We start from the raw sequence: 56,583 nt of genomic DNA on the forward strand, positions 1-56,583 counted from the left end.
CTGCGCCCGGCGTTCATCGAGATCGCCCGCGAGGAGGCCGCCGCGCTCACCACCGCCGCGCTCACCACCGGCGCGCTCACCACCGGCGCACTCACCACCGGCGCGCGCACCACCGGCGTGGTCGACTTCGCCCGCCTCGACGCGCGCTGGCAGCGGGTGGCCCGCCGCTGCGTGTACGGCGACGGCGCGGCCGGCGACGAGGAGCTGACCCGGCTGCTGACCGGCCTCAGGCGGGCGGGCAGGCGGCGGGCCGGGCGCCGCCAGGAGGTGCTGTCCGGCCGCTACGACGCCCGCATCCTCGACCATCTGCGCAGGGCCGAGCCCGGCAGCCTGGCCGGGCTGATCGCCGAGACCCCCGACGAGGCCGAGTCGCGCGGGCTGATGCAGGCCGCGTACTGGCTGATGGGGTTCGGCGTCACCGCGGGCGCGCTGCTGCAGACGCTCGCGCTGCTGGCCACCCACCCGGCGCACCGCAAGGCCGCCCGCGCCGACCCCGAGCACCTGCGGGCCTGCCTGCGCGAGGCGCTGCGGCTGTGGCCGCCGGTGCCCGCGCTGTCGCGGGTCACCGCCGCCGAGACCCACTGGTACGGCACCGCCCTGCCCCCCGGCACCCCCGTGCTCGTGCCGCTCGCGGTGCACCAGCGCAGCCCGCGGCTGCCGTACGCCGACGCGTTCACGCCGCGCATCTGGCTCGACGGCACCGCCGCCGGCGAGTGGTGGGCCCGGCCGGGCTGCGACGCCGTGCACCTGACGCTCGCGGTCGGCACCGCCTTCCTGGCCACCCTGCTGCGGGACGCCAGGCCCAAGCAGATCGGGCGGTCGCTGTCCCCGCACCGCCCGATCCCCCACGCCGTGAACCTCGCCCGGCTGCGCGTCCGGATGCGGCCCACCCGCCGCAAGCCCGCCCGTCCCTGAGGGCCGTCCCCGCGGGCATGCCTGCTCAGCGCCACTGGCCTACGGAGGGCCCCTTCCTCCGTTAGAGTCTGGGGTACAAAACGGCATGCCGGGCGGAGGAACGGTTCGGTTTGGGACAGGACGACGACGGCGAGAGGACGGCGACATTGGGGCGCTCCGCAGGCACTCCGCTGAAGCCGGAAGACCCGCCGGCGATCGGTTCCTACGAGCTGATCAGCCGTCTCGGCTCCGGCGGCATGGGGGTCGTCTACCTGGCGAAGGCCGCCGACGGCTCACGGGTGGCGCTCAAGGCCATCCGGCGCGACTACACCGCCGACCCGGTCTACCGGGCGCGCTTCAACGAAGAGGTGTCCAACGCGCGCAAGGTGGCCTCGTTCTGCACGGCGCGGGTGCTCGACCACGGCGAGGACCGGGGCGTGCTCTACCTCGTCACCGAGTACATCGACGGCATCTCGCTCGAGGACCACCTCATCGAGCACGGCGCGCTGTCGCCGTCGGTGCTGCACGCCGCCGCCGTCGGCGTGGCGGCCGCGCTGACCGCGATCCACGCGGCGGGGCTCGTGCACCGCGACCTCAAGCCGGCCAACGTCATGCTGACGCTGGCCGGGCCGCGCGTGATCGACTTCGGGCTGGCGCGCTCGACGCACGTCAGCGCCCGGCACACCAACGCCGGCATGGTCATGGGCACGCCCGGCTGGATCGCTCCCGAGCAGGTCTTCGAGGGGAGGACCAGCCCGGCGGGCGACGTGTTCGCGTGGGGGTCGCTGATCGCGTACGCGGGGCTCGGCGGGCATCCGTTCGGCGAGGGCGACGCCTACGTCATGGCGGCCCGGGCCCGTACCGCGCCGCCCGACCTGCGGGGGCTGCCCGCGCCGCTCGACCGGCTGGTGGCGGCGGCCATCCACCCCGACCCGGCGCGCCGGCCCACCGCGCGGCAGTTGCTGCTGGAGCTGGTGGAGGCCGCCGACGAGCCGGCCGCGCAGCTCGCGGCCACCAAGCACCTCACCAACGCGTGGAACGTCTCCGAGTTCGCGCCGCACGCCGTGCCTCCCGGTGAGCGCACGGGCCCGCCGCCGCACGCCGTTCCCCCCGGTGAACGCACCGGCCCGCCGCCGCACGCCGTTCCCTCGAGTGAACGGACGGGCCCGCCGCCCGTGCCGCCCGCCGAGCGCACCGGGCCGACCCCCGGGATGCAGCCGCCGCCCGCCGAGCGGACGGGGCCGACGCCGGGCATGCAGCCGCCACCCGCCGAGCGCACCGGGCCGACGGGCTCGGCCGGGCGTGGAGCGTACGTGCCTCGCAGGGCGGGCACGGGCCGCAGGCGTCGCCGCGGCACCCGGGCCGGCAGGGCTCGCCCAGGCCCGGCGGGTCCCAGGTGCCGCCGCAGGGCCGGGTCGCCCATGCCCGGCGGGTCGCAGCAGGTGCCGCCGGGGTCGCAGGTGCCGCCGGGGTCCCAGGTGCCGCAGGCCGAGCGGTCGGGCCCGTGCCCGGCATGGTGCCGCCGCCTTCGCGCGCCTCGGGCCAGCTGCCCGGCGGGGGCGGGCAGCGCGGCCAGCGCCCGCCCGCGCGGGGCCGCGACGGCCGCCCGTCCCACCCCGAGCGCACCGGACACCCGGACCGCACCGGGCCGGTACCGCACGCCGACCACACGGGCCCAGCGCCCCATGCCGACCGCACGGGGCCGATGCCGCACCCCGACCGGACGGGGCCGGTGCCGGGCGGGATGGCAGGGCCGCACCAGACGGGGCAGATGCCGCTCCCCCACCCGCACCAGACCGGCCAGGGCCCGCTGCCGCACCACGCGACCACCGGCCAGGGCCCGCTGCCCCGCTACCGGCCGCCCCGGCCGCGCCGCGGCGTGACGACCGGCTGCCTGACCGCGCTGGTGGTGGTGGCCGTCCTGCTGGTGCTGCTGCTGGCCGCCCTGGCCTGGCTGTTCCGCGGCCCGGCGGCCGGCGCGGAGGGCGGCCCGGTCCAGGACGGCAGGCTGCGGTTCGCGGTGACCAGCACCAAGTGCCCCAAGCCGGCCAAGGCGGCCGCGAAGCGTACCTGCCGCGTCGGCGTCCAGGTGGACAACGTCGGCCCCGAGGCCCGGGTCCTGTACCCGGGCCAGCAGAAGCTCGTCGGCGAGGACGACGACGTGCACGGCGGGGTCAGGCTGCTCGACGCCGACGGCAAGGAGATCACCCCGATCCGCATCGAGGCGGGCGGCGAGTTCACCGGGACGCTGGTGTTCGACCTGCCGCGCGACATCCAGCCCGTCGGCCTGGAGGTGCACGACTCGGGCCTGAGCACCGGCGCCCGCATCACCTTCGCCTGACCGGCCGGGCCGGAAAGGGTCGTCAGAAGCCCTCGGACGGGGAGACGCGGCCGGCGAGCGGGGCGCCCGCGGCGAAGCGGCGCACGTTGTCCTCGACCCGTTCGGCCAGCCCCCGCCAGTACGCGGCCCGCGGGTTCGCCGAGTGCGGCGTGATGAGGACGTTGTCGAGGCTCCACAGCGGGTGCCCGGCGGGCAGCGGCTCGGGGTCGGTGACGTCGAGGGCGGCCCCGCCGATACGCCGTTCGCGCAGCGCGGCCACCAGGTCGCCGGTGCGGACCAGGCCGCCTCTGGCGACGTTCACCAGCCACGCGTCGGAGCGCATGAGCGCGAACTCGGGCGTCCCGAACAGCCCGCGCGTGCGGGGCGTGAGGGGCGCGGCGACCACCACGTACGCGGCGTCGGGCAGCGCCTCGCGGAAGCGGTCCCTGGGCAGGATCAGGGCCGCGCCGGGAGCGTCGCCGCGGTCGGTGACGGCGGTCACCCGGCAGCCGAACGGCTCCAGCAGCCGCATGAGCGCCCGCCCGATGCCGCCGTACCCGACGACGGCGACGGTGGAGCCGGCGAACACCTGCGAGTCGTCCGGCCCCCAGCTCGTCGCCCTGGCGTGGCGGTGCAGCCGGCGGGCGGCGGCCAGCATGAGCATGAGGGCGTGCTCGGCCACCTGGGGGCCGTACGAGCCGGTGGCGGCGGTGAAGACGGGGTCGTCGGTGATGACGCCGGCGGCGGCCATGCGCTCGACCCCGGCGTTCGGGAGCTGCACCCACCGGACGCGGTCGCTGATCATGCCGCGCAGCTCGTCGGGGTCGCCGCTGCCGTAGTAGACGACGGCCTCGGCCTCCTCCAGCGGCACCACCCGCCCGCCGCCGCGGCGGACCGCCTCGACGAGGGCGGGCACGGGCTCGGGCCCGACGTGAACGGCGACGGTCATGGGGAGACCTCCTGGTCGTACGCTGCGGGGCGGAGCGCGCAGGGCCCGCCCTCCAGAATCTGCTGCACTTCTTCCCCGGCCGCCCGCACGATCGACTCGATCGCCCGCGCCGCCTCGTCCGCGCGCCCGGCGGCGACGGCCTCGGCCGCGTCGAGGTGCCGCAGGACCGCGGCCGTGGCGAGCGGGTCGGGCAGCAGCCGCAGCTCCCGCCGGGAGGTCAGCAGCTCCTCGGTCACGGCGGCGAGCTGGGCGAACATGCCGTTGCCCGAGGCCGCGAGCAGCACCCGGTGGAAGGCGGCGTCGGCGGCGACGAAGCCCTCCCGGTCGCCCGCCCGCGCCGCCCCGGTCAGGGCCCGCGCGGCGGCGACCAGCTCCCGCCGGTGCTCCTCTCCGGCGCGGGCGGCGGCCAGCGCGGCGGCGGCGGGCTCGACGGCGGCCCGCAGCTCGGCCAGCTCGCGGAGCTGGTCGCCGGCGCCGGGCGAGGCGAGCCGCCAGCGGATGACCTGCGGGTCGTAGCGGTTCCAGGCGTCCGCCGGGCGGACGGTGACGCCGACCCGGGGCCGGCTGGTGACCAGCCGTTTGGACTCCAGCACGCGCACGGCCTCGCGGGCGACCGTGCGCGAGACGCCGTACCGCTCCTGGACGTCCTCCAGCCGCAGGACCTGGCCCGCGCGCAGCTCGCCGGCGGCGAGCGCGCGGCCGAGGTGGTCGACCACCTGCCCGTGCAGCCCCTGGAGTGCCATCGGCGGGGCGCTCAGCGCGCCTCGGCGAGCCGGGCGAGCAGCGCGGTGACGCGCGCCCCGGCCGCCTCGGCCCCGCCGGAGGTCAGCGCCGAGCCCATGCCGCAGGCGACGGCCCCGGCGGCGATCCACTCGGCGGCGTTGTCGAGGGTGACGCCGCCGGTGGGGATGGCGGGCACCTGCGGCAGCGCGGCCCGCAGGTCACGCAGCCAGGACGGCGCCAGGCCGGAGGCGGGGAAGATCTTCACCGCGTCCGCGCCCTCCTCCAGCGCCCGCACGATCTCGGTCGGCGTGGCGACGCCGGGGAAGACGGGCACGCCGTAGCGGTGGCCGGCTCGGATCACCTCGGGGTGCAGGCTGGGCGAGACGAGGAAGCGGGCGCCGGCCTCGACGGCGGCGCGGGCGGCGGCGGCGTCCAGCACGGTGCCGGCCCCGACCAGGGCTCCGGGCCGCCGCTCGGTGAGCCGGGCGACGGCGGTGAGCGCGCGCGGCGTGGTGAGCGCCACCTCGACGGCCCGCAGCCCGGCGTCGAGCACGGCCTCGGCCGCGGTCAGCGCCTCCTCGGGGCCGGCGCTCCTGACGATGCCGAACACCCGCTGCTCGGTGACGGCCCGGACGATCTCCCAGCGGTACATGGTCGCCTTTCTTCAGGTGAGGTGGGGCGGCTGCTCAGCGGTGGACGGTCTCGCCGGCCGAGGTGAACGCGGCCAGCGCCCGCTCCAGCCCCGCCCGGTCCGGCAGCCCTGAGGTGTCGTCGGCGCACTGCACGACCAGCGCCGCGACGGCCGCCGCCTCGCGCAGGCACACCTCGTACGGCTCCCCGCGCAGCAGCCCGGACAGGAACCCGGCCGCGAACGCGTCCCCCGCCCCCACCGGGTCGGTGACGGGCACCGGGAACGCCTCCTGCCGCAGCCCGGCGCAGCTCGCCGACTTGTCGCGGTGCTTGACCACGGCCAGCCCGGGCAGCCCGGCGGGGTCGACGCCCAGCAGCTCCAGCTCGTCCTCGCCGGCGAACACCACGCCGGCGCGGGCCAGGAGCGGCGCGACGCGCTCGCGCCACCGCCCGGGCGGGCCGAGCTTGAGCCGCACGTTGGGGTCGAACGAGATCGTCGCGCCCGCCTGCTCGGCCAGGTCGAACAGGCGCAGCGTGGCCTGGTGCGCCGAGCCGGACAACATCGGCGTGATGCCGGTGACGTGCACGATCCGGGCGCCGCGTAGCATCTCGGGCGTCAGCTCGCCGGGGGCCAGGCGGGAGGCGGCCGAGCCGGCGCGGTAGTACTGGACGTCGATGGCGCGGGCCGGGTGGCTGTCGCGCAGCAGCAGCCCGGTGGGGGCGTCGGGGTCGACGACGGCGTGCCGGGTGTCGATGCCCTCGGCGCGGAGCATGGCGAGCACGGCCTTGCCGGCCGGGTCCGCGCCGAGCCGGCCGAGCCAGCGGGCCTCGTGGCCGAGGCGGGCCAGCCCGGCGGCGACGTTGGACTCCGCGCCGGCGATCGAGCGGCGGAAGGCGGTGGCGCGTTCCAGGGGGACGCCCGGCTCGGCGAGCATCAGCAGCATGGCTTCGCCGCAGACCACGACGCTCACAGCTCGACCTCCTGAGGTATGCGGCGCATCATGCGCCCCAATCGTAGTATCACATCATCTTTAGCTAGTTGGGCGGGGGTGTCATCCGGGCTCCTGTCTCACCCGTCTACCCTGAGCACCTTCGAGCCGGGAAAGACAGGGCAACACCGCGTGAGGCGTCCATTCATCACTCTGCTGGCCGCCAACGCGCTCTCCGTCACCGGCACCATGCTCTGCGTGCTGGCCGTGCCGTGGTTCGTGCTGGAGACGACGGGCAGCGCCGGGCTCACGGGGCTGGCGGCGTTCGCGACCACGCTGCCCGTCGTCGTCTCGGCGGCCTTCGGCGGGACGCTGGTGGACCGGCTCGGGTTCCGGCGCTCCAGCGTGGCGTCCGACCTGATCAGCGGCGTCGTGGTGCTGGCGGTGCCGCTGCTGGCGCAGCGCGAGGGGCTGTCGTACCCGGCGCTGCTGGGGCTGCTGTTCCTGCGCTGGCTGGCGGCGACGCCGGGCGAGACCGCGCGCAAGGCGATGCTGCCGGAGCTGGCGGCGCTCGGCGGGGTGCGGATCGAGCGGGCGGCGGCGGCCTACGACGGGATCTACCGGGGGGCCGCGATGGTGGGCGCGCCGCTGGCCGGGGTGCTGATCGCCTGGCTCGGCACGGGCGCGCTGCTCGTCGTGGACGGGCTCACGTTCCTGCTGTCGGCGTTCCTGGTGGCGGGGCTGCCGTCGACCACGGGGGCGGCGCGGGGCGGGCGGGACGGGTACCTGCGCGGGCTGCGGGCCGGGCTCGCGTTCCTGTGGCGCGACCGGCTCCAGCTCAGCGCCACGGCGATGATCGTGGTGGTCAACATGCTGGACACCGGCGTCACGCAGGTGCTGCTGGCCCTGTACGCCCGCGACGTGGCGGCCGGTCCGCGCGCGTTCGGCCTGCTGGCCGGGGCGGTGGCCGCGGGCGCGCTGGCCGGGACGGTGGCCTACGCCGCCGCCGGCGACCGGCTGCCGCGCCGGCTAACCTACGGGGTGGCGTTCCTGCTCGCCGGGGTGCCCCGGGTGCTGGTGCTGGCCCTCGGCGCGCCGCTGCCGGTGGCCGTCGCGGTCGCGCTGGCCTCGGGTTTCGCCGCGGGCGCCATCAACCCGATCCTCTGCGTGCTCCAGTACGACCGCATCCCGCCCCCGCTGCGGGCCCGGGTGATCGGCGCGATGAGCGCCGCCTCGTACGCGGCCATGCCGGTGGGCGGGCTGCTGGCCGGCTCGCTGACCGAACTGGCCGGGCTGGGCGCCGCGCTCGCCGCGTTCACCTGCGTGTACTTCCTGGTCTCGCTGCCGCCGTTCGTCGGCCGGGTGTGGCGGGAGCTCGACCGGCGCGGGTGAGCGCGGGCATTCCTGACCCGGCGATCTGTACGGATCGTCATGGCGTACGTAAGATCACGATCATGCGCCTGACCCGATCGATCCAGGTGTTGTCCGTTCTATGTCCCGTGGCCGTCGTCCTCACGGCCCCGGCCGCGTCCGCCCCCGCCGGCGCGGCCACCGCCGTCGTCGTCCTCGACTGGAACATCCAGGGCGACAGCGCCGACATGAAGGCCGTCGCCGAGGTCGTCCGGGCCAGCGGCGCCAACGTCGTCACACTCCAGGAGATCCACCGCCGCCCCGACGCCGACCAGGTCAAGGAGCTGGCCGACGAGCTCGGCTGGGACCTCACCGCCAACGCCCACTTCGGCGCGGGCGACAACCCGGGCCCCTGCGACGACCCCCAGCCGGGCAAGGCGGGCAACGCGATCCTGTCGTCGTTCCGGATCGCCGAGCGGGTGACGATCCCGCTCACCGACTTCGCGACCTGCCCGGTCAACCGCTCGATGGCCGGCGTCAAGCTCGACCTGGGCGGCGGCGCGTCGATCACCGTGTTCACCACGCACCTGTCGCCGGGACTGTCGGCGACCTCGCTGGCCCGCCGCGAGGCCCAGGCGGACAAGGTGCGCGCCTACTTCGGCTCCCGCACCGGCCTGGTGCTCACCGGCGACTTCAACGCCCCTCCCACGGACGCGCTGTCGAAGAAGTTCGTCAGCGCGGGGTGGACGGACACGGGCGCCAGGTACGCCAACAAGCCGACCCACGGCAACGCCCGCATCGACTACGTCTACACCCGGGGCATCACCACGACCAGCGGCTCCGTCCTGTCCAGCACGCTGTCCGACCACCTGCCGGTGGTCATGCGGATGGTCCGCTGACCGCGTCGCCCGGCGGCCGGCTGCGCCGCCGGTACTCGGTGGGCGTCAGCCCGGCCAGCGCGCGGAAGCGGCGGGCGAAGTACGTCGGGTCGTCCCAGCCGACGGCCGCGCCGACCCTGGCCACCGGCAGCGACGAGTGCGCCAGCAGCGTGGCGGCGCGCTCGGCCCGCAGCCGGGCCAGGAAGCCCAGCGGCGTCACCCCCGCGTGCCGCCGGAACAGCCGCCCGAGGTAGGCGGGGTCCAGGCTGACCGCCCTGGCCAGGTCGTCGAGCCGCCACGGGTGCGCGGGCGCGGCCTCCATCCTGGCGATGGCGGCGGCGACCGCGGGGTGCACGGCGGCGGCCGGGGGCTCGGGCCCGTCCGCGCGGCCGTCGGCGAGCACGCCGAGCACGGTGACCAGCCGGCCCAGCACCCGGCCCGGGCGCGGCGGGTCGGCGGCGAGGTCCCGTTCGAGCAGGGCGATCTCCTCGACGGCCGCCTCGGCGGCGGCCGGCTCGACGGCGGTGACGGCCACGCCGTGGGTACCGGACGCCACGGGGTCGGTCCACACCAGGCGGCGGAGCATCGGGACGCCGTGCAGCGCCGCCAGCTCGCCCCGCAGCGCTGGGGCCGACAGGCAGCAGTTGGCGACGGTGAGCCCGGCGCAGTCCCGGAAGGCGTGCCAGGCCCCGGGGCGCAGCACGATCACCTCGCCGCGCCGCAGCGGGCGCTCGCCCTGGCTGGTCACGTGCCGGGCCCGGCCGGCGGCGATCACCGCGATCTCCAGGAAGTCGTGCGCGTGCGGCTCGACGTCGGGGCCGTGACCGGGGCCGAGATGGTGGACGCGGGCCAGGACCGGCCGCTCGGCGAACAGCGCGTGCTCGTGCAGCGTGGCGGGCATGTCGGGATCGTACGAGCACCCGCCGGGATCGGCCTAGCCCCGGGCGGCGTGCCACGGCGAGGCTGGGAGGCATCGAAGGCACGAACCTCAGGAGGTCGGAGATGGTGACGACGGCGGACGAGCGCTCCCGCGGCGATGTCGGCGCGGACGGCCGGGTGCCGGATGAGCTGGTGACGGCGTACCGGCAGCACGGTTTCGTCCGGGTGCGCGGGCTGCTCGGCCCGGACCGGGTGGAGCGGTTCCTCGCCGGGGCGGAGGCGTTCCTGGCGGCGCACCGGGCGGAGAGCCTGGAGCGGCAGGGCGTCTTCAGCCAGCTCGTGAACGTCTGGCAGCGCGACGCGACGCTGCGCGAGCTGACGCTCGACACCGGGATCGGCCGGATCGCCGAGCAGCTCGCCGGGTTCCCGCTGCGGCTCTGGCACGACCAGATGCTGGTCAAGGAGGCGCGCAGCAACGCCGCGACGGAGTTCCACCAGGACCGCCCGTACTGGCCGCACGCCGGTGACCGGCTGCCGCTGTCGGCGTGGATCGCGCTGGTGGACGTGCCGCCGGAGCGGGGCTGCATGACCTTCCTGCCCGGCACCCAGGACCGCACCGGCCTGCGGCCCCAGGACCTGCACCAGGAGGAGGACCTGTTCGAGACGGACCCGTCCCTGCGGTGGGAGCCCCGGGTCACGGTGCCGCTGCGGGCGGGCGACTGCACCTTCCACAGCGGCTACACCGGCCACATGGCGCTGCCCAACCGGACCGACCGGGCGAGGTTCGCGCACGTGATCATCTACATGGACGCGGACACCGTCTACAGCGGGGCCCCACATGTCGTGACCGACCCGCTCGGGCTGGCCGCGGGCGACGCCCTGGCCGGCGACGCCTTCCCCCGCCCCTGGGCGTGACCGCCGGTCAGGAGGCGGCCCAGCCGATCCCGCACCGGTCGCGCGGCCGCCGTCCCGGGCGGTCCGGGGCCGGACGGTCAGCGGACGGTTCGGCGGGGGTCAGAACTTCGTCAACCGGCCGGGGCGCGGGCGGGCGGGCTGCCACGATGCCCCGATGCGCAAGCCGCTCGCCCTCGCCCTCGTCCTCGCCCTCGTGCTGCCCGCCGCCGGGTGCTCGGTGACCGCGCCGGGCCGCCCGGTGGCGCCCGCCCCGCCCGGCGCCCGCCCCGCCGTGCGGCCGCCCGCGGTGCCGTGGGGCCGATCAGGCGGGGCGCCGAGCACGAGATCGAGGGTACGCCGACCGCGTGAGCGTGCTGCCCGGCGAGCGGTTCGGCCTGCGCGTCTCGACCACCGCGCCGCGCTTCACCGCCGTCGCCTTCCGGATGGGCGCCCGGCCCGCCGCCGTGTGGCGCTCGCCGCAGGTCGAGGGCGTGCGGCAGCCGCCCGCCCGGCTCGTGCGCGGCACGGTGACCGCCGCGCACTGGCGTCCCTCGCTCACGGTCGACACCACCGGCTGGCCCGAGGGCCCCTACCTGATCAGGCTGGACGCCTCCACCGGCGCCCAGCGGTACGTGCCGGTCACCGTGCGGTCGGCGTCGGTCCGGGGCCGGGTGGTGCTGCTGGACGGGGTCACCACCTGGCAGGCGTACAACCTGTGGGGCGGTCGCAGCCTCTACCTGGGCCCGGGCGGGTTCGCCGGCCGGTCCCGCGCGGTCACCTTCGACCGTCCCTACGACGGCTCCGGCGCCCGCCTGTTCCTCGACTTCGAGCAGCCGGCGTTCGCCGAGGCCGAGCGGACCGGCGTGCCGCTGGCGTACCTGACCAGCCTCGACCTGCGGCCGGGCGCGCTGGACGGGGCCCGCGCGGTGATCTCGCTCGGCCACGACGAGTACTGGTCGCCGCGGATGCGCGCGACGCTCACGCGGGCCCGCGACCAGGGCGTCAACCTCGCCTTCCTCGGCGCGAACGCCGTCTACTGGCGCATCGCCCTGCGCGGCCGCACGGTCGCCTGCGACAAGGAGCGGGAGTGCCTGCTGTGGCGCGAGACCCGGCCGGAGAGCGAGCTGGTGGGCCAGATGTACGACTGCTTCCCGGCGGAGGGCGCCTACACCGTCACCCGTCCCCGCCACTGGATCTTCGCCGGCACCCGGGGCACGCGCTTCCCCGGCATGGCGGGCGTGGAGACCGACCGGGTGCAGCGCGGCTCGCCCGCCGGCGTCGAGGTGCTGGCCGAGTCGCGGTTCTCCTGCGGCGGGCGGGCGACGGTGGCGAACAGCACGTACTACGTCGCGCCGAGCGGGGCCGGGGTGTTCGCCTCGGGGACGATGCGCTGGGTGTGCGCCATGCGCGGGCGGGCCTGCGGCCACGGCGTGCCGCAGGCGGCGGCGGCCTTCACCCGGCGGGCGACGGCGAACCTGCTGGCCCGCTTCGCCCGCGGCCCGGCCGGGCGTCCGGGGAGCCCGACCGCCGACCGGCCCGTCAGCCCGCCCGCCGCAGCAGCAGGCTCTCGGTGATCGGCGACTCGTGGGTGCCGGCCACGGTGCAGGCGTGCGCCCCCGCGATCGCCCCCAGCCGGACGCACTCCTCCAGCGGCCGGCCGCGCAGGGTGCCGTACAGGAAGCCGGAGACGAACGCGTCGCCCGCGCCGTTGCTGTCGGCGACCGGCCCCGGCAGCGGCTCGGCGGGGAAGGCCCGCACCTCGCCGTCGTGACCGCCCGGGCCAGGGTCGCGGGTCAGCACGAGGCAGCCGTCGGCGCCGCGCGTGCACACCACGGTGCGGGCGCGGCCCCGCGCCAGGATCCCGCGCATCGCGGCGGCCGGGTCGGGCAGCGCCACGGCCGACAGGAACACCAGGTCGGAGCGGTAGGCGAAGTCCTTGTGGTAGTCGTTGACGCCGTCCCAGTCGTGCAGGTCGGTGGAGGTCGGCACGCCGTCGAGGTCGTCGTAGACGTGGCGGCAGAAGTCGGTGAGCGACACGTGCGCGTGGCGGGCCCGCACGCCGGCGTAGGTGTGCCGGGGCAGCCGCTCGCCGGGCGTGGCCTTCGGGTCGAAGAACGAGGTGCGCCGGCCGTCGGGGCCGACCAGCAGCACGCTGCGGCGGGTGCCCGCCTCGGCCGTGCCGTAGGAGCAGTCGAGGTCGCGCAGCGCGTGCCGGATCAGCGCGCCCTGCGGGTCGTCGCCGAGGAGGTCGGCGAAGGCGACGCCGAGGCCGAGCGCGTGGCAGCCGAGCGCGACGCCCGCCCCGGTGTTGCCGATGCGGTCGACGACCGGCGGCACCTGGTAGGTGTCGCGGTACGGCAGCGGCAGCTCGGGCACGTACACGGTGGTGTCGACCCCGGCGCCGCCGAGGACGAGGACGTCGTGGCTCACCGGTTGACCAGCGGGCCCGAGCCGGTGGAGCCGCGCACGACGAGCTCCGGCTGGAAGATCAGCTCGACGTGCTTGGCGGGCGCGCCGTTGACCTCCTCCAGCAGCGTCTGCACCGCCGCCGAGGCCATCGCTCCTATCGGCTTGCGCACCGTGGTCAGCGGCGGGTCGGTGAACGCGATCAGCGGCGAGTCGTCGAACCCGACCACCGACACCTCGCCCGGCACCGACAGCCCCTTCTCCCGGCAGGCGCGGATCGCGCCGAGCGCCATGAGGTCGCTGGCGCAGACGATGCCGGTGCAGCCGCGCGACAGGAGCTGGGCCGCCGCGGCCTGCCCGCCCTCGACGGAGAACAGCGAGTGGGCGATCAGGTCGTCGACGTCGGTGGCGCCGAGGAGCTGCGCCATCGACTGCTTGTAGCCCTCGATCTTCCTGATGACCGGCACGAACCGGCGCGGGCCGAGCGCCAGCCCGATGCGCTCGTGCCCGAGGTCGACCAGGTGCTGCACCGACAGCCGGGCCGCCATGCGGTCGTCGGGCGAGATGAAGGGCGCGTCGATGTGCTCGCTGTAGCCGTCGACCAGCACGATCGGCAGGCCGCGGTCGGTGAGCCTGGTGTAGCGGTCCATGCGGGCGGTGGTGTCGGCGTGCAGCCCCGAGACGAAGACGATGCCGCTGACCCCGCGGTCGACCAGCAGCTCGGTGAACTCGTCCTCGGGCGCGCCGCCGGGGAGCTGGGTGCACAGCACGGGCGTGTAGCCGTGCTGGGTGAGCGCCTTCTCGATGGCCTGCGCGAACGCCGGGAAGATCGGGTTGTCCAGCTCGGGCGTCACCAGGCCGACCAGCCCGTTGCTGCGCTGGCGCAGGCGGGGCGGGCGTTCGTAGCCCATGAGGTCGAGCGCGGTCATGACCGCCTGGCGGGTGGCGGAGGAGACTCCGGGCTTGCCGTTGAGGACCCGGCTGACCGTGGCCTCGCTCACCCCGGCCTGGGCGGCGATGTCGGCAAGGCGAGCGTGACCGTTCATGGGAGCTACTTTACTTTCCACCACGCCGCCGAATCCGCTGCTCCAGGGACATCCGAGGCCAGCAGGAGCCGTCCGCCGACGTCGAGGTCCACGGGGGCGTCCGTGAGATTGACGGCGCACACCAGGTCATCGCGGGAGAACACCAGAGTGCCGTCCGGCGAGTCGTGCCAGACCAGGTCGCCGGTGAAGGAGCGGCGCAGCCGCAGGGCCGCGCGGTACAGCTCCAGGGTCGAGCCCGGCACGCCGTGCTGGGCCTCGACGCTCAGCTCGCCCCATCCGGGCGGTATCGGCAGCCACGGGTTCAGCCAGCCGCCGTCGCGGGTCCACGGCAGCGGCACCCGGCAGCCGTCCCTGCCGCTGTCCGGGTCGCGCAGCCGCTGCGGGTCCTGGCACAGCTCGGGCGGCAGGTCCAGCACCTCGGGCAGGCCCAGCTCCTCGCCGTTGTACAGGTAGGCCGAGCCGGGCAGGGCGAGCGTCAGCAGCGCGGCGGCGCGGGCCCTGGCCAGGCTGCCGTGCCGGGTGACGTGCCGCTTGACGTCGTGGTTGGACAGCACCCAGGTGGTGGGGGCGCCGACGGAGCCGGCCGTGGCGAGCGAGGAGTCGATCACGGCGCGCAGCTCGGCGGCGTCCCAGGGGGCGAACAGGTAGTGGAAGTTGAACGCCTGGTGCAGCTCGTCCGGGCGGACGTACCTGGCCAGCCGCTCGGGGGTGGGCGCCCAGGCCTCGGCGACGCCGATGCGCTCGCCGGGGTAGGAGTCGAGCAGCCGCCGCCAGGCGCGGTGGATGTCGTGCACGCCGTCGTTGTCGAAGAACGGCACCGGCTCGCGGCCGATCATCCTGGCCTGGCCGCCCTGGCCGATGTCGGGCAGGCCGGGCGGTTTGACCATGCCGTGCGCGACGTCCACGCGGAAGCCGTCCACGCCGAGGTCGAGCCAGAAGCGCAGGATCGACTCGAACTCGCCGCGCACCTCGTCGTGCTCCCAGTTGAGGTCGGGCTGGCTCGGGTCGAACAGGTGCAGGTACCACTGGCCGTCCGCGACCTGCGTCCACGCCGGGCCGCCGAAGATCGACTCCCAGTCGTTGGGCGCGTCGCGGAAGATGTAGCGCTCGCGGTTCCGGCCGCGCAGCGCCTCCTGGAACCAGGGATGGGCGGAGGAGGTGTGGTTCGGGACGACGTCCACGATGACGCGCAACCCGAGGGCGTGCGCCTCGTCGAAGAGCGCCTTGGCGTCGGCGAGCGTGCCGAACAGCGGGTCCACGTCGCGGTGGTCGGCGACGTCGTAGCCGAAGTCCGCCATCGGCGAGGGGTAGAAGGGCGTGAGCCAGAGGGCGTCCACGCCGAGCCCCGCCAGGTACGGCAGGCGATCGCGAACCCCTATCAGGTCGCCCACGCCGTCGCCGTCGCCGTCGGCGAAGCTCCGCACGTACACCTGGTAGATCACGGCGTCACGCCACCACGCAGTCATAGTCTCCCCCCGCGGACGTCCCGACCATGAAAGCTGTTTCCGCAAGTTTACGCAAGCCCTTCCACGCCCCCGAAATACGGAAATTTCGGCCTTCGGATGCCCAAAACCACCGACCGAAACGCCCTAGGTGGAGATTCTTTATGTCAAGGGTGGACATGTAGCGTTAAGGCGCGATGTACTACCTCTTCAATCCGTCTCGTCACAGGTGACACGCGCGCAAGGTGTGGGCCCATGAGCTCGGTCGTTCTCGACAAAGTGACCAAGGTGTATCCGGGCGACTACCTGGCCGTCGACCGGTTGAGCCTGCAGGCCCAAGACGGTGAGTTCCTGGTCCTCCTGGGGCCGTCGGGCTGCGGCAAGTCCACCCTGCTGCGCATGATCGCGGGCCTCGAGGAGATCACCGAGGGCGAGCTGTGGCTGGACGGCGAGCTGGCCAACCACCTCGCGCCACGCGACCGCGACGTCGCCATGGTCTTCCAGAACGGCGCCCTCTACCCGCACCGCACCGTGCGCGGCAACATCGCCTTCCCGCTGGAGATCGCCAAGTCGGACCCGAACCTGGTGCGCGAGCGGGTGACGGAGCTGTCCAAGGCGTTACACATCGACGAGACGCTGGACCGCCGCCCCGGCACGCTCTCCGGCGGCCAGCGGCAGCGGGTGGCGATGGGCCGGGCGATCGTCCGCCAGCCGAAGCTGTTCCTCATGGACGAGCCGCTGTCCAACCTGGACGCCGGCATGCGGACCGAGCTGCGCATGGAGATCTCGGCGCTGGTCAGGTCGCTCGGCGTGACCACCATCTACGTGACGCACGACCAGGTCGAGGCGCTGACCCTCGCCGACCGGATCGCGATCCTGAATCGCGGCGTCCTCCAGGACGTCGGAACTCCGGCCCAGATTTACAACGATCCAGCGACGGCCTTCGTGGCGGCCTTTCTCAACTCCCAGCAGTTGAACCTGTTGGCGGCCACTGTCAGAACGCCGCAGAACCAGTACGTGATGCTCGACTTCGGCACACACCGCCTCACGATGCCCTGGAGCGATCCCAGGGCGTACGCGATCTCGCAGCACACCGGCGGGCAGGTCCTGGTGGGGCTGCGGCCGGACGGGCTCGCGCCGGTGCCTGAGTCGTACGAGGGGGCGTCGTTCTTCGGGCGGGTGCGGGCGCTGGAGTACCACGGGCACGAGTGGCTGGCGTACCTGGAGTGCGGCATGCCCGCCGTCCCGGTGCCCGAGCCGCCGGACCCGAGGGGGCGGGCCCGGGCCAACGGCGGCAAGAACGGCTCGGGCAAGCTGACCGGCCTCATGCGCCGGATGTTCTCCACCGGGCACGAGATCGAGCCGCAGGACCAGGAGCGGGTGGGCAGCCCGGGCAGCGGCATCCACCGCCGCTCGGACCTGATCGTCCGGCTGGGCGGCCGGCCGGTCTGGCGCGCCGGCGACGCCGCCAAGGTCGCGGTGGACCTCTCCCGCATCATGATCTTCACGGTGGACGGCGCCCGCATCGACCCGCCCCGCCGCTGACCCGGCCCGCTCACCCTGGCCCGCTCACCCTGGCCCGCTCACCCGCCCCGCCGCTCAGGCGGGCCGGAAGGCCGCGCCCCAGCCCGTCGCCCGCCACACCGCCTCGTGCGGCCGCAGCCGGGCCCGGTGGTCCTCCCAGCTCGTCCGCTCCCGCGTCCAGGCCCGCTCCGCGACGCCCGGCAGGCGGGGCAGCAGCAGGAACGCCAGGTCGTCGAAGCCGGTGATCGTCTCGGCCCAGACCGCCGCCTCCACCCCGGCGATCCGCACGTCCAGCCCCCGCACCAGGGACTCCGGCGTCCAGTCGAACATCTCCCGCAGCGTCTTCGGCGGGTACTCGCGGAACCCGAGCCGGGCCCGGCGGGCCTCCCCCTCGGCGTCCGCGGCCGGCTGCCCGTACGGGCGGTCGAGGTACAGCACGTCGCTGGAGGACAGCAGCACCGGCAGCCCCGCCGCCGCGGCGGCGGGACCGTCGGCGGGCGCCCGGGCGAACAGCTCCACCATCGCGTCGACCAGCGGATGAGCGGCCTCCGGCAGCCCGGCCTTCTTGGCGTCGGCGTCGATGTGCGTCTCCGCGCCGATCCAGAGCTGCACGAGGTCGCCCTCGCCGAGGGCGCCGGTCCGCACCGTCTCCTGCCAGGCGACGACCCGCCGGCCGGCCGCGTGCGCCGCCCGCACCGCCATGGCGACGGCCTCGCCGTACGCCTCGTCCGGCATGCCGAACGGCTCGTCGCCGCCGACGTGGACGAACCGGCCACGGGAGGCGGCGGCGAACTCGGCGACGGTCTCCTCGACGAACGCCGGGGTCTCCGGGGCGGCCGGGTCCAGGTAACCGAGCCGGGCGGCGGCCCTGCTGCCCGCCAGCCCCGGATAGGCGCGGACCGCGGCGCGGGAGTGGCCGGGCAGGTCGATCTCGGGCACGATCGTCACGCCCCGCGCGGCGGCGTACGCCGTCAGCGCGGCCAGCTCGGGGCCGGTGATCAGCTCGCCGGGCGAGGTGGCGTCCAGCCCGGGCCGGGCCGTGGACCGCAGGCGCCAGCCCTCGGAGTCCGTGAGGTGCAGGTGCAGCACGTTGAGCTTGTAGCGGGCCAGCAGGCCGATGACGCGGCGGATCTCGGCGACGCGGAACGGGTGCCGGACCACGTCGAGCATCAGCCCGCGCCAGGCCAGGGCGGGCCCGTCCGCGACGCGCCCCAGGGGGAGGCGGCCGGCCCCGCACTCGGCCAGCTGCACCAGCGTCGCGGCTCCGCGCAGGACCGCCTGGACGGACGGGCCGGCGATCGTCACCTCGCCGGGTGTGATCGTCACCGTGTGCCGCTCGTCCGGCGCGACCGGCTCCGGCGCGACCCCGGCCGCCGGCGGCACCTCCCTGGGCGCCTCCCCGCACCGCAGCGTCACCCACAGCACCGGCCCGTCATCCGCGCGGCCGTCATCCGCACGGTCGCCGTCCGGGCGGTCGCCGTCCAGACGGGGCGCGCCGGTAAGGCGGGTGAGCTCGGCGGCGAGCCAGGCGCGGGCGGCGGCCAGCGGCGGGTCCGCCCGGATCACGACCCGGCCGGGGTCGAGGGCGGTGGTGGCCGCGGGGTCCAGCGAGACCACGTGCGGCCAGGGCACCAGCGCGACGCCCGCGCCCGCCCGCCCCGGCGCGACGCCTGCGCCCGCCCGCCCCGGCGCGTCCGCCGTCACGCCCCGGCCCCGGCGTCCGGGTCCAGCGCCGTCCCAGCGTCCACGGTCGCCTCGGGGTCCACCTTCGCCTCGGGGTCCACCGTCGCCTCGGGGTCCACCTCCGCCTCGGTGGCCAGCGTCGCCTCGGGGTCGCGGGCGAGCCGCCCGAACCAGCGGGCGCTGGGCTTGACCGTGCGGCGGAACGTCGTCCGGTCCACCGCGACGAGCCCGAACGTCGGCTCCCACGATCCCCACTCGTAGTTGTCCAGCAGCGACCAGTGCAGGTAGCCGCGCACGTCGATCCCGTCGGCCATGGCCCGGCGCAGGCCCGCGACGGCCTCGCGCGTGTACGCGACCCGCTCGCCGTCGTCGCCGGTCGCGATGCCGTTCTCGGTGACCAGCAGCGGCGTGGAGCCGCCGAGCCGGGCGTCGGTGTGCCGCACGGCGTCCTCCAGCGCCTGCGGGTAGTACTCCCAGCCCGTCATCGTGCGCCGGTCGTCAGGACCGGGCAGCAGGGGGCCCCGCTCCCCCGCCCGGAGCCGGCTGTAGGCCTGCACGCCGACGAAGTCGTCCCCTTTCGCCACGTCGAGGTACTGGTCGTCGATCAGGTACGAGATCTCGGCGGTGCGGTCGGGGCCCGCGCCGTGGTCCTGGACGTTCTGGTTGGCCACCGTCCAGCCCGACCGCAGGCCGGGCACGGCGGCGAGCAGGTCGCGGGCCGCGGCGTGCGCGCGGGTCAGCGCGGCGGTCACCTCGGCGTCCGGCGGGCCCAGGTAGGCGGCAGGGGCGCCGCCGCCCCGCTTGCGGCTCGCGGCCATGAAGGCGACCATGTTGGGCTCGTTGATCGTGCAGACCCAGGGCACGCCGTCGAGGACGGGCAGCACCGCGCGGACGTACTCGGTGAAGTGCGCGATCGCGTCCTTCGAGGTCCAGCCGCCCTCGGCCGTCAGCCACGCGGGGTTGGTGAAGTGGTGGAGCGTGACGACGGGCGTCAGGCCCCGCTCCCCGCAGCCTTCGATGATCCGCCGGTAGTGGGCGAGCGTCGCGGGCGAGGGACGGCCGGGGGCGGGGACGACCCGCGCCCACTCGATGCTGAACCGGTAGGCGTTGAGCCCGAGGTCGCGGACCAGGTCGAGGTCCTCGGGCCAGCGGTGGAAGCTGTCGCAGGCGTCGCCGGAGCGGTCGGCGAGGCCCCACGAGCCGTCGTTCTCGGCCTGCCAGAAGTCGCTGCCGACGTTGTTGCCCTCCACCTGGTGGGCCGAGGTGGACGCCCCCCAGAGGAAGCCCGGGGGGAAGGACGCGGTGGTCATGCTCGCTCCTGCGCTAGGTGTCGGGAAAGTCGTCATTTGAGGCCCACCGTGGCGATGCCCTGCACGAAGTGCCGTTGCAGGGCCACGAACAGGGCGAGGATCGGCGTGATGATCAGCACGGCCCCGGAGAGCAGGGTGCCGTAGTCGGTGGCGTACTGGCCGGTGGAGTAGAGGGAGAGCGCGACCGGCAGCGTGTACATCGACTCGGACTGGCCCGCCACCAGCGGCCAGAGGAAGTTGTTCCACGAGCCGAGGAAGGTGAGGATGCCGAGCGTCGCGAGCGCGGGCCCGCACAGCGGCAGCACGATCCGGGTGAAGATGCGCGGCTCCGACGCGCCGTCGATGCGCGCCGCCTCCAGCAGCGAGTCGGGGATGTCCAGCATGAACTGGCGCATCAGGAAGACGCCTACCGGCTGCGTGAGGAACGGCAGCACCAGCGCGCCGTAGGTGTTGAGGATGCCGAGCTTGGCGACGATCACGAAGAGCGGGACGAACGTCACCACGCCGGGCACCATGATGGTCACCAGCACGACGCCGAGCAGGAGGCGCTTGCCGGCGAAGTCCATCTTGGCCAGGGCGTAGCCGGCCATCGAGCAGAACAGCAGGTTGCCGAGCACGGTCAGCACCGCGACCAGCAGGCTGTTGCCGAAGAACGTGCCGAAGTGCAGCTCGGTGAGCCAGCGGGCGAAGTTCCCGCCGGTGGGCGAGCGCGGCCACCAGGTCGGCGGGTCGGCGAAGATCTCGTCCTGGGTCTTGGCGGAGCCCAGCACCATCCAGGCGAAGGGCGCCAGCCACGCCGCCGCGCCCGCGGTCAGCAGGACGTAGGCGGTGCGGCGCGCCGGGCGGAGCCGGGTCATGTGGCCCTCCTCAGCAGGCGGAACTGCACCAGGCTGACCGCGGCGATCACGACGAACATGAGGTAGCTCGCGGCGGAGGCCTTGGCGAAGTCGCCGAACCCGAAGGTGTTGAAGGTGTAGTAGGTGAGGGACAGCGTGGACTCGAGCGGCCCGCCCTGCGTCATCACGAAGGACTCCTCGAAGAACTGCAGGTAGCCGACCGAGATGAGGACGCCGCCGAGCAGCATCGCGGGCCGCAGGAGCGGGAGCGTGACGCTGCGCAGGCGCCGCCAGGGCCCGGCGCCGTCCATCGCCGCCGCCTCCATGACGGCGGGCGGGATGGACTGCAGCCCGGCCAGGAAGATCACCATAAGGGTCCCGGCGTTGCGCCAGACGGCCATGAGGACGAGCGAGGGCAGGGCCCAGGTGGTGCTGTTCAGCCAGTCCGGCCCCTGGACGCCGACCAGGGCGAGGAGCATGTTCAGCAGCCCGTCGCGGGCGAGGATGTGGCGCCAGATGACCGAGACGGCGACGACGCTGGTGACCACGGGCGCGTAGAAGGCCACCCGGTAGACCGGCTTGAAGCGCCGCACGCCCGAGTTGAGCGCGAGCGCCAGGGCCAGCCCGAGCGCCACGGTGAGGGGGATGCCGGCGAGCACGAACACCGCCGTCACCCCGGCCGCGTGCTGGAAGCGCGGGTCGGTGAGCACGTCGGCGTACTGCCGCAGGCCGACGACGTCCACGTTGAACGGCGTCCGGACGTCCTGCGCGGTCAGGTCGGTGAAGGAGAAGCCGAGCGAGGCGGCGATCGGCAGGACCATGAACATCGCGAAGATGATCACGAACGGCGCGGCGAACGTCCAGGCGATCGCCGTCTGCCGGCGCCGGCGGGCGGCGTTGGCACCGCCCGCCGGGCCCGTCAGGGATGCTGCTCCGGACACCGTTCAGGACACCCCGATGCCGTCGGCCTGCTGCTGGAGCTGCCGGAGCGCGTCGGCGACGGGCGTCCCGCCCTTGACGATGCGCTCGATCGCGGAGTCCCCGGCCGCGCCGACCTTGTCGAAGGAGACGAGCTGCGGGGGCGCCTTGGCGGTCTTGAGCTGCTCGGCGAACGCGGCGAGCGTCGGGTCCGCGGTCAGCGCCGGGTCCTGCCAGGCGCTCCGGACGGCGGGCAGGTCGCCGCTGGCCCGGTACCAGGCCACCTGGGTGCTCGGCTCGCTGAGCCACTGCACCAGCTTCCACGCCGAGCCGGGGTTCTTGGCGGCCTTGAAGACCACGAGGTTCGCGCCGCCGACGAACGAGGTCGAGCTCTTGCCGGCGGGCAGCGGCACGGTGGCGTACTTGCCGGTGAAGGCGTCGCCGGCGGACTGGGTGATGGCGCCGCGCACGAACGGGCCCGCGACGAGCATCGGGGTCGCGCCCGTCAGGAAGTCCTTGACGGCGGCGGCGGGGGCCGGGTCGGCGTTGGCGTCGGCGAGCCCCTGCTCGAAGTACGAGGCCAGGTACTCGTAGGCGGCGGCGAACTCCGGCGTGTCCAGCGTCCAGGCGGAGCGGCCGGCGTTCATCAGCTCGCCGCCGTTCGACCACGGCATCCACAGCGTGGACAGGAACGAGCCCGTCATGCCCGCGGGGAGGCGGATGCCCCACTTCGCGCCGGCCTTCTTCCGCAGGTCGCCGGCCAGCCGCCGCAGCTCGTCCCAGGTGGCGGGCGGCCGGTCCCAGCCGGCCTTGCGGGCCAGGTCGGTGCGGTAGTAGAGGACGCGGACGTCGACGTACCAGGGCACCTCCAGCAGCCGGCCGCCCATCGTGCCGGTCGCGACGGCGCCCGGGTACATGTCCGCGGTGCGGACGGCCTCGGGGACGGGCGCGAAGGCGTCCTTGAAGACGGGCAGGCCGGGCATCATCGCGACGTCTGGAACGTTCCCGGAGGCGATGGCGGTCTGGAACTTCTGGTAGGAGGAGTCCCACGGCACGGCGGTGACGTCCACCTTGACGCCCGGGTTGGCGGCCTCGAACGTCTTCAGGAACGCGGGCAGCAGCTCGCCCTCGGTGCCCATCGCCCACATGGTGATCCTCCCGGTCGCCTTCGCCGCGACGGTCGAGGACGGCTGCGCCTGCCCGGGACTCTCGGCGCTCCGGCCGCAGGCGGTGAGCGCGGCCGCGGTGGCGAGCCCGGCCAGGACGGCCACCGCTGATCGGTATCGCATAGTCAGCTTCTCCCTTTTGACCTGGTGTGCCCCCGTACGCCTTGCAGATTTAAGCGCTTAACAAAACATGTTTCTAGCACCAGTGCGCAATCGAGACCAAACCTTGTCCGCGCCCGTCCCCGGACCGCGCGGGCGGCGTCAGCCGCAGCCGCAGCTCCCGCCGAGCACCAGGCGGGTCGGCAGCACGTACGACCGGGGGTGCTCCCGCCCCGCGATCGTGTCCGTGAGGATGCGCACCGCGAGCCGCCCCATCGAGGCGAACGGCTGCCGGATCGTGGTCAGCGACGGCTCCGACAGCCGCCCGGCGACGATCCCGTCGAAGCCCGTGACCGCGACGTCCTCCGGCACCCGCAGGCCGTGCCGGGCCAGCAGGTCGAGCACGGCGAGCGCGAGCTGGTCGGTGGCGCAGACCAGAGCCCGCGGCAGGTCGCCGGCGGCGATGGCCGCGCGCAGCGGGCGCAGGCTGTCCTGGGTCATCGCCGTGGCGTCGAAGGGCTCGGCGGAGACCGGCAGCCCGTGCGCGGCCAGCGCCGCCTGGAAGCCCCGGAACCGCGCGCCGATGTCGGGGGCGGCCAGCTCACCCAGGAACGCGACGGACCGGTGACCGTGGTGACCGACCAGGTGGTCGACCAGCTCCCGCACGGCGGGCTCGTTGGCCACGGTGATGTGGTGCATCGGGTCGTGCGCCGGCGGGCTGCTGAAGATCACCACGGGCACGCCGCGGCCCACGTGCTCCAGCAGGTCGCGCCCGGCGCTGCCCGGGAAGATCGCCAGCCCGTCGACGCTGCCGGCCAGGTCGATGCTGCCCAGCGAGTCGCGGCTGGCCCCGGCGCCCAGCATCACCGTGCGGCCCAGCCGCCGCGCCTCGATCTCGAAGCCGTGCTGGATCTCATCGACGTACAGCGGGAAGCGCCGCGCGTCGCCGCGCCCGTCGAGCTCTCTCCGCACCAGGTCGTCCAGGCTCAGCGCCGGGGCGTTGACGTCGGACGGCAGGAACATGTCGAAGGCGTACAGGCCGAGCGCCTGCGAGCGGCCCTTGGCCAGCCCGCGCGCGCTGCCGCTCGGCACATAGCCGAGGGCCCGCGCCGCCGCGAGGACCAGCTCCCGTGTCTCGGGACGGACCCGCTCCGGCTGCCGGAAGGTGTGGGACACCGTCGCGATGGAGACGCCCGCCCGCTCGGCGACGTCATAGACGGTCGTCCTGTGCGCCACCGGGCCTCACTCGTGCTCTTCCGCCATCGCTGCCGGATCGATCGTATCCGCTACGGCCACCGCGACCACCCCGTCGCACCCGCCCGCCGCGTCCCTCTTACGAGGTAAGGCTCCACCGGGGGCCGTCCGGCGTGTCCTCCACCTGGACGCCGCCCGCCTGCATGGCGGCGCGCAACGCGTCGGCGACGTCGTAGCGGCCCTGCTGGCGCAGCGCGGTGCGGAGCGCCAGCAGCGGCCCCACCAGGCGGCGCAGGGCGGCCGAGCGCGCCCCCGCCGCGGCGGCCGTCTCACCGAGCCGCGCGATGAGCAGGCGCATCAGCTCGCGCGCCTGCTCGACGCCCCCCGCGTCCTCCTCGGTGTCGGCCGCCCACTTGACCAGCTCGGCCTCCAGGTCGAGCACGGCCTGGGCCGCCGCCACCAGGTCGGGCTCGGCGACCGCCGCCCCGAAGCGCTCCTCGCTGGCGCGGATCGTCTCCTCCAGCGTCACCTCGGCCGCCGGAGCCTCCGGCGGCGCGGCGGGCGGCGGCACGGCGGCGCCGCCGGCGCCGCCCTCGGCCAGGCGGCGCAGCCCCGCCAGGTCGGTACGGGCGCCCGCCGGCAACACCGCCGAGGCCCCGGCCCGCCGCACGGTGACCCCGCCCCGCCCGGCGACCTGCACGCTCTCGCTCTCCAGGTCGATGACGAGCGCGGTGTGCTCGTCGATGCCGAGCACGGCGGTGCCCTCGGGCAGCTCGCGCTCCATCCGCGACAGCCGCCGCTCGCCCAGGTAGCAGTAGCGGGTGTCGTGCGTGCCGCCCTCGGCGTTGTCGAAGTGCGGGATGAGGACGGCCTGCAGCCCCAGCGGCTCCAGCAGGTCGATGCCCTCGCGCCAGCGGGGCTCGGCGCCCACCTTGTAGATCTCGTACACGGGCACCGTGGCCAGCCCGGCCGTGCAGGCGGCCGCCGAGGCGAGCACGGTGACGCCCTGCCGGGCCCGCACCCGGGCCCGCAGGTCGCCGGCGACGCCCGACTCGGCCCAGCGGTCCAGCGCGTACGTGGGGCTGCCCGGCCCCGAGAACACCCAGTCGGCGCCCGCGATGCCCGTGCCCACCTCGACCCGCAGCCCCACGCTGTGGGAGAAGTAGCGGCAGGCGCGGGCGGAGATGTCGGCGCGGTTCTCCTGGAAGGCGTAGGGGGTGTCGAGCAGCACGGCACGCGCCCCCGGGCGCAGCGCCCGCGTGGCGGCGCGGTGCACCTCCACCATGGTCGGGCTCGTCTCGCCCGACCCCATCAGCACCAGCAAACCTGGCATGGCTGTTCGGCCTCTCTCTCGCACGCCATCGACTACAGCCGGGCTCGCCGCGCGGTTCAAGAGCGGGAGACACATGCGTGGTGGACGCAGTTGCACATGCTTGGCAGTAAGTTGGTGGCGATGACGGCAGGACACGTGGTCTCCGTTGAGACGCTCATGCTACGGGTGGACACCGACAATCGCTGGTCCTACCGGCACGCCTCGACCCGCCCCCGGCCTGGCGAGACGCCCGACGAGGCGGCCCGGCGCCTGGCCGGCGTGCGCGAGGCCGACCCGGACGTCGTGCTGCACTCCACGAGCTGGCGGTACGAACCGGACGGCCGGATCGTGCTCACCTACGCCGTGTGCCCGGATCCGTCCCCCTGGCTGCCGGCCGTCGAGGCGCCCGACCTGGTGATCGCCAGAGGCGCCGCGCCCGCGACGCCGGCGCCGGAGCACGTCGCCGTGGCCAACGTGGTGGCGCACGCCGTACGGCATCTGGCGTTCCTCGTCGCCGAGGACCCGGTCGTGGCCCGCGTGCTCTCCCGCCACCCTCGCCTCGGCCCGGCCCTGTCCGACCACCCCGCCGCCCTCGCCCCGGCCCGGCCCTGACCGATCAGCCCGCCCCCCTGGAGCTCCTCCCGCGGCCTGCCTGGCTCAGCCCTGCCGGAGGCCGGCGCGCGCGCCCGAAGCCGCGCGGCGGTCGGGGCGATCGGGCCGGTCGGGGCGGTCGGGGCGGTCGGGGCGGCGGCCGAGGCGGCGGCCCCACGCCTGGCCGGGCCGTTCGACGTACCGGTAGGCCAGCGCGCTCACGCCCAGCACCAGCGCCAGGGCCAGCGCCGACATCGCCACCTGGTACGCCGGCTCGGCCCGCCGCAGGTCACCGGTGACCTCGGTGAAGTACTTCAGCAGCGGATGGTGCACCAGGTAGAGCGAGTAGCTGACGAGCCCGAGCCAGACCACCGCCCGGGGCAGCCGCCGCCCCCGCAGCGCCATGCCGCCCGCGAACGTGGCCGCCGCCAGCGCGATCGTGGTGATCCACACGTCGGCCCGCACCCACCACCAGCCGCCCTCGATCGCCCACAGCGGCGCGAGCACCACCAGCGCCGCCGTCACGGCCACCGGCCACAGCCCGCCCGCGCCCTCCTCCCAGCGGCGGATCGCGGTGCCCGCGAACATCACCGCCAGCACCGCCACGCCGAGCCACGGCACCCGGCTGCTCAGTACGAGCGCCGCCAGCGCCATCACGCCCAGCACGCAGGCCGCCGCCGTACGGGCCCGCCCCCACAACACGCACGCCAGCCCCGCCGCGAACAGGGCCCCGGTCACGTACGCCGGCCACCCGCCCCGCAGCGCCGCACCGGAGGCCACCAGCCCCACCACGACGGACGCGCCCGCGAACCCCACCGCCAGCGCCCCGCTCCGCCGGTGCGCCCCGACCAGGAACAACGCCGTGACCATGAGGTAGAACACCATCTCGTACGACAGCGTCCACATGGTGTCGGCCACGCCGCCCACGCTGACCACGTCGAGCAGCATGGTGGCGTGGGCCGCGACCGCGCTGCCGTCGCGCGGCACCTCGCCGCGTACCGGCACCCACCAGGCCAGCGCCAGGACGAGGCCGATCACGGCGAGGTAGAGCGGGTAGAGGCGGAAGATCCGGCTGATCCAGAAGGCCCGCACGTCGCCGTGGCGCTCCAGCGACGTGGGGATGATGTAGCCGCTGACCAGGAAGAACACCAGGATGCCGTACACCCCGAGGCTGAACCAGTACGGTCGCAGCCCCGGCAGGAACCAGGGCAGCAGGTGCTCGGCCACCACGGCCGTCGCCCCGACGCCGCGCAACGCGTCGAGCCAGGCGAGCCGCCCGCCGGAGCCGGGACGGCCGGGGTCGCTGGGGACGATGGGAGCGGCGGCGGCGGACACCCGCACCAACTTACCCGTAAGTCCCCCGGCGACACCGCCCCCTCCGCGCAATAGCGCGGACCGCCCGGGCGAGGCGGCAGGGCCGCGCCTGCCGAGCCGGCGCAGGAACACGCGCGGGTCAGGTGATGGGGCGGGTCAGGTGATGGGGCGGGTCAGGTGGCGCGGTGGGTGGAGAGGGTGGCGTGGTGGTCGGCGCCGTCGGGGCCGTAGGGGTCGGTGTGGACGGTGGCGGCGCGGAGGCGGGGCAGGTCGTGGATGAGGCGGTGCTCGGCCTCGACCGCCACCGCGTGAGCGTCCACGACGGACATGTCGTGATCGACGAGGATGTCGACCTCGGCGTGCAGGGCGTGCCCGATCCAGCGCAGCCGCACCGCGCCGACCTGCCGCACGCCCCGCACCCCGGACAGGATGCGTTCGGCGGCGTCCACCAGCTCGGGGTCCACCGCGTCCATGAGGCGGTGGTAGATCTCGCGGGCGGCGTCGCGCAGCACGAAGCAGATGGCGATCGTGATCAGCAGCCCGACGACGGGGTCGGCGACCGGGATCCCGAGGGCGGCGCCGCCCGCGCCCAGCAGCACGGCCAGCGAGGTGAAGCCGTCGGTCCTGGCGTGCAGGCCGTCGGCGACCAGGGCGGCCGAGCCGATCTCCCTGCCCACCTTGATCCGGTAGCGGGCCACCCACTCGTTGCCGAGGAAGCCGACCACGGCGGCCGCGGCGACCCAGCCCACGGCGCGCATGTCCTGGGGGTCGAGCAGGCGGGTGACGGCCTCGTACCCGGCGAGCGCGGCGGAGACCGCGATGATCACCACGATGACGATCCCGGCCAGGTCCTCGGCCCGGCCGTAGCCGTAGGTGAAGCGGCGGTTGGCGGCGCGGCGGCCCAGCGAGAACGCGATCGCCAGCGGCACGGCGGTCAGCGCGTCGGCGACGTTGTGCAGGGTGTCGCCGAGCAGCGCCACCGAGCCGGAGGCCACGACGATGACCGCCTGGAGGGCGGCGGTGACCATGAGGGCGGCGAAGGAGACGGCCAGGACGCGCATGCCGCGGCTGCTGGACTCCAGGGCGGTGTCGGTCTTGTCGGCGCTGTCGTGGCTGTGCGGGGTCACCGCGTGCGCGGCCCGCCCCACCAGCCCTTTCAACCGCCCCGCGACCCCACCTCCAGCACCCCCGTGCCCGTGCCCGTGGCCGTGCCCGTGCCCATGTCCGTGGCCGTGCCCGTGCTCGTGGTCGGGCCGGGAGTCGGAATCGGGGTTCTCCTGGTCAGCCATGGCATCCCTCGCTCGCGCACGTCGTCCCTGCCGACCAGGATATGTAGTCCGTCCCGGCAGCCCCGCCGGGCCGCGCGTGTCAAGCTGGCGACGATCTTCCCGACGACGCCCGCCCCTACGTCCGCTCGGGCGCCCTCGACGGCCCGCCGTGCACGGCGCGGCGCTGAAGGTCTCCAAGGACGACAGCGCCCGCTTCTGGGAGGACGTGCGGAGCGAGGATCGGCCGGGGGCGCGGTGAGCGCCGCCCTCCCGGCGCCGCCCGCCGCGGGCGTGCCGGTCAGCCTGCGGGCGCAGGCGTCCGACGCGGCCGGCGACACCGTCACACGGACCCTGCACGACGTCTACGGCGTGCGCTGACCCCGACGGGACCCGGGCGGGCCGGACCGGCGCCGTCCCGCCCGGGCGGGACGGGCCGTCAGTTCAGGCCGCGCAGCCCGTACGTCCGGTTCGTGGTGGTCCCGCCGGACAGCACGTTGCGGTACCCGACCGCCAGCACCGAGCCGCCCACGGCCGCCGCGCCCAGCAGCGTCGAGCCCAGGTCGCTCGGCGGCGCCAGCTCGCTCCGCCAGGCGGCGCCGTCCCAGCGCAGCACCAGCGACTCGGGCGTGACGGCCCCCGAGGAGGTGTAGCCGACGGCCCACACGTGGTCGGCGGCGGTGGCGGCCAGGCCGTACAGGATGGTGTTGCCGGTGCCGCCGGGCGCGGGCAGCGCGACCTCGCGCCAGGCCGTGCCGTCGTAGTGGAAGGCGACGGGCGTGCGGTAGTCGCGGTAGCCGACGGCCCACACGTCCGTCGGGGAGATCGCCTTGACGGCGCGCAGGGCGCCGCCCGTGCCGCCCGCCGGGTCCGGCGCGGCGACGCTGTTCCAGGCCGCGCCGTCCCAGTGGAGGGCGAGCGGGTGGTAGACCTGGCCCTTGCCCTGGTCGCGCCATTCGCCGACGGCCCAGACGTCCGCGCCCGAGGTGCCGGAGACCGAGGTGACCTCGTTGAGGTAGTCGCCGGGGGCGGGGGCGGCGACCCGCGTCCAGGCGGCGCCGTTCCAGTGGGCGGTGTAGACCTCGCCGCGGGCCGGCGCGACCGGGTCGTAGTACGAGCCGACCGCCCAGGCGTCGGCAGCGGACAGGGCGTCGACGCCGGTGACACTGGGGGTGCCGGCCGCGCCGGGCAGGTCGCCGATGCTCCAGGCCGTGCCGTTCCAGTGCCAGGCGGCGGCCTTCTTCGGGCCGTCGCCGCCGCCGTTCACGCCGTGCGCGGTCTCGACGAAGCCGACCGCCCAGGCGTCGGCGGCCGAGGCGGCGTCCACCGCGTAGAGCCGGTTGTAGAGCTGGGAGCCGTTCGGGCTGGCCACGCGGGACCACGACGTGCCGTTCCAGCGTTCGACGAGGGTGCGTTCGGCGCCCAGGGTGAAGTCGTAGGCCGAGCCGACGGCCCACGCGCCGGTGGCCGAGGTGGCGGCGACGCCGTTGAGCCGGCTCAGGTCGCCTCCGGGGGTGGGGGTGACGGCCCAGGTGGCGGCCGCGGCGGGGCTCGCCGCGACGGCCAGGCAGAGCGCGGTGACGGCGGCGGTGCGGGCGAAGGTTCTCATGGCTCATGCTTCCTTCCGACAGGGGAGCCGCGTACCTCCCCCACGGGCGGGAGCGCCCGCCCGGCCCGATCGTGACCGGACCGTGACCGCATCCGGCAGGGCCACTTCGCCGGCCGCGCCGGCCGCCTCACCAGCCGATCTTGCCCTTCCCCGACACCAGCGAGCGGGCGATGACCAGCCGCTGCACGTCGTTGGTGCCCTCGCCGATCGCCATCAGGGGCGCGTCCCGGTAGAGCCGTTCGACGGCGAACTCCTGCGAGTAGCCGTAGCCGCCGTGGATGCGCATCGACTCCAGGGACGCCTTCAGCGCCACCTCGGAGGCGAAGTACTTGGCCATCCCGGCCTCCATGTCCACCCGCTTGCCGCCGTCGGCCTGGGACGCGGCCCAGTACGTGAGCAGCCGGGCCGCCTGGATCTCGGTGGCGAGGTCGGCCAGCTTGAGCTGGACGGCCTGGAAGTCGGCGATGGGCTGCCCGAACGCGGTGCGCTCCTTGGCGTAGGCGAGCGCGGCGTCGTAGGCGGCCTGGGCCACGCCGACGGCGCGGGCGGCGATGTTGATGCGGCCGATCTCCAGGCCGCCGAGCACCTGCTGCATGCCGCGCCCCTCGACGCCGCCGAGCAGCGCGGAGACCGGCACCCGCACCTCGTCGAGCACGACCTCGCAGGTCTCGGTGCCCTTGTAGCCGAGCTTGGGCAGGTCGCGGCTGACCGCGAAGCCCGGCAGGGACGGGTCCACGAGCAGCACGGACATGCCCTTGTGGGCGGGCTCGGCGATCGAGGTCTTGACGAGGACCGGCAGCGGGTCGGCGTGGCGGGCGTTGGTGATCCAGGTCTTGGTGCCGGTCACCACGTAGTGGTCGCCGTCGCGGACCGCTCTGGTCCGGATGCCCTGCAGGTCGGTGCCGGCGGCGGGCTCGGTGAGCGCGATGCCGGTGCGGCGGGCGCCGGTGGCGAGGTCCCTGAGGTGGAGCCGGCGCTGCTCGTCGGTGCCGTGCCGGTGGATCATCCAGCAGGCGATCGAGTGGGAGCCGAGGGTGCCGGCCACGCCCATCCAGCCGCGCGCGATCTCCTCGAAGACCAGCGCGAAGGAGACCATGTCGGCGCCCATGCCGCCGTACTCCTCGGGCACGGACAGGCCGAACAGGCCCATCTGCTTCATCTTGTCGACGATCTCGGCCGGGTACCTGCCGGAGTGCTCCCACTCCACGGCCACCGGCAGGATCTCCTTGTCCACGAACGCTCGCAGGGTCTCGCGGAAGGCCTTCTGTTCGTCGCTCAGCTCGAAATCCATCTGCCTCGATCCCCGCTCGCCGTACTGATCAGGCAGCTCACGTTAATAAGGCGGTACTTACCGGGTCAACGCCCTAGGCGGATCGGGCGGCGAGCTTGGCGACGACGTCCACGATGCGGGAGGCGCGGTCCAGCTCCGCGCGGTGGAAGCCGGGCCCGTCGGCGGCGCGGGCGACGACCAGGTGCACGCCGTGGTCCAGGACGGGGAGCAGCATCAGGCGCAGTTCGCTGGCGTCCACGGCGGCGGGCCGCGGCGGCGGCTCGGGCAGGTCGAACGACTCCGGCGCGGCCAGCGAGGCGTGCCGGACCGCGCCGTCGGCGACCGCCAGCGACCATTCGGCGCCGCACAGGCCGGGCAGGGCGTCCACCAGGGTGGCCAGGCCGCGGCCGGGCTCGGCCACGACGTGCGAGAGCAGGTCGTAGTCGAGGGCCGTGCCGGGGACCTCCTTGGTGGTCCAGACGCCCTCGATCTTCACGCCGGGCACGGCCGAGAGCCGGTCGCGGGCCTCGGCCGGGGTCACGGGCCCCGGCCAGGAGACGGTGAAGTCGTCCACGGCCCGCCCGGCCTCGCGTTCGAGCACGGTGACCTGCAGGATGTCGGCCCCGAGCGTGCCCAGGGCCTTGGCGACCTGGCCGAGTCCGCCCGGCCGGTCCGGCAGCGACACCCTCAGTCGCAGCAGCATTGCCGCCCCCTTTCCAGAGCTCTCACAGTGCCGTGGCAAGGTTTCCGGCATGTTCCACGGATATGTCGTGCATGCTGCGGTTATATCCCGAGATAGAGGGTTAAGTCCGGATTATCAACCACGGTCTGTCCATGGTGAGCCGATGGCCGCCCCAAGCCGGGTCAGGCGAACACGTCCTGCTGGTAGCGGCCCGCGGCCTCCAGCCCCGCCAGCCACGCCTCGCCGTCCCCGCCGGCGCGCTCCCGGTACAGGTCCAGCAGGGCCTGCCGGACGGCGGGCGCCATCCGCAGGCCGTCGCCGCAGACGTAGACGTGGGCGCCCTGCTCCAGCAGCCCCCACACCTCGTCGCCGTGCGCGGCCACGGCGTCCTGGACGAACCGGTACGGGTGCCCCGGCACGGCGGAGAACGCCGTGTGCACGCTCACCTCGGGCCGCCCGGCCCAGGCCGCGAGCTCGTCGCGGTAGAGCAGGTCGTGCTCCGGGTGCCGGCACCCGGCGAACACCACCGCCCGCCCGGGGGCCGCGGCCAGCGCCCGCTCCTCCAGGAAGCCGCGCAGCGGCGCGAACCCGGTGCCGGGCCCGACCAGGATCACCGGCGTGGCCGGGTCGGCGGGCAGCCGGAACGGGGGCGCGGGCACCCGCACGTACCCGTAGAAGACCTCGCCCTCCGCCAGCCCGGCCAGGTACGCCGAGCACATCCCGTGGTAGGTGCCCGTCCCCGACCAGGCCGTGCCCGACCAGGCCGGGCCCTCGACCAGCCCGACCGTCAGCCGCACCAGCGACGGGTCGGCCAGCGGCGAGGAGGAGACGGAGTAGTAGCGCGGCCGGATCGGCCCGGCCAGCTCCAGGAACACCGGCAGCGGCAGCTCGATCGCCGGGAAGCGGTCGAGCAGCGCCAGCGGGGAGACCCGCTTGGCGAGGATCTCCTCGGCGTAGTTCGCGCTCAGCTCGGCGAGCTGGCGGCGGGTCCACGGGCAGCCGGTGTGCGCGCTCAGCGCCTCCAGGTCGGCCCGGGTGGCGACCTCCTGCAGCTCGGCGAACTCGGCCAGCAGCAGCCCGGCCGTCACCGGCGTGTCCACCGGCAGGTGGGTGGCCCCCTCGGCGCGCAGCCGGACCACCTGGTCGCGCGGGACGCGCAGGCAGCGCAGCGCCCATTCGACCAGCTCGGGGTCGTTCTTGGCGAAGACGGCGAGGTGGTCGCCGGCCTCGTAGGTGACGCCTTCCGGCAGCCGGGCCACGATGGAGCGCACGCCGGGCCGCGGGGCCTCGGCGGAGAAGTCCCAGAGCCCGGCGGGGTCGCCGGTCAGCTCCTCGTTGGAGACGACGGTCAGCGGGACGGCGCGCCCGGAGACGACCGACGGCCGCACCTCGGCCTCGCTCAGCACCTCCATGCTGTAGCGGGGGCCGCTCGCGCCGGCGCCCGCGCCGTACTCCTCGGCCAGCGCCGCCCACAGCCGGGCGGTCCACGCCGAGACGTCGCCGTCGAAGTCGCCGTCGGTGTCGGCCTCGCCCCGCTCGACGAGTGGCACCGCCCCCGCGGCGGTCAGCTTCTCGTACGCGCGCCGCGGGAACTCCTGGTAGGTCGGCCACTGCGTGTTGCCGCAGCCGAGCACCGCGAGCCGCACCCCGGACAGGTCGGGCAGCGTGTCGAGGGCGTCGAAGCGCTGGGCGTTGTCGGGGGCCTTGCCGTTGTAGGAGGAGGCGACCACGACGAGCAGGCCCTCGCGCGGCGGGTCCAGCTCGTCCAGCGTGGTCAGCGTGGTGGCGAACCCGGCCCGCCCGGCCCGCTCGGCCAGCCGTTCGGCGAGGTCGGCGCTGGTGCCGAGGTTGGAGCCGTAGGCGACGGTGAGCGGCACCCCGGCCACGGCCACGTCCTGCCGCGGCTGCTCGGGGGCGGCGGCGGCCTGGGGGGCCGCCGGGACGGCCCGCTCGTGGGCGCGCCGCTCGCGCGCCCGCAGCGTGAACCCGTCCGGCTTGAGGGTGAGCGTCTGCTTGATCTTCATCCGGTACGCCGACGGGTCGGACAGCGCGAAGCGGCGCAGGATCATCGCCAGGGCCAGCCGCGCCTCGGTGAGCGCGAACTGGCGGCCGATGCAGGCCCGCTCGCCGTTGCCGAACGGCTTGTACGCGGCCGGGTGGTGGGCCTTGCGCTGCTCGGGCAGCCAGCGGTCGATGTCGAACTCCTCCGGCCGCTCCCACGCCTTGGGGTGGCGGTGCAGCATGGGCAGCAGCACGCCGACGCCCTGGCCGCGCGGGATCGGGTAGCCGCCGATCTCGGTGTCCTCGATCGCGCTCACGCTGAAGGCGGGGATCGGCGACCAGATGCGCAGCGTCTCCTCCAGGATGCGCGGCACCACGTCCAGCTTCATGACCGTCTCGTAGGTGGGCGGCTCGTCGCCGGGCAGCAGCCGGTCCACCTCCTCGTAGGCGCGGGCCAGCGTGTGAGGCTCGCGCAGCAGGTTGTACAGCGCGAAGGAGAGCAGGCCGCTGGTGGTCTCGTGGCCGGCGATGAGGAAGGTGAGCACCTGGTTGCGGATGTTCTCGTCCGGCAGCCGGGCGCCGCTCCGCGGGTCGGCGGCCTCCAGCATGAGCCCGAGCAGGTCCTTGGCGGCCCCGCCGCCGCCCTCGGCCCTGCGCGCCTTGATGACGTCGTCGACCAGGGCCTGCATGGTGGCGATGTCGCGCCGGTAGCTCTCCTCGTGGCCGCGCTTGAGCCGGGTGACGAAGGGGAGCTGCTGGTTGCGCAGCATGGCCTCGGTGAGCGCGCCGCCCATGGCCTGCAGGAACGGGTGCAGCTCGGGCGAGGAGAAGGAGTCGAACCGGTGGCCGAACCCGGTCAGCGAGATCGTGTCGAGCGTGAGCCGGGTCATGTCGTCGGCGACCGGCAGGTCCTGGCCCTGGCGCGCCGCCCACGAGGCGACGAGCTGCTCGGCCACCTCCAGGAACTGCGGGTAGTACCCCTTCATCGAGCGCTGGCTGAAGGCCGGCATGAGGATGCGGTGGGCCTGGCCCCAGACCGGCTCGTCCTGCTCGGCGGTGAACAACCCGTCGCCGCCGAAGTCGCGCACGATCGACAGCGGCGGCCTGATGCGCTTGACGAACCTGCTCTCGTCGCACACCTCGGCCACCAGGTCGGGGTCGAAGACCAGCACGATCGTGCGGCCGGCGACCTCCAGCCGGAAGATGCCCTCCTCCTGGTAGCGGCCGGCCACCTCGACGAAGTGCTCCATGGGGGCGTGCGAGGGGATCTGCAGCGTGTTGCCCAGGAGGGGCAGGCCCTGCGGGGCGGGGATCATCCGAGCCATGAGAGCTCCCGAAACGTAGCCATACACTGTATGGCTCACGCTACCATACGGCGTATGGCAGTGAGCGCGCGCCGGGGCACCCCGCTGAGCATCGACGAGATCTGCGCCGCGGCGCTGCGGCTGGTGGACGAGGGCGGCGTCGAGGGCCTGTCCATGCGCAAGCTGGCCGCCGAGCTCGACGTCAACCCGATGTCGCTCTACCACCACGTGGCGAGCAAGGACGCGCTGCTGGAGCTCATTTGCGCCACGGCGGCGTCCCGGATGAGCCTGCCGCCGGACGACGGCACGCCCTGGCAGGAGCAGCTCCGCGCCCTCGCGCTGGCCTACCACCGGCACGCGCGGCTGCACCCCGCGCTGTGGATCCACGTCCACAACCACCCGCGGATCATCGCCGACCGGCGGCTGTCGCTGTGGCAGGTGCTCGAACGCGTGCTGCGGCTGGCCGGGGTGCCGGAGGAGGAGCTGCGCCGCACCAGCGACGTGCTGCACGCGTTCGTCTCGGGGATCATCCTCGCCGAGCTGCAGGGTCACCTGCCCGACGACCCCGAGGAGACCGGGCGCAGGCTGGCGACCGCGGTCGAGCTCATCGTGCGCGGGCTGGAGGGCGGCGCGGCCGGCGCCCGCCCCGCGGCCCGGGGCTGATCAGCCGGCCGCCTCCCAGACGGACTCGAAGGCGGCCCCGTTGATCTCGGCGAGGTCCCAGATCTCCAGCGGCTGGTCGGTCAGGAAGCCGTCCTGGTCCTGCGGATGGGCCCACCAGTAGCGGCGGGCGGCGCGGTCGGCGCCGACCTCGACCTGCCGGATCGCCCAGTGCTCGCCGTCGCCCTCGACGCTCTCGAACAGCCACACCCGCCCGGTGTCGTCGGCGGTGTGCCAGTAGCGGCGCGGGCTCTCGGACTCGGCGAGCCGCCGCAGCAGCGGCGTGCGATGATCTGGACCTGCCACCCGCTCATGCTAGCGGCCGCTCTGGTAGGCGCCCGCGTCCGGCGTGCCGTCGAGCTCGCGGCCCTGCACGTCCTTGGGCCGGGCCCGGCCGCCGCCGAACCAGGCGCCGCCCAGCGGCACGCCCCGGCCGAGGGCCGGCGAGCCGGGCCGCAGCCGCAGGTCGGCGCGGGAGACGAATTTGGGGTCGGCCACCACGGACTTCGGCCCCAGCTTGAACCTGATCCGCCCCCGGTAGACGTTGGCGTCGTCGTCGGCGCCCTGGCCGTCCTCCCAGCCGGCCTCGCCGCCGACCACGATCACGTTGTTGCGCAGCTTGAGTATCGCGGGCGAGCAGCCGTCGTGGCAGGACCAGCCGACGGTGTCGCGGGCGGGCAGGTAGACCGAGTTGTGCACGGCGACGGTGCCCATGACGGGGCCGACGACGTGGCGGGGGCCGCGGGTGATGAGGAAGGAGCCGCGGGAGCGGGAGGAGGTGACGACGTTGAAGGCGAAGACGTTGCCGGCGGCGGTCCTGCCCTTCTCGGCGCCTAGCTCGGTGAAGGTCTCGTTGTCCCTGGAGACGTTGCGGACGATCAGGTTGCGGTCGCCGTTGAAGACCTCGACGGCGGCGCCGTCCGCGCCGTAGTCGGCGCTCCTCGCGAAGCTGCCGGTGATGGTGTTGCCGGCGACCACGTTGTCGTCGCCGTTGAGCAGCACGCCGAAGGCGCCGGAGTCGTTGTCGCCGCCCACGTCGTTGACGCTCATGCGGTCGTTGCCGGTCAGGACGCTGTCGCGGACGATGTTGCGGGAGCCGATGACCTGCACGCCGGCGATGTTGCGGTCGGCCTGCACGCCGGAGAGCTGGTTGCCGCGGCCCTCGACCCGGAAGCCGGCCCAGCGGCAGCCGGAGGCGCGCAGGCCGCCGATCCGCCAGTGGTCGCCGCTGACGACCACGCAGTCCTCGTCCGTGCCGGTGATCTTCGCCAGCGGGCCCTTGCCGTAGGCGGTGACGGTGATGGGCCGGGCCGGGGTGCCCTTGGCGGCGAGGGTGAGCGAGCCGGTGAAGGAGCTGCCGCGCTTGACGGCGACGGTGTCGCCGGGCTTGAGGTCGGCGGCGTTGACGGCGTCGAGCGACTTCCACGGGGTGCGGGCGCTGGTGCCCGTGGCCGAGTCGTCGCCGGATCTGGAGTCGACGTAGTAGGTGGTGCCCGCATGGGCCGAGGCCGCGGCGGCGGGGACAGCGGCGGGGACAGTGGGCAGGAGCGAGGCCATGACGGCTACGGACAGCAACCTCATCGGGGCACACCACTATCTAGTTGAAACGTAAAGTGACACAGGTCACAGTAGCGTCTTCAGTGCGTGACGCGCCATACGGAGAGTGATGGTCCGTCGCCGGAGATCTCGTCGCCGTCGGCCGCGTCGTACACGCCTTGCATGCGCACGCCCACCGGAAGGGGCGCGCCGGGGGCCCGGCGGGCGGCCACGACCAGCGTCTCCCGCTCGCTCTCGCGGGCGAGGACCAGGCAGTCGGCGTCGGCGTGCAGCCAGCGCAGCCCGCCGTGACGCAGCGTGGGCTCGGCGCGGCGCAGGCCGAGCAGGTCGCGGTAGCCGGCGAGGGTGGCCGCGTCCTGGTCGGCCGGCCGGTTCCAGGGCATGGGGGTGCGCGAGTGCTCGCCGTTGACGCCGGTCAGGCCGAACTCGCTGCCGGCGAAGACCATGGGCGTGCCGGGCAGCGTGGCCTGCAGGCCGAGGGCGAGCAGGTGGCGCTCGCGCGAGCCGGTGACCGTGCGGATGCGCGGCGAGTCGTGGGAGTCGAGGAGCTGCCAGGAGTGCACGAGCGAGCGCCACGACATGGCGGCGGCGAAGGCGCGGAAGGTGGCGAGGGTGGCGGGCCCGTCGCGCTCGGGGACCCCGCCCGGCACGCCGAGGAAGTGCTCCAGGTCCAGGCCGGGGCCGCGCAGCCAGGCCCAGACGGGGCGGGTGAAGCCGCCGTAGTTCATGGTGCCGTGCCAGCCGTCGCGGTCGAGGTCGCCGCTCGCGTCGTGGTTGTGCTCGGCGATGAGGGCGGCCTCCGGGCCGAGCGCGGCCCGCAGGTACGCGGCCGCGGCGTGGGCGTGGTCGTCGGCGCCCCGGCGGCCGGTCATGTTGGCGACGTCCACGCGCCAGCCGTCGAGCGGGCCGAGCCAGCGGGTCAGGACCTCGCGCATGCCCTCGCGGACGCGGGGGCTGCCCCAGTTGAGCTTCGGCAGCGTCTTGACGCCCCACCAGGAGTCGTAGTCGCCGGTGTCGCGGTCGAAGTAGAACATCTCGCGCTCGGGGGCGGCGACGTCGGAGACGGCCCGGACGAACCACTCGTGGGTGTCGCCGCAGTGGTTGGTGGTGATGTCGCCGAGCAGGCGCATGCCGCGCGCGTGCAGCGCGTCCGACAGGCGGCGCAGGGCCGCGTCGCCGCCGAGCAGCGGGTCCACGCGGGCGAAGCTGGCGGCGTCGTAGCGGTGGTTGGAGCGGGCGGGGAAGAACGGCGTCAGGTAGACGGTGTCGGCGCCGAGGCTCTGGACGTGGTCCAGCCGCCGCACGACGCCGTCGAGGTCGCCGCCGTAGAACTGGCGGGAGGCGCCGGGCCCGTCGGGGATGACGGGGTCGGCGTCCCAGTCGCGGGGCAGCGCCCAGTCCGGCACGTCGCGCATCGGTCGGGAGCGCTCGAAGCGGTCGGGGAAGATCTGGTAGACGATCGCGTCGCGCAGCCAGGCCGGCGGCGGCGTGTGGCAGACCAGCCGGAAGTCGGTGGCGTCGGTCACGTCGTGCCGGGCCAGCCCGGCGGCGCTCAGCCACCGCTGGCCACGCCGGGTGGCCAGCAGGAAGCGGTACGGGGTGACCGGGTTGACGGCGGTGATCTCGGCCCGCCACCAGACGTCCGGGCCGCCCACCCCGGGGACGTCCCTCGGGGCGGGCGCCGCCTCGGCGTAGCGGGGCTCGCCGTCGTGCACCGCGCGCACGGTCACGCCGGTGACGCCGGCGGCGAGCGGTGCGCGCAGCCAGAGCGTCACCCGCGCGCCGAGGGCGGGCTCCTGGTCGGGGACGTACAGTGCCGAGCCGTCGTGATGCGGCTCCCCGAGGTAGCGCAATTCCACCTATCCCTTGACAGCCCCGGCGGTCAGCCCGGAGACGATGTACTTCTGCAACCAGAGGAACACACCCACGGTGGGAATGGCGGTAAGCAGCGTGCCCGCGGCGAACATGCCGAAGTTGGCGTTGCGGTGGTCACCGGCGATCATGCCGTACATGCCGACCGCGAGCGTCTTGCTGCCGGGGTCGCGCAGGAACACGTTGGCCATGAGGAACTCGCTCATGGTGCCGATGAAGGCGAGCAGCGCGGTCACCGCGAGGATCGGCGTGACCAGCGGCATGATGACCCGCCAGAAGATCTGCGCGTGCGTGGCGCCGTCCACGGTGGCGGCCTCGTCGAGCTCCTTCGGCACGGTGTCGAGGAAGCCCTTCATGAGCCAGGTGTTCACGCCGAGCGCGCCGCCCAGGTAGAGCAGCAGCAGGCCCCACACGGTGTTGAAGCCGAACGCCGGGTACAGCTCGGTCACCTCCGTGAAGATCATGAAGATCGTCACGATGGCGAGGAACTGCGGGAACATCTGGATGAGCAGCAGCGCGAGCAGCCCGGCCCGGCGGCCGGCGAAGCGCATGCGGCTGAAGGCGTAGGCGGCCAGCATCGACAGCAGCAGGCTCGCGAACGACGAGACCAGCGCGATGAACACCGAGTTGAAGAACCAGCGCGCGAACGGATAGGTGTCCGAGCCGAACAGGTTCGCGAAGTTGGCCAGGCTCGCCCCGGTCGGCAGCAGCTCGGTGGAGGCGAGCGTGCCGCGCGGGTTGATCGCGGCCGACACCACGAACACGATGGGGAACAGCGCGAACGCGCAGACGGCGAGCACGAACCCGTGCCTGAGGGCGAGCTTCACGCGTAGACCTCCTCCTGCCTGCGGGTGCGGCGGAAGGCGACCGCCGAGATGAGCGCCACGATGGCGAAGATGAACACCGAGATCGCCGCCGCGAACCCGAACTGCGCCCCGCCCGCGCCGAAGGCCAGCCGGAAGGTGTAGGTGATGAGCAGGTCGGTGGCGCCGACCTGCGGGCTCGCGGCCGGGAACGGCCCGCCCTCGGTGGTGAGCGCGATGGCGTTGAAGTTGTTGAAGTTGAACGCGAACGACGAGATCAGCAGCGGCGTCAGCGCGACCAGCAGCAGCGGCAGCGTGACCCGGCGGAAGGCCCGCCACGGGGTCGCGCCGTCGATGGCGGCGGCCTCGGTCAGCTCGCGCGGGATGGCCTGCAGCGCGCCGGTGGTGACCAGGAACATGTAGGGAAAGCCGAGCCACAGGTTGACCAGGATCACCCCGAGCCGGGCGGTGCCGGGCTCGCCGAGCCAGTCCACGTGCGTGCCGAGGAGCTGGTTGACCAGGCCGAAGTCGCGGTTGAACAGGTCGCGCCAGACCAGCAGCATGGCGAAGGCCGGCATCGCGTACGGCAGGATCAGCGCGATCCGGTAGAACCGGGTGCCGCGCATGCGCGGATGGTGCAGCGCCAGCGCCACCCCCATGCCGAGCGCGAACGTGCCGAGCACCGAGGCCAGCGCGAAGACGACGTTCCAGCCGAGCACGCCGAGGAAGTAGCCGGAGATGGTGGGGTCGGTCAGCGCGCGGGCGAAGTTGGCGAGGCCGACGTTGACCTGCCAGCCCTGCGCCAGGTGCTCGCCGCGGGCGTTGACGAAGTAGCCCTGCTCCTCGTCGGCGGTCCAGGTGCCGTCCGGGCCGCGCACGCAGTCGCAGGAGGCGTCGTAGGCGAGCGCGGCGCGGCCCTCGACGGCGCGGCTGAGGCCGTTGGCCTTGATCAGCCCGCCGGGGGTGGGCACCGCGAAGGCCGAGATGTCCTGGGCGCGGGCGGCGGCCTCGGGCCCCTTGAGCACGGTCAGGCCGGGCGCGGAGACGACCTTGCCGGTCAGGCCCAGCTCGGCCCCGGCCAGCGGGGTCAGGCCCGCGGGGTCGCCGAGGGAGACCTGCTTGGTCTTCGGGTCCACCAGCAGGAACACCAGCTCGTCGCCGCGCAGGGCGGGGGTCAGCGCGTACTCGGGCGAGCCGGGCGCCTGGCGGACCGAGCCGGTCTCGATGGCGGTGACCGCCTCGGCCTTGGTGCCGCGGTGCCCGTCGCCGAAGTTGGTGAACGCGGTGGTCGCCGTGTACACGACGGGGAAGACCTGGAAGGCCAGCAGGAAGATCGTGCCGGGGACGAGGTACTTGGCCGGCACGAAGCGACGGGTCAGGTACAGGAAGGCGACGGCCGCGGCGGCGGCGCACAGCAGCGTGAGCGCGGCCCATGAGCCCGCGGCGGCGAGCGGCGGCACGGCGTACAGCAGGATCGCGGCGGTCACGGCGAGCACCGCGATCCTGCTCACGACGAACGCCGTGGTGATCTCCCGGCGGGGCCGGGCGGGCGGGGTGCTCTCCGCCCGCGCGGCCTCGCGCACGTCCACAGCCACGGCGTCAGTTGTTCTTGAGCGCGCCGTCGATGGCCTTCTGCGCCGCCGCTGCGGCCTCGGCCGGGTCGCCGCCCTTGACCGCGGCGTTCTCGGCGATGCCGAACGGCTCCCAGATGGCGGCCATCTCGGGGATGGCGGGCATGGGCGTGCCGTCCTTGCCGGCGTCCATGAACTTGGCGGCGTCCGGGTCCTCGGCCTGGACCTGCTGGAGCGCGGCGGTCAGCGCCGGGGGCCGCGGGTCGGCCTTGTACAGGGCCATGGCGACGTCGACGTTGGTCACGTAGTTGGCGACGAACTCCTGGGCCAGAGCCTTGCTCTTGCCCTTGGAGGCGACGAAGAAGGTCTGGACGCCGACGAACGGGGTGGCGGGCTTGCCGTCCTTGAACGACGGGACGGCGCTGATGTCGTAGGACAGGCCGGCCTTCTTGACGTCGGCCATCGCCCACGGGCCGGAGACGAGGTAGGCGCACTTGCCGCCGGCGAAGTTGACGATGTAGTTCTCGTTCGTGATGGACGTGCGCAGCGCGCCGTCGCCCTTCTCGCCGAGGTCCTTGAGCTTCTCGAACGCCTTGACCGAGTCCGGGGCGCCGAGCAGCACCTTCTTCGGGTCGGGATCGCCGGTGGCGGTGGCGCCGAACAGCGCGCCGCCGGCCGAGGCGAAGATCGGGTAGACGTGGAAGGCGTCGCCCTTCTGGCCGACCGGCAGGCAGAGCACCTCCTTGACCTTGCCGGCCTTCTTGAGCTCCTTGCCCTTGGCGATCATGTCCTCGATGGTGGCGGGGGCGTCGGGGGCGAGCTCGGTGTTGCGGATCAGGGCGATGTTCTCCATCGCGTACGGCGCGCCGTAGACCTGGCCGTCGAAGGTGACGGCCTGCATGGCCTTGGCGGAGAAGGCGGCCTTCTGCTCCTCGGTCAGGGTGACCGGGTCGATGGCGCCGTTCTGCACGAGGTTGCCGATCCAGTCGTGCGCGCCGATCATGATGTCCGGGCCGCTGCCCTGCTGCGAGGCGGTCAGGAAGGTCGTCTGGTTGTCCTTGCTGATCTCCTTCACCTCGACCGTCACGCCGTTCTCCTTGCCGAAGGCGTCGGCGAAGGGCTTGAGCGGCTGCACCCGGCTGGGGTCGGCCCAGATGACGAGCGTGCCGCCGCCCGCGGCCGCCGAGGCGGGGGCGGAGGTGCCGGACGCCGCCGGGGCGGCCGGCTCGGCGCCGCCGCCGCAGGCCGTCGCGGCGAAGGCGAGGGTCGCGAGTGCGGCCACACCCAGAGCACGCTTGCGCATGAGACCTCCTGAGGTCACACAGAAGCAGCGGCGCGCGAGACGCGCGCCGCCGCGGAGGAAAGCCCGAACGTTTCCGGGACGTTAGCGGCTCTTTGCAAGAATTGGAAGAACTTGCGAAAGAGCGTTACCAAACGCCTATGTGGCTTCTGCAACTTGCGGAAAGTTGCGCTTGACCGGGACGGGCGATCGCGACATCCTTCACCAGAACATCACCCGACCACTCGGGTCCCCGGGGAAGGACGATCATGCTGCTCGGCAACGACGACTGGTGGCGGGACGCCGTCGTGTATCAGGTGTACCCGCGGAGCTTCGCCGACGCCGACGGCGACGGCACCGGCGACCTGAAGGGCGTGCGCGAGCGCCTGGACTACCTGGCCGGCCTCGGCGTGGACGCCGTCTGGCTGAGCCCCTTCTACACCTCGCCCCTCGCCGACGGCGGCTACGACGTGGCCGACTACCGCGACGTGGACCCGCGCTTCGGCACCCTCGCCGACTTCGACGCGCTCGTCGCCGAGGCCCACGGCAAGGGCGTGCGGGTGATCGTGGACCTGGTGCCGAACCACTCCTCCGACCAGCACCCCTGGTTCCGCGCGGGGCTGCGCGACCGTTACGTCTTCCGCGACGCGCCCAACGACTGGGAGTCCATCTTCGGCGGCCCGGCCTGGACCCAGGTCGAGGGCGGCCAGTGGTACCTGCACCTGTTCGCGCCCGAGCAGCCCGACCTCAACTGGGACAACCCCGAGGTGCGCGCCGAGTTCCGCGACATCCTGCGCTTCTGGCTGGACCGCGGCGTGGACGGCTTCCGCGTGGACGTCGCGCACGGCATGGTCAAGGCCGCGGGCCTGCCGGACGTCGGCGCCAAGGAGGGCCCGCAGGCCGAGATGCTCGGCGACGAGCAGGTGCCCTACTTCGACCAGGACGGCGTGCACGACATCTACCGCGAGTGGCGGCCCATCCTCGACTCCTACCCCGGCGGCCGGATGGCCGTGGCCGAGGCGTGGGTCTCCTCGCCCGAGCGCCTGGCCCGCTACATCGGCCCGGACGAGCTGCACCAGGCGTTCAACTTCGAGTTCATGCTCGCCGACTTCCACGCCAAGTCCTTCCGCGCGGTCATCGAGAAGTCGCTCGCCGAGGCCGAGCTGGTCGGCGCGCCCACCACGTGGGTGCTGTCCAACCACGACAAGCCGCGCCACGTCACCCGCCACGGCAGCCTGGCCAGGGCCCGCGCGGCCACGCTGCTCATGCTGGCGCTGCCCGGCTCGGCCTACCTCTACAACGGCGAGGAGCTGGGCCTGCCCGAGGTGCTGGACCTGCCCGACGAGCTGCGCCAGGACCCGGCCTTCAAGCGCCGCGGCGAGAGCCGCGACGGCTGCCGGGTGCCGATCCCGTGGACCGCCGAGCCCGGCTGCGGCTGGCGCGACCCGTGGCTGCCGATCCCGCCGGAGTGGACGGCGCTGTCGGCCGAGGCCCAGGAGCACGACCCGGACTCGACGCTGAACCTCTACCGGGCGGCGCTGCGGCTGCGCAAGCGGCACCCGGCGCTCGGCGGCGGCACGCTGGCCTGGCTGGACTCCCCCGAGGACGTCCTCGCCATCGAGCGCGAGCCCGGCCTGGTCGTGGTGCTCAACACCGGCGAGGAGCCGGTGCTGCCCCCCGTCGCGGGCGAGGTGCTGCTGTCCAGCGGCCCGCTCGCGGCCGACGGGTCGATCCCGCCGGACACCGCGGCCTGGATCCAGCGCTGAGCATTGGGGGAATCTTTCCCCGCACCCGGTATGTGCCGGTGATGACGGTCGGTAATGTCGTGGGATGTCGGCGCTGTTCCGATCGATGTGGGCGAGGTCGCTCCGCGGCCGGGTGACCCTCATCGCGACGATCGTGGCGGCCCTCGTGCTCGTGCCCGTGGGCGTCGCCGGCGTCGTCCTGTCCAGGACGCTGGTCGAGGCCAGCGTGTTCGGCGACACCCGCGACACCGCCGAGCGGGTGGCGTACGAGATGCGCGGCGGCACCCTGCCCCAGGGCGCGGCCATCCCGGTGACCGACCCGTCGGTGGACCTCATCCAGATCGTCGGCCCGGACGGGCAGCTCCTGGCCTCCAGCGACGCGGCCAGGAACATGCCGCCGCTCGCCGACGTGCGCCCGACCACCGAGAACCGGGTGATCAGCACCACGAGCTGCCTGCCGGCCGAGTGCCTGCACCTGTCGGCGGTGCGGGTGAGCGTGTTCGCCGACTCGCCGGTCGTCTACGCCGGGCGCAGCACGCCGGAGGTGCTGGCCACCCACACGCTCGAACTCATCGTCTTCGCCGAGGTCGCGGTGCTGGTCGCGCTGGCCGGCTGGGCGACCTGGCTGATCACCGGGCGGGCGCTGCGGCCGGTGGCGACCATGCGCGAGGAGCTGGACGCCGTGCACACCGGCGACCTGAGCAGCCGCGTCAGCCAGCCGCCGGGCGAGGACGAGGTCGCCCAGCTCGCCCGCTCGATCAACGGCACCCTGGCCCGGCTGGAACGTTCCGCCGAGCAGCAGCGCCAGTTCGCCTCCGACGCCTCGCACGAGCTGCGCACCCCGATCGCCGGGCTGCGCGCCCAGCTGGAGAGCGCCCAGCTCTACCCGGACGACACCGACCTGGACTCGCTGGTGCGCTCCGCCCTGCGCGACACCGACCGGCTGGAGGCCATCATCACCGACCTGCTGCTGCTGGCCAGGATCGGCTCCCGGGTGGACGCGGCCAAGGAGCGGGTGGACCTGGCCGGGCTGGTGCGCCAGGAGCTGGCCCGGCGCAGCGACAAGCTGCCGGTCCGCGCCGACCTGGCCGACGGCGTCGAGGTGGACGGCGTGCGGCTGCAGCTCGCCCGGGTGCTGACCAACCTGCTCGACAACGCCCAGCGGCACGCCGAGACCTACGTCCAGGTGCGCGTGACGCGCAAGGACGGGACGGCGGTGCTGTCGGTGGAGAACGACGGCCAGGAGATCGCCGAGGCCGACCGCGAGCGCATCTTCGAGCGTTTCACCCGCCTGGACGCCTCCCGCAGCCGCGACGCCGGCGGCACCGGCCTCGGCCTGGCCATCGCCCGCGACGTGGCGATGGCGCACCGCGGCCGGATCTGCGTCGAGGACTTCCCGGGCGGCGCCCGGTTCGTCCTGAGACTTCCGGCCGTGCAGTGATGTCCACCCGGCCGATAGTGGATCATTAGGACATGACGGAGCAGGCGCCGCAGGGCGTAGACCCCCACATCCCGAACGCGGCCCGCATGTACGACTACTTCCTGGGCGGCAAGGACAACTTCAAGGCCGACCGCGACCTCGGCGACATGGTGCTGAGCGTCATGCCGGAGGTCCGCGACGGCACCAGGGAGAACCGCGCGTTCATCGGCCGCATGGTGCGCTACCTGTGCGAGCAGGGCGTCACCCAGTTCCTCGACCTCGGTTCCGGCCTGCCGACGCAGGAGAACGTGCACGAGGTCGCCCACCGGCACGCCCCCGAGGCCCGCGTGGTCTACGTGGACAACGACCCGGTGGTGGCCGCGCACGGCCGGGCGCTGCTGGCCGACCCCAACCGGGTCGCCATGGTGCACGGCGACGCGCGCCGGCCGGAGGAGATCCTCAACGACCCCGAGGTGCGCGGGCTGCTCGACTTCTCCCGCCCGGTGGCCGTGCTCATGATGTTCATCCTGCACTTCATGCCGGACGAGGAGGACCCGCAGGGCTTCGTGGCCGCCTACCGCGACGCGCTCGCGCCGGGCAGCTACCTCGCGATCTCGCACATGGGCAACGACGTGGCGACCGAGCGGGCCGAGCGCATCGCGGCGTTCTACCGGCAGTCGGGCATGCCGTTCACGCCGCGGCCGGGCAAGGAGATCGCGGCCTTCTTCGGCGACTTCGAGCTGATCCCGCCGGGCCTGGCCAACGGGCTCGCGCCGGCCGTGTGGCCGTTCTCCGACCCCGACCACCCGACGATCGTGGACGAGGAGACGGCCCGCATGGGCTACGCCGGCATCGCCCGCAAGCCCTGACTTCCCGGCCGGCTGCAACCTTTCGCCCCGCGCACCGCGTTGGCAACGGGCGAGAGGAGAGTTCATTGGATCGTCACGAGGGCTTCCGCGAGTTCGTGCTGGCCCGCCAGCAGGCGCTCATGCGGACCGCCTACCTGCTGGCGGGCGATCCCCACCTGGCCGAGGACCTGTTACAGAGCGTCCTCGCCAACGTGGTGGGGCAATGGCACAAGCTCGCCAGGGACGGCAACCCGGAGGCGTACACGCGCCGGGCGCTGGTCAACCAGTACATCTCGTGGAGGCGCCGGCTCCGGCCCGAGCTGCCCAGCGCCGAGCTGCCGGAGCACGGCTTCTCGCCGGACGAGGCGGCCCTCGACCGGGTCGTGCTGCGGCGCGCGCTGGCCCGGCTGACCCGGAAGCAGCGCGCCGTGATCGTGCTGCGCTACTGGGAGGACCTCACCGAGGCGCAGACCGCCGACGTGCTCGGCTGCTCGGTCGGCACCGTCAAGAGCCAGACCCACCACGCGCTGGCGCGACTGCGCGCGCTCGCGCCCGAGCTGGTGGACGCCCGAGCAGAGGAGGCGCTCAGATGACCCGGTTGCGCGACGCCCTGGCGGAGCTCGCGGAGCAGGCCCCGGCCGGACGCCCGGGCGTGAGCCTGGCCCACGCCGCGATCGCCCGGCACCGGCGCAGGCGGCGGGGACGCGTGACGCTGGCCGCCGTCGCGGCGGCCGCGGCCGTGCTGGCGGACGGCGGGGTGAGCGCGCTGCGCCCCACGGCCGCGCACCCCGCCTCCCCGGCCCGCCAGGCGGAGGTGATCGACCTGCCCGACGGCCCGGTGGGGGTGATCAGCCACTCCTACCGCGTCCCCTGCGCGTACGACCACGCCGCGCAGAAGGCGGACTGCGACGTCGCGGAGCTGCGGGTGGTCACCGTGAGCGGCAAGACGTACAAGGTGGCCCAGGCGCTGCTCCACGGCTCGAACGAGCGTCCGACGCCCGTCGCGATCAGCAGGGACGGCCGGCTGTTCGCCTACTACCGGGCCGACGCGGGCACGTTCGTGGTGCGCGACCTGGTGAAGGGCGGCGAGAGGGCCGCGCCGGTGCGGATCGAGCCGAGCCGGATCGGCGTCGGCGCCATGCTGGCGCTCTCCGACGACGGCCGCTACCTGGTCTTCGACCCGCGCGAGGGCAGCAAGCAGGACGCCACCATGATCGACGTGATCGGCGGGAGGACCACGCCGATCCCGGGCGTGTACGAGGTGATCAGCATCAGGGGCGACGTCGCCGAGCTGATCCGCTACCGCAAGACGGACCTGTGGCTGCGGCCCTTCGCGGGCGGCGGCAAGCCGGTGCGGTTCAAGGGGCCGCACATCATGTTCAGCGAGCTCGCCCCCGACGGCCGCACGGTCGCCGCGACCAGGTTCCCCGAGCACACGAAGAACCTCCTGACCATCCTCGACGTCAAGACGGGGCGGTCCCTGCGCAAGGTGCCCATCCGCGGCCTGCCGCGGGGCAGCCGGCTCACGGCCGTCACCACCTGGGCGAGCCCGTCGGAGGTGCTGATCGTCGCCGGGGGCAAGCAGGACCACGCGGCCTACGCCGTGGACGTCCGCAGCGGCCAGGCCCGGCACGTGCGCGACTTCAGGCAGCAGCTCTGGGTCGGCCTGCCGGGCGTCACCTCCACCGGGTGACGGACCGGCCGGGCCGGGCACGGGGACCCCGGACCGGCCGGCCCGCCGGCACCAGCGCGGGGCGGGGTCAGGCGCGGGCCATCTCCCGCTCACCGGATCCGTTGTCCGGGCCGTCCGGTCCGGGGCGCTCGCCTGCGGGCTCGTCCTCGTCGATCAGCGTGGCCTCGTCGAACGGGGCCCGCCCGGACAGCACCTCGCCGGCCCGCTCCCGGTCGAACTCGCCGGTCCAGGTGCCGACGAGCACGGTCGCCACGGCGTTGCCGGCGAAGTTGGTCAGCGCCCGCGCCTCGGACATGAAGCGGTCGATGCCGACGATGAGGCCGACGCCGTCCACCAGCTCGGGCCGGTGCGCCTGCAGCCCTCCGGCGAGGGTGGCGAGGCCCGCGCCGGTGACGCCGGCCGCGCCCTTGGAGGCGACCATCATGAACAGCAGCAGCCCCACCTGCTCGCCGAGCTGCAGCGGCGACCCGGTCGCGGTGGCGATGAACAGCGTGGCCATCGTCAGGTAGATGGCGGTGCCGTCGAGGTTGAAGGAGTAGCCGGTCGGGACGGTGATGCCGGCCACGGTCCGGCTGACGCCCAGGTGCTCCATCTTGGCGATGAGCCGCGGCAGCGCGCTCTCGGAGGAGGAGGTGGACAGGATCAGCAGGAACTCGCGGCCGAGGTAGCGCAGCAGCGACCACAGGTTGATCCGGGCGACCAGCCACAACATCGGGCCGAGCACCAGGCCGACGAAGAGCACGCAGGTGAGGTAGAAGGCCGTCATGATGATGGCCAGGCTCTTCAGCGCCTCGATGCCGGTCGCCCCCACGACGGCCGCGATCGCGCCGAACGCGCCCACTGGCGCGGCCCACATGATCATGGCGAGGATGCGGAAGACGAGCCGCTGCAGGTGCTCCACGCCGCGCAGGATCGGCGCGCCCTTGGCTCCCATGGCCTGCACCGCGAAGCCGGTCAGCAGCGCCACCAGCAGCGCCTGCAGCACCGACCCCGACGTCAGCGACGACACCACCGTGTCGGGGATGATGCCGAGCAGGAACTCGACGGTGGTGCCGCTCTCGGCGCCCTTGGCCGCCTCGGCCTCGGCCGCCTGCCGGGCGGTGTCGGTGAGCTGCAGGCCCTCCCCCGGGTGGATGACGTTGCCCACGAGCAGGCCGATGAGCAGCGCGACCGTGGACATCACCAGGAAGTAGCCGAGCGCCAGGCCGCCGACCTTGCCGACCCTGGCGGCCTGCCGCACCGAGCCGACGCCGAGCACGATGGTGCAGAAGATGATGGGCCCGATCACCATCTTGATGAGGGCGACGAACCCGGTGCCGAGCGGCTTGAGCGCCTGCCCGACGTCCGGCCAGGCGAAGCCGACCAGGATCCCGAGCAGGACCGCCGCGATGACGGCCAGGTACAGGTAGCGTGTGCGATCGCGCATGGGGGGTTTCTCCAGCGACTACGGACGGAAGTTCCAGTTGTGCGACTATGCGCGGCGCGCGTGACCCAGGTCACCATTGCGTAAGTTACGTTCACGACAAACGCACGAAAAGGTGTCTTCACATGCGGCGCTGGAGCCTGGCCGGCCAGATGCTGGTCCTGCAGCTGCTCGTGGTCGCGGTCACCGCCACGGGCGGCGCCCTGCTCGCCCTGGTGCAGGCGCACCGGCTGCTCACCGACGACGCCGGCCACCGCGCGACGGCCGTCGCGGTCAGCGTGGCGGCCGCCCCCGACGTGGCCGACGCCCTGGACGACCCCGACCCGAGCGCGCGGCTGCAGCCGTACGCCGAGCGGGTGCGGCTCCGCACCGGCGTCGACTTCATCACCATCATGCGGCCCGACGGCACCCGCCTCAGCCACCCCCACCCGGCCGAGATCGGCCGGCGCTTCCTCGGCAACACCGCGCCCGCGCTGCGCGGCGAGACCTTCACCGAGACCTACACCGGCACGCTCGGCCCCTCCGAGCGGGCCGTCACCCCCGTGCTGGCCGGCGGCCGGGTGGTCGCCCTGGTCAGCGCCGGGATCACGGTGGACAGGATCAGCGCCATGCTGCGCGGCCAGTTCGGCTGGGGCGGCTTCATCGTGGCGCTCGCGCTCGGCCTCGGCGCGGCCGGCACCTGGCTGGTGACCGCCCGGCTGCGCCGCCAGACGCACGGCCTCGGCCCGGTGGAGCTGGGCCGCATCCACGCCCACCACGACGCCGTCCTGCACGCCGTGCGGGAGGGCCTGCTGCTGGTCGGCGCCGACGGCACGCTGACGCTGTGCAACGACGCCGCCCGGCTGCTGCTCGGCCTGCCCGCCGACGCCGAGGGCCGGCACGTGCAGGAGCTGGGCCTGGCCGAGGTGCTGACCGCCGACGAGGAGCGGGTGCACCTGGTCGGCGAGCGGGTGCTGGCGGTCAACAGCGCCGCCAGCCGGCTCGGCCGGGTGGTGACCGTGCGCGACACCACCGAGCTGCAGGCGCTGACCGGCCAGCTCGACGCCGAGCGCGGCTTCGCCGAGTCGCTGCGCTCGGCCGCGCACGAGGCCGCCAACCGCCTGCACACCGTGATCACCCTGGTGGAGCTGGGCCGCACCGAGGAGGCCGTGGCGCTCGGCACCGCCGAGCTGCGCGCGGCGCAGGAGCTGACCGACCGGGTGGTGGGCGCGGTGCGCGAGCCGGTGCTCGCGGCGCTGCTGCTGGGCAAGAGCGCCGAGGCCGCCGAGCGCGGCGCCGAGCTGGTCATCAGCGAGGACAGCGAGCTGGACGACCTCGGCCTGGACGCGCGCGACCTGGTCACCATCGTCGGCAACCTCATCGACAACGCCATCGACGCCGCCACCCGCGTCGAGGTGCGGCTCGGCTCCGACGGCGGCCAGGCCGTCATCCGGGTGGCCGACGACGGGCCGGGGCTCGCCGACCCGGCCGCCTGCACCGCCGCCTTCACCCGGGGCTGGACCACCAAGGGCGACGGCCGCGGCCTCGGCCTGGCGCTGGTCGGGCAGGCGGTGCGGCGGCTGGGCGGCAGCGTGGAGGTGCGCGGCTCGGCGTTCACCGTCCGGCTGCCGATCCCGGAGCGGGCCCGGTGACCCGCGTGCCGGGCGCGCCGATCTCCGTGCTCGTGGTGGAGGACGAGGAGATCACCGCCGAGGCCAACCGCATCTACGTCGAGCGGGTGCCCGGCTTCGAGGTGGCCGGGGTGGCCCGCTCCGGCGGCGAGGCGCTGCGCTTCCTGCGCGGGCGGCCGGTGGACCTCGTCCTGCTCGACCTCCACCTGCCGGACCTGCACGGCCTGGAGGTGGTGCGGGCGATCCGGGCGGGCGGCCTGATGTGCGACGTCATCGCCGTCACCTCGGCCCGAGACCTCGCCATGGTGCGCTCGGCGGTGTCGCTCGGCGTCACGCAGTACCTTCTCAAGCCGTTCACGTACGCGACACTGCTCGAAAAGCTCACCCGTTACGCCCGGTTCAAGGAGGAGGCCGGCGAGGCCGTCGGGCAGGGCGACGTGGACCGCGTGCTCGGCACCCTGCGCGGCAGCTCCGAGCTGCCCAAAGGGCTGTCGAGGGACACCCTCGACGCGGTCGCCGCCCGGCTGCGCGAACAGCACGGCGGCATGGCCGCGCAGGCGGTGGCCGACGCCATCGGGGTGTCCAGGGTGACCGCCCGCCGCTACCTCGAACACCTGGTGGACCTGGGGGTCGCGGTCCGCGTCCCGCGCTACGGCGCGGTGGGCCGGCCAGAACTGCTCTACCGGATCCCCATGGAAAGTTAATGATGGTGACGCTGGCCGTTCAATCCGGGCCTCTAGCTTCTGGTTGCAATCAGATGCTTTGAGGAGAAACCGTTGCGAGTCTTGGCCGTAGTTCCCGCCCGCGGAGGTTCGGCGGGCGTTCCCCTGAAGAACCTCGCCCTGGTCGGGGGCGTGCCGCTGGTCACCCGTGCCGTGCGCGCCTGCCAGCGCGCCGAGCTCGTGGACCAGGTCGTGGTCAGCACCGACCACGACGGGATCGCCGGGACCGCCCGCGAGGCGGGCGCGCTCGTGGTCGAGCGGCCCGCGGAGCTGAGCGGCGCGACCGCCTCCAGCGAGTCGGCCGTCCTGCACGCTCTCGACGCGCTCGGCGAGGACCCCGAGGTGGTCGTGCTCGTGCAGTGCACGAGCGCGTTCATCGACTCCGCCGACCTGTCGGAGGCCGTGCGCAAGGTGCTCGACGGCGAGGCCGACTCGGTGGTGTCCGGGCTGCCGACGCACGAGTTCCTGTGGACCGCGGCGGGCACCGGCGTCAACCACGACCCGGCCGTCCGGCAGCGCCGGCAGGACCGCGAGCCCGAGTTCCGCGAGAACGGCGCCTTCTACGTGATGCGCACCGCCGGCCTGCGCGAGCACGGCCACCGCTTCTTCGGCCGCACGGCCGTCCAGCCGGTGCCGCCGCAGCACGCCGTCGAGGTGGACAACCCCGAGGACCTGGAGCTGGTGCGGGCCCTCGCGCCGTTCATCGACCGGCCGGAGCCGATCGACGTCGACGCCGTCATCACCGACTTCGACGGCGTGCACACCGACGACCGCGCCTACGTCGACTCCGACGGCCGGGAGATGGTGCTGGTCAGCCGCTCCGACGGGATGGGCGTGTCGCTGCTGCGGCGCTCCGGCGTCAAGGTGCTGATCATGTCCACCGAGCACAACCCGGTGGTGGCGGCCCGCGCCCGCAAGCTCGGCGTGCCCGTGCTGCAGGGCCTGGCCGACAAGCGCACGGTGCTGCGCGACTGGCTGCAGATCGAGGGCCTGGACCCGGCCCGGGTGGCCTACGTCGGCAACGACGTCAACGACCTCGGCCCGATGGGCGAGGTCGGCTGGCCGGTCGCCACCCCCGACGCGCACCCGCGGGTGCGCGCCGCCGCCCGCGTCGTGCTGACCAGGGCCGGCGGCTCGGGCGCGGTGCGCGAGCTGTGCGACCGCGTGGTGGCCGCCCGGCCGGAGGCGCCCGCCGCCGAGGCCAAGGCCCGCCCCAGGCTCGGCCCGGTCGCCATCGGCGACGTGCTGGTGGGCGACGGCGAGCCCGTCTACGTCATCGGCGAGATCGGCATCAACCACAACGGCGACCTCGACCTCGCCCGCCGGCTCATCGACGTGGCCGCCGACGCCGGCTGCCAGGCGGTCAAGTTCCAGAAGCGCACCCCCGCGATCTGCGTGCCCGAGGAGCAGAAGGGCCAGATCCGGCAGACGCCGTGGGGCGAGATGACGTACCTGGAGTACAAGGAGCGCACCGAGTTCGGCCGCGACGAGTACGCCCAGATCGCCAAGTACTGCGACGAGCGCGGCCTGCACTGGTTCGCCTCGCCGTGGGACGTGCCCTCCGTGGAGTTCCTGGAGGAGATGGACGTCCTGGTGCACAAGGTGGCCTCGGCCAGCGTCGCCGACCACGAGCTGCTGCGCGCCCTGGCCGCCACCGGCAAGCCGGTGATCCTGTCCACCGGCATGTCGACGCTGTCGGAGATCGACGCGGCGGTGGAGATCCTCGGCACCGACAAGCTGATCATGATGCACGCGACGTCCACGTACCCGCTGCCGCCGGAGGAGGCGAACCTGCGCACGATCACCACGCTCAAGGAGCGCTACGGCGTCCCGGTCGGCTACTCCGGCCACGAGCGCGGGCTGCAGATCTCGCTGGCCGCCGTGACGCTCGGCGCGGTGTGCGTGGAGCGGCACATCACGCTCGACCGCACCATGTGGGGCTCCGACCACGCGGCCTCGCTGGAGCCGTCCGGGCTGGAGCACCTGGTGCGCGACATCCGGATCATCGAACAGGCCCTGGGCGACGGCGTCAAGCGCGTCTTCCCCGGCGAGGAGGCCCCGAAGGCCCGCCTGCGCCGGGTGACCGTCTGACCGCCGCCACCCCCCAGGAGCACTCCCGTTGATCACCCTGTCGGTCGTCGTGCCGATCCGCGACGGTGAGCGGTACATCGCCGACGCCCTCACCTCGCTGGGCCGCAACGCCCGGCACGACTTCGAGTTCATCGTCGTCGACGACGGCTCCGTGGACGCCACCCCGGACATCGTCGACGACTTCCGCGCCGAGCTGCCCGGCCTGACCGTGGTGCGCAACGCCACCGCGGCCGGGCTGGCCGACGCGCGCAACACCGGCCTGGCCGCGGCGTCCGGCCGGTACGTGACGTACCTGGACGGCGACGACTGGCTCGCCCCCGGCTACCTGGCCCGCCTGGTCGAGGCGATCGACGGGCTCGGCTGCGACTTCGTACGCGCCGATCACGTGCAGGTCGAGGGCCGCAAACGGGTCGTGCACCGCGCCCCCGTGGCGCGGCGGGGCGTGGTGCTCGACCCCCGGGAGGCGATCCTGCCGGCCGGTGTCCGCACGATGGTCGACTACCCCTACGCCTGGGCCGGGGTCTACCGGCGTTCGCTGGGCGACCTGCTGCACTTCCCCGGCTCGCTGCACACGGCCGAGGACCGGCCGTGGATCTGGCGGCTGCACCGGGAGGCCGCCTCGTTTGCCGTGGTGTCGCTGGCGGGGGTGTTCTACCGCCGCCAGGTGGCGGGCTCGCTCACCCAGGTCGGCGACGAGCGGCAGCTGCACTTCTTCGACGCCTTCGAGCTGGTCTTCAAGGATCTGGAGCCGGAGTTCATGCCGAAGGCGGTGCGCAACTTCTGCGCCCTGCTGGCCCACCACCTGGAGCTCGGCGACCGGTTCACGCCGCCGCTGCGGGCCCGCTTCGAGGAGCGCGGCGCGCAGGCGGTGCGGGCGCTGCCGCTCGACCTGGTGGCCGGCGCCGTGGCGCGGATGCCGGCCGAGCGCGAGGCGCGGCTGCGCGCCCTGCTGCCCGACCTGCCCCCCAGCCCGCACGTCCGGGTCCGCCGCGACCGGGAGGAGACGTAAGTGAAGGTCTTCTACGCCTCGACGTTGTTCGGGGCGATGTCGCTGGCCGCCGCGATCGACGACGGCCGGTTCGGCGACGGCCGGCGCGTGCTCGTGGTGTCGAACAACGCGGCCATCCCCGAGGTGGCCGCGCCGCTCGACGAGACGCCCGGCTTCGCGGTGCTGCGCTCCCGCTTCGACGCGGTGCACTCGTGGAACGAGCTCATCGCGCCGCTGCACCCGTCGGACTGGCGGGCGCGGGTTATCGAGGTGCCGATGATGGAGCGGCTGATCCGCTCCCACTTAGGGCTCGACGGGGTCGAGGAGCTGGTGCTGGAGTCGATCGCGGTGCCGCCGGCGCGCACGATCGCGGGGCTGGTGCGCGACTGCCCGATCACGGTCTACTCCGACGGGCTGATGAGCTACGGCCCGACCCGCGACCCGCTGCCGGCCGAGATCCACCGCCGCGTCACCCGCCTGCTGCACCTGGACCTGGTGCCGGGGCTGACGCCGCTGCTGCTCAGCGAGTACGGCGTGCCGCCCGAGGTGCTGCCCGGCGAGCGTTTCCTCGCGGTCGTCGCCGAGGTGACGGCCACCGCCCCCGACATGCTGGCCGGCCAGGCCGTCATCCTCGGCCAGTACCTGTCGGCGCTGGAGCTGCTGAGCGCCGAGGAGGAGGCGGAGCTGCACGAGGCGATGCTGAGGGCGCTCGCCGCCCGCGGCCACGGGCACGTCGTGTTCAAGCCGCACCCGGCGGCCGGGCGGCGGCACGCGCAGCTCATGCGGGCCGCTGCCGAGCGGATCGGGGTGCGGCTGTCGGTGGCCGGGGAGAGCGTCCCCGCCGAGGTGTGCTTCGCCGCGCTGCGTCCCGAGCTGGTCGTGG

49 protein-coding genes (2 of these 49 cut by a window edge) are annotated in these 56,583 nt (G+C 74.2%); 21 read left to right on the forward strand and 28 right to left on the reverse strand.

All coding sequences use genetic code 11. The features are described from left to right. The 3 genes from MF672_RS19785 to MF672_RS19795 form a co-directional block, all read left to right on the forward strand. Positions 1–915: the 3' portion of a cytochrome P450 gene (locus tag MF672_RS19785; protein ID WP_242377332.1), read on the forward strand. 294 nt of this gene lie to the left of the window's left edge; only the last 915 of its 1,209 coding nucleotides appear in the window; its start codon lies beyond the left edge, outside the window; its stop codon occupies positions 913–915. A 146-nt stretch (positions 916–1,061) separates the two neighbouring features. Then, positions 1,062–2,777: a serine/threonine-protein kinase gene (locus MF672_RS19790; RefSeq protein WP_247815327.1), complete on the forward strand. Its 1,716-nt coding sequence runs from the start codon at positions 1,062–1,064 to the stop codon at positions 2,775–2,777. Then, positions 2,666–3,235: a DUF4352 domain-containing protein gene (locus MF672_RS19795; protein ID WP_247815328.1), complete on the forward strand. Its 570-nt coding sequence runs from the start codon at positions 2,666–2,668 to the stop codon at positions 3,233–3,235. The genes MF672_RS19790 and MF672_RS19795 overlap by 112 nt, the downstream gene beginning before the upstream one ends. 22 nt (positions 3,236–3,257) lie before the next feature. Here MF672_RS19795 and MF672_RS19800 read toward each other — a convergent pair whose 3' ends face one another. Genes MF672_RS19800 through MF672_RS19815 form a run of 4 tightly spaced genes read right to left on the reverse strand, consistent with a single transcriptional unit; the run spans position 3,258 to position 6,487 of the window. Next, positions 3,258–4,163, reverse strand: a complete 906-nt coding sequence (locus MF672_RS19800; RefSeq protein ID WP_242383589.1) for a D-isomer specific 2-hydroxyacid dehydrogenase family protein — start codon at positions 4,161–4,163, stop codon at positions 3,258–3,260. Next, a complete protein-coding gene (locus tag MF672_RS19805) occupies positions 4,160–4,906 on the reverse strand; it encodes a FadR/GntR family transcriptional regulator (RefSeq protein WP_242383588.1) in 747 nt (248 codons plus the stop codon). The genes MF672_RS19800 and MF672_RS19805 overlap by 4 nt, the downstream gene beginning before the upstream one ends. Positions 4,907–4,917: 11 nt before the next feature. Further along, the gene (locus tag MF672_RS19810; RefSeq protein WP_242383587.1) at positions 4,918–5,538 is read right to left on the reverse strand and encodes a bifunctional 4-hydroxy-2-oxoglutarate aldolase/2-dehydro-3-deoxy-phosphogluconate aldolase; all 621 of its coding nucleotides are present in this window, start codon (positions 5,536–5,538) and stop codon (positions 4,918–4,920) included. A gap of 34 nt (positions 5,539–5,572) precedes the next feature. Then, positions 5,573–6,487: a sugar kinase gene (locus MF672_RS19815; RefSeq protein WP_242383586.1), complete on the reverse strand. Its 915-nt coding sequence runs from the start codon at positions 6,485–6,487 to the stop codon at positions 5,573–5,575. A 150-nt stretch (positions 6,488–6,637) separates the two neighbouring features. On the opposite strand from MF672_RS19815, the gene MF672_RS19820 reads away from it, so the two are divergent. Both MF672_RS19820 and MF672_RS19825 read left to right on the forward strand, forming a co-directional pair. Continuing rightward, positions 6,638–7,837 (forward strand): MFS transporter, encoded by a 1,200-nt coding sequence (locus tag MF672_RS19820; RefSeq protein WP_242383585.1) that lies wholly within the window; start codon positions 6,638–6,640, stop codon positions 7,835–7,837. 62 nt (positions 7,838–7,899) lie between these two features. Continuing rightward, on the forward strand, positions 7,900–8,694 hold the full coding sequence (locus MF672_RS19825; protein ID WP_242383584.1) for an endonuclease/exonuclease/phosphatase family protein: 795 nt from the start codon (positions 7,900–7,902) through the stop codon (positions 8,692–8,694). On the opposite strand, the gene MF672_RS19830 is transcribed toward MF672_RS19825, so the two are convergent. Continuing rightward, positions 8,675–9,574 carry a helix-turn-helix domain-containing protein gene (locus tag MF672_RS19830; protein WP_242383583.1) on the reverse strand — a complete coding sequence of 300 codons (900 nt, stop codon included), beginning with the start codon at positions 9,572–9,574 and terminating at the stop codon, positions 8,675–8,677. The two genes, MF672_RS19825 and MF672_RS19830, sit on opposite strands and share 20 nt — an antisense overlap. Before the next feature lie 101 nt (positions 9,575–9,675). On the opposite strand from MF672_RS19830, the gene MF672_RS19835 reads away from it, so the two are divergent. Both MF672_RS19835 and MF672_RS19840 read left to right on the forward strand, forming a co-directional pair. Continuing rightward, positions 9,676–10,467, forward strand: a complete 792-nt coding sequence (locus MF672_RS19835) for a phytanoyl-CoA dioxygenase family protein (protein WP_242383582.1) — start codon at positions 9,676–9,678, stop codon at positions 10,465–10,467. A gap of 344 nt (positions 10,468–10,811) precedes the next feature. Then, positions 10,812–12,020, forward strand: a complete 1,209-nt coding sequence (locus MF672_RS19840) for a N,N-dimethylformamidase beta subunit family domain-containing protein (protein WP_247815329.1) — start codon at positions 10,812–10,814, stop codon at positions 12,018–12,020. Here the strand turns inward: MF672_RS19840 and MF672_RS19845 are convergent. The 3 genes from MF672_RS19845 to MF672_RS19855 are packed head-to-tail and all read right to left on the reverse strand — an operon-like array spanning position 11,986 to position 15,364. Further along, the gene (locus MF672_RS19845; RefSeq protein ID WP_242383681.1) at positions 11,986–12,876 is read right to left on the reverse strand and encodes a carbohydrate kinase family protein; all 891 of its coding nucleotides are present in this window, start codon (positions 12,874–12,876) and stop codon (positions 11,986–11,988) included. The genes MF672_RS19840 and MF672_RS19845 overlap by 35 nt on opposite strands. Further along, the gene (locus MF672_RS19850) at positions 12,873–13,898 is read right to left on the reverse strand and encodes a LacI family DNA-binding transcriptional regulator (protein WP_242383680.1); all 1,026 of its coding nucleotides are present in this window, start codon (positions 13,896–13,898) and stop codon (positions 12,873–12,875) included. The genes MF672_RS19845 and MF672_RS19850 overlap by 4 nt, the downstream gene beginning before the upstream one ends. Positions 13,899–13,903: 5 nt before the next feature. Beyond that, on the reverse strand, positions 13,904–15,364 hold the full coding sequence (locus tag MF672_RS19855) for a glycoside hydrolase family 13 protein (protein WP_242383679.1): 1,461 nt from the start codon (positions 15,362–15,364) through the stop codon (positions 13,904–13,906). 231 nt (positions 15,365–15,595) lie between these two features. Between MF672_RS19855 and MF672_RS19860 the strand changes: the two genes are divergently transcribed. Beyond that, the gene (locus tag MF672_RS19860) at positions 15,596–16,885 is read left to right on the forward strand and encodes an ABC transporter ATP-binding protein (RefSeq protein ID WP_242383678.1); all 1,290 of its coding nucleotides are present in this window, start codon (positions 15,596–15,598) and stop codon (positions 16,883–16,885) included. Between the two features lie 54 nt (positions 16,886–16,939). On the opposite strand, the gene MF672_RS19865 is transcribed toward MF672_RS19860, so the two are convergent. From MF672_RS19865 to MF672_RS19895, 7 genes are all read right to left on the reverse strand, one after another. Continuing rightward, positions 16,940–18,568: a family 20 glycosylhydrolase gene (locus MF672_RS19865; protein WP_247815330.1), complete on the reverse strand. Its 1,629-nt coding sequence runs from the start codon at positions 18,566–18,568 to the stop codon at positions 16,940–16,942. Beyond that, entirely contained in the window at positions 18,565–19,857 is a 1,293-nt protein-coding gene (locus MF672_RS19870) for a glycoside hydrolase family 1 protein (protein WP_242383822.1), read from the reverse strand. Before MF672_RS19870 ends, MF672_RS19865 begins: the two co-directional genes overlap by 4 nt. Before the next feature lie 32 nt (positions 19,858–19,889). After that, positions 19,890–20,714, reverse strand: coding sequence for a carbohydrate ABC transporter permease (locus MF672_RS19875; protein ID WP_242383821.1), 825 nt, complete (start codon positions 20,712–20,714; stop codon positions 19,890–19,892). Then, positions 20,711–21,634, reverse strand: a complete 924-nt coding sequence (locus MF672_RS19880; protein ID WP_242383820.1) for a carbohydrate ABC transporter permease — start codon at positions 21,632–21,634, stop codon at positions 20,711–20,713. Before MF672_RS19880 ends, MF672_RS19875 begins: the two co-directional genes overlap by 4 nt. Positions 21,635–21,637: 3 nt before the next feature. Further along, positions 21,638–22,900: an extracellular solute-binding protein gene (locus MF672_RS19885; RefSeq protein ID WP_242383819.1), complete on the reverse strand. Its 1,263-nt coding sequence runs from the start codon at positions 22,898–22,900 to the stop codon at positions 21,638–21,640. A 138-nt stretch (positions 22,901–23,038) separates the two neighbouring features. Beyond that, on the reverse strand, positions 23,039–24,112 hold the full coding sequence (locus tag MF672_RS19890; RefSeq protein ID WP_242383818.1) for a LacI family DNA-binding transcriptional regulator: 1,074 nt from the start codon (positions 24,110–24,112) through the stop codon (positions 23,039–23,041). A gap of 97 nt (positions 24,113–24,209) precedes the next feature. After that, positions 24,210–25,403 carry a hypothetical protein gene (locus tag MF672_RS19895; protein WP_247815331.1) on the reverse strand — a complete coding sequence of 398 codons (1,194 nt, stop codon included), beginning with the start codon at positions 25,401–25,403 and terminating at the stop codon, positions 24,210–24,212. 120 nt (positions 25,404–25,523) lie between these two features. Between MF672_RS19895 and MF672_RS19900 the strand changes: the two genes are divergently transcribed. Continuing rightward, the gene (locus tag MF672_RS19900) at positions 25,524–25,994 is read left to right on the forward strand and encodes an NUDIX hydrolase (protein ID WP_242376616.1); all 471 of its coding nucleotides are present in this window, start codon (positions 25,524–25,526) and stop codon (positions 25,992–25,994) included. A 45-nt stretch (positions 25,995–26,039) separates the two neighbouring features. Here MF672_RS19900 and MF672_RS19905 read toward each other — a convergent pair whose 3' ends face one another. Both MF672_RS19905 and MF672_RS19910 read right to left on the reverse strand, forming a co-directional pair. Further along, on the reverse strand, positions 26,040–27,308 hold the full coding sequence (locus tag MF672_RS19905; RefSeq protein WP_242376617.1) for an acyltransferase family protein: 1,269 nt from the start codon (positions 27,306–27,308) through the stop codon (positions 26,040–26,042). Between the two features lie 152 nt (positions 27,309–27,460). Beyond that, positions 27,461–28,576, reverse strand: a complete 1,116-nt coding sequence (locus tag MF672_RS19910) for a cation diffusion facilitator family transporter (RefSeq protein ID WP_242376618.1) — start codon at positions 28,574–28,576, stop codon at positions 27,461–27,463. Positions 28,577–28,810: 234 nt separating this feature from the next. Here MF672_RS19910 and MF672_RS51435 point away from each other — a divergent pair, with 234 nt between their 5' ends. Next, a complete protein-coding gene (locus MF672_RS51435) occupies positions 28,811–28,933 on the forward strand; it encodes a hypothetical protein (RefSeq protein WP_302893237.1) in 123 nt (40 codons plus the stop codon). 58 nt (positions 28,934–28,991) lie between these two features. On the opposite strand, the gene MF672_RS19915 is transcribed toward MF672_RS51435, so the two are convergent. From MF672_RS19915 to MF672_RS19930, 4 genes are all read right to left on the reverse strand, one after another. Next, entirely contained in the window at positions 28,992–30,161 is a 1,170-nt protein-coding gene (locus tag MF672_RS19915) for a hypothetical protein (RefSeq protein WP_242376619.1), read from the reverse strand. A 127-nt stretch (positions 30,162–30,288) separates the two neighbouring features. Continuing rightward, positions 30,289–31,452: an acyl-CoA dehydrogenase family protein gene (locus tag MF672_RS19920; RefSeq protein WP_242376620.1), complete on the reverse strand. Its 1,164-nt coding sequence runs from the start codon at positions 31,450–31,452 to the stop codon at positions 30,289–30,291. 73 nt (positions 31,453–31,525) lie between these two features. Then, on the reverse strand, positions 31,526–32,134 hold the full coding sequence (locus MF672_RS19925) for an ACT domain-containing protein (RefSeq protein ID WP_242376621.1): 609 nt from the start codon (positions 32,132–32,134) through the stop codon (positions 31,526–31,528). Positions 32,135–32,295: 161 nt separating this feature from the next. After that, a complete protein-coding gene (locus MF672_RS19930) occupies positions 32,296–35,439 on the reverse strand; it encodes a bifunctional cytochrome P450/NADPH--P450 reductase (RefSeq protein ID WP_242376622.1) in 3,144 nt (1,047 codons plus the stop codon). Between the two features lie 54 nt (positions 35,440–35,493). On the opposite strand from MF672_RS19930, the gene MF672_RS19935 reads away from it, so the two are divergent. Beyond that, positions 35,494–36,081 carry a TetR/AcrR family transcriptional regulator gene (locus MF672_RS19935; protein WP_242376623.1) on the forward strand — a complete coding sequence of 196 codons (588 nt, stop codon included), beginning with the start codon at positions 35,494–35,496 and terminating at the stop codon, positions 36,079–36,081. Here the strand turns inward: MF672_RS19935 and MF672_RS19940 are convergent, their stop codons facing one another. Genes MF672_RS19940 through MF672_RS19965 form a run of 6 tightly spaced genes read right to left on the reverse strand, consistent with a single transcriptional unit; the run spans position 36,082 to position 43,184 of the window. Then, positions 36,082–36,384, reverse strand: coding sequence for a hypothetical protein (locus tag MF672_RS19940; RefSeq protein ID WP_242376624.1), 303 nt, complete (start codon positions 36,382–36,384; stop codon positions 36,082–36,084). Positions 36,385–36,393: 9 nt separating this feature from the next. Further along, complete coding sequence (locus MF672_RS19945) at positions 36,394–37,659, reverse strand: right-handed parallel beta-helix repeat-containing protein (RefSeq protein ID WP_242376625.1); 1,266 nt, start codon at positions 37,657–37,659, stop codon at positions 36,394–36,396. 56 nt (positions 37,660–37,715) lie between these two features. Further along, complete coding sequence (locus tag MF672_RS19950) at positions 37,716–39,494, reverse strand: glycoside hydrolase family 13 protein (RefSeq protein ID WP_242376626.1); 1,779 nt, start codon at positions 39,492–39,494, stop codon at positions 37,716–37,718. Continuing rightward, on the reverse strand, positions 39,495–40,334 hold the full coding sequence (locus MF672_RS19955) for a sugar ABC transporter permease (protein WP_242376627.1): 840 nt from the start codon (positions 40,332–40,334) through the stop codon (positions 39,495–39,497). Then, positions 40,331–41,905 carry an ABC transporter permease subunit gene (locus tag MF672_RS19960; RefSeq protein WP_242376628.1) on the reverse strand — a complete coding sequence of 525 codons (1,575 nt, stop codon included), beginning with the start codon at positions 41,903–41,905 and terminating at the stop codon, positions 40,331–40,333. The genes MF672_RS19955 and MF672_RS19960 overlap by 4 nt, the downstream gene beginning before the upstream one ends. A gap of 4 nt (positions 41,906–41,909) precedes the next feature. Further along, entirely contained in the window at positions 41,910–43,184 is a 1,275-nt protein-coding gene (locus tag MF672_RS19965; protein WP_242376629.1) for a sugar ABC transporter substrate-binding protein, read from the reverse strand. A gap of 245 nt (positions 43,185–43,429) precedes the next feature. Between MF672_RS19965 and MF672_RS19970 the strand changes: the two genes are divergently transcribed. From MF672_RS19970 to MF672_RS19990, 5 genes are all read left to right on the forward strand, one after another. Next, entirely contained in the window at positions 43,430–44,926 is a 1,497-nt protein-coding gene (locus MF672_RS19970; RefSeq protein ID WP_242376630.1) for a glycoside hydrolase family 13 protein, read from the forward strand. A 64-nt stretch (positions 44,927–44,990) separates the two neighbouring features. After that, positions 44,991–46,346, forward strand: coding sequence for a sensor histidine kinase (locus MF672_RS19975; protein ID WP_242376631.1), 1,356 nt, complete (start codon positions 44,991–44,993; stop codon positions 46,344–46,346). A 32-nt stretch (positions 46,347–46,378) separates the two neighbouring features. Then, positions 46,379–47,194, forward strand: coding sequence for an SAM-dependent methyltransferase (locus MF672_RS19980; protein WP_242376632.1), 816 nt, complete (start codon positions 46,379–46,381; stop codon positions 47,192–47,194). Positions 47,195–47,259: 65 nt separating this feature from the next. Continuing rightward, positions 47,260–47,766, forward strand: a complete 507-nt coding sequence (locus MF672_RS19985) for a SigE family RNA polymerase sigma factor (protein WP_242376633.1) — start codon at positions 47,260–47,262, stop codon at positions 47,764–47,766. After that, complete coding sequence (locus tag MF672_RS19990) at positions 47,763–48,866, forward strand: hypothetical protein (RefSeq protein WP_247815332.1); 1,104 nt, start codon at positions 47,763–47,765, stop codon at positions 48,864–48,866. The genes MF672_RS19985 and MF672_RS19990 overlap by 4 nt, the downstream gene beginning before the upstream one ends. 67 nt (positions 48,867–48,933) lie before the next feature. On the opposite strand, the gene MF672_RS19995 is transcribed toward MF672_RS19990, so the two are convergent. After that, the gene (locus MF672_RS19995) at positions 48,934–50,292 is read right to left on the reverse strand and encodes a cation:dicarboxylate symporter family transporter (protein WP_242376635.1); all 1,359 of its coding nucleotides are present in this window, start codon (positions 50,290–50,292) and stop codon (positions 48,934–48,936) included. Positions 50,293–50,414: 122 nt separating this feature from the next. Here MF672_RS19995 and MF672_RS20000 point away from each other — a divergent pair, with 122 nt between their 5' ends. The 5 genes from MF672_RS20000 to MF672_RS20020 all read left to right on the forward strand — a co-directional run. Further along, positions 50,415–51,920, forward strand: a complete 1,506-nt coding sequence (locus tag MF672_RS20000) for a sensor histidine kinase (protein ID WP_242376636.1) — start codon at positions 50,415–50,417, stop codon at positions 51,918–51,920. After that, positions 51,917–52,603: a response regulator gene (locus tag MF672_RS20005; RefSeq protein ID WP_242376637.1), complete on the forward strand. Its 687-nt coding sequence runs from the start codon at positions 51,917–51,919 to the stop codon at positions 52,601–52,603. Before MF672_RS20000 ends, MF672_RS20005 begins: the two co-directional genes overlap by 4 nt. Before the next feature lie 72 nt (positions 52,604–52,675). Beyond that, the gene (locus MF672_RS20010; RefSeq protein WP_242376638.1) at positions 52,676–54,712 is read left to right on the forward strand and encodes an N-acetylneuraminate synthase family protein; all 2,037 of its coding nucleotides are present in this window, start codon (positions 52,676–52,678) and stop codon (positions 54,710–54,712) included. Between the two features lie 28 nt (positions 54,713–54,740). After that, a complete protein-coding gene (locus MF672_RS20015) occupies positions 54,741–55,721 on the forward strand; it encodes a glycosyltransferase family 2 protein (RefSeq protein ID WP_242376639.1) in 981 nt (326 codons plus the stop codon). Continuing rightward, on the forward strand, positions 55,722–56,583 hold the 5' portion of the coding sequence (locus MF672_RS20020; RefSeq protein ID WP_242376640.1) for a polysialyltransferase family glycosyltransferase. It continues 374 nt past the right edge of the window; only the first 862 of its 1,236 coding nucleotides appear in the window; it begins with the start codon at positions 55,722–55,724; the stop codon falls past the right edge of the window. It abuts the gene before it with no gap.

It is taken from the genome of Actinomadura luzonensis, from assembly GCF_022664455.2.
Lineage (GTDB): Bacteria > Actinomycetota > Actinomycetes > Streptosporangiales > Streptosporangiaceae > Nonomuraea > Nonomuraea luzonensis.

Bases quoted from the DNA above. Each gene is read 5' to 3' on its own strand.
- MF672_RS19795 (WP_247815328.1), top strand. From the start codon at position 2,666: ATGCCGCTCCCCCACCCGCACCAGACCGGCCAGGGCCCGCTGCCGCAC.
- MF672_RS19800 (WP_242383589.1), bottom strand. From the start codon at position 4,163: ATGACCGTCGCCGTTCACGTCGGGCCCGAGCCCGTGCCCGCCCTCGTC.
- MF672_RS19805 (WP_242383588.1), bottom strand. From the start codon at position 4,906: ATGGCACTCCAGGGGCTGCACGGGCAGGTGGTCGACCACCTCGGCCGC.
- MF672_RS19810 (WP_242383587.1), bottom strand. From the start codon at position 5,538: ATGTACCGCTGGGAGATCGTCCGGGCCGTCACCGAGCAGCGGGTGTTC.
- MF672_RS19825 (WP_242383584.1), top strand. From the start codon at position 7,900: ATGCGCCTGACCCGATCGATCCAGGTGTTGTCCGTTCTATGTCCCGTG.
- MF672_RS19830 (WP_242383583.1), bottom strand. From the start codon at position 9,574: ATGCCCGCCACGCTGCACGAGCACGCGCTGTTCGCCGAGCGGCCGGTC.
- MF672_RS19835 (WP_242383582.1), top strand. From the start codon at position 9,676: ATGGTGACGACGGCGGACGAGCGCTCCCGCGGCGATGTCGGCGCGGAC.
- MF672_RS19850 (WP_242383680.1), bottom strand. From the start codon at position 13,898: ATGAACGGTCACGCTCGCCTTGCCGACATCGCCGCCCAGGCCGGGGTG.
- MF672_RS19855 (WP_242383679.1), bottom strand. From the start codon at position 15,364: ATGACTGCGTGGTGGCGTGACGCCGTGATCTACCAGGTGTACGTGCGG.
- MF672_RS19860 (WP_242383678.1), top strand. From the start codon at position 15,596: ATGAGCTCGGTCGTTCTCGACAAAGTGACCAAGGTGTATCCGGGCGAC.
- MF672_RS19870 (WP_242383822.1), bottom strand. From the start codon at position 19,857: ATGACCACCGCGTCCTTCCCCCCGGGCTTCCTCTGGGGGGCGTCCACC.
- MF672_RS19875 (WP_242383821.1), bottom strand. From the start codon at position 20,714: ATGACCCGGCTCCGCCCGGCGCGCCGCACCGCCTACGTCCTGCTGACC.
- MF672_RS19885 (WP_242383819.1), bottom strand. From the start codon at position 22,900: ATGCGATACCGATCAGCGGTGGCCGTCCTGGCCGGGCTCGCCACCGCG.
- MF672_RS19895 (WP_247815331.1), bottom strand. From the start codon at position 25,403: ATGCCAGGTTTGCTGGTGCTGATGGGGTCGGGCGAGACGAGCCCGACC.
- MF672_RS19900 (WP_242376616.1), top strand. From the start codon at position 25,524: ATGACGGCAGGACACGTGGTCTCCGTTGAGACGCTCATGCTACGGGTG.
- MF672_RS19910 (WP_242376618.1), bottom strand. From the start codon at position 28,576: ATGGCTGACCAGGAGAACCCCGATTCCGACTCCCGGCCCGACCACGAG.
- MF672_RS19915 (WP_242376619.1), bottom strand. From the start codon at position 30,161: ATGAGAACCTTCGCCCGCACCGCCGCCGTCACCGCGCTCTGCCTGGCC.
- MF672_RS19920 (WP_242376620.1), bottom strand. From the start codon at position 31,452: ATGGATTTCGAGCTGAGCGACGAACAGAAGGCCTTCCGCGAGACCCTG.
- MF672_RS19925 (WP_242376621.1), bottom strand. From the start codon at position 32,134: ATGCTGCTGCGACTGAGGGTGTCGCTGCCGGACCGGCCGGGCGGACTC.
- MF672_RS19930 (WP_242376622.1), bottom strand. From the start codon at position 35,439: ATGGCTCGGATGATCCCCGCCCCGCAGGGCCTGCCCCTCCTGGGCAAC.
- MF672_RS19935 (WP_242376623.1), top strand. From the start codon at position 35,494: ATGGCAGTGAGCGCGCGCCGGGGCACCCCGCTGAGCATCGACGAGATC.
- MF672_RS19945 (WP_242376625.1), bottom strand. From the start codon at position 37,659: ATGAGGTTGCTGTCCGTAGCCGTCATGGCCTCGCTCCTGCCCACTGTC.
- MF672_RS19965 (WP_242376629.1), bottom strand. From the start codon at position 43,184: ATGCGCAAGCGTGCTCTGGGTGTGGCCGCACTCGCGACCCTCGCCTTC.
- MF672_RS19970 (WP_242376630.1), top strand. From the start codon at position 43,430: ATGCTGCTCGGCAACGACGACTGGTGGCGGGACGCCGTCGTGTATCAG.
- MF672_RS19975 (WP_242376631.1), top strand. From the start codon at position 44,991: ATGTCGGCGCTGTTCCGATCGATGTGGGCGAGGTCGCTCCGCGGCCGG.
- MF672_RS19980 (WP_242376632.1), top strand. From the start codon at position 46,379: ATGACGGAGCAGGCGCCGCAGGGCGTAGACCCCCACATCCCGAACGCG.
- MF672_RS19990 (WP_247815332.1), top strand. From the start codon at position 47,763: ATGACCCGGTTGCGCGACGCCCTGGCGGAGCTCGCGGAGCAGGCCCCG.
- MF672_RS19995 (WP_242376635.1), bottom strand. From the start codon at position 50,292: ATGCGCGATCGCACACGCTACCTGTACCTGGCCGTCATCGCGGCGGTC.
- MF672_RS20000 (WP_242376636.1), top strand. From the start codon at position 50,415: ATGCGGCGCTGGAGCCTGGCCGGCCAGATGCTGGTCCTGCAGCTGCTC.